Raw genomic sequence first — 49,585 nt, forward strand, 5'->3', positions numbered from 1 at the left:
CTGGTCGGCCTGATCCTGGGCACCATGGTGACCTTCATCCTGGAGAAGAAGTTCCTCTACGCGGCCATTGCGTCGGTCGTCGGTGCGGCGTTGTCCTTCATCGGTCTGATCCACGCACCCGAGGTGGCGTGGGCGGCCAATCCACAGGTCGCCCTGGGCTATCTGTTCTTCGGCCTGGTGTGCGCCGCGTACTCGCGGTTACCCGGCGCCGATCAACCGGTCACGGTCGACGAGTCGGACGTCGTCGCCGGGCACTAGGAGACGGCGCGATCACAATGTGCCCCTGACAGCGGCGCCATCGCAAATGACTCCATGACAACGCTCGTGGAGTCACATTGCGTCAGGACCGGACGAGCCGCGCGATCGCCGCGGAGGCCTCGGCCAGCTTCTGCTCGGCCTCGTCGCCGCCGACAGCCACCGCGTGGCTCACGCAGTGCCCCAGGTGCTCATCGAGCAGCGCCAGCGCGACCGACTGCAGCGCGCTGTTCACCGCGCTGATCTGCGTCAACACATCGATGCAGTACTTGTCCTCGTCGATCATCTTGGCGATGCCGCGGACCTGTCCCTCGACGCGCCGCAGCCGCTTGGCGTAGTTGTCCTTGTTCGGCGAATAGCCGTGTTGGGCCTCAGGGTGACCCGCCACCGCAACGTCCGACTCGTCTGCCGTCATAACCCCAGCGTACCGCATACCCCTTAGGGGTATCCAATGCAATTTCGCTTGGTGGCGGCGGGCATACTTACCTGCATGTCTGCTGATCAGCCCGATATCAAGCCCCGCAGTCGCGACGTCACCGACGGTCTCGAGAAAACCGCAGCCCGCGGCATGCTGCGCGCGGTAGGCATGGGTGACGACGACTGGGGCAAGCCGCAGATCGGCGTCGGGTCGTCGTGGAACGAGATCACCCCCTGCAACATGTCGCTGCAGCGGCTGGCGCAGTCGGTCAAGGAGGGCGTGCACGCCGCCGGCGGTTACCCGCTGGAGTTCGGCACCATCTCCGTCTCCGACGGCATCTCGATGGGCCATGAGGGCATGCACTTCTCGCTGGTGTCGCGCGAGGTCATCGCCGACAGCGTCGAGACGGTCATGCAGGCCGAGCGCCTGGACGGCTCGGTGCTGCTCGCCGGTTGCGACAAGTCGATCCCCGGCATGCTGATGGCGGCCGCCCGGCTGAATCTCGCGAGCGTCTTCTTCTACAACGGCTCGATCATGCCGGGCGTCGCGAAGCTGACCGACGGCACCGAGAAGGAAGTCACCATCATCGACGCCTTCGAGGCGGTCGGTGCGTGCGCCCGCGGGCTGATGTCCCGCGAGGACGTCGACATCATCGAACGCGCCATCTGTCCGGGCGAGGGCGCCTGTGGCGGTATGTACACCGCCAACACCATGGCGTCGGCGGCCGAGGCCCTCGGTATGTCGTTGCCGGGCAGCGCTTCTCCCGTCGCCATCGACAAGCGCCGCGACGAGTTCGCCCGCAAGTCCGGCGAGGCCGTCGTCGAGATGCTGCGCCGCGGCATCACCGCGCGCGACATCCTGACCAAGGAGGCGTTCGAGAACGCCATCGCCGTCGTCATGGCGTTCGGCGGCTCCACCAACGCGGTGCTGCACCTGCTGGCCATCGCCCGCGAGGCCGAGGTCGAACTGACCCTCGCCGACTTCACCCGCATCGGCAACAAGGTGCCGCACCTGGCCGACGTGAAACCCTTCGGCCGCCACGTGATGAAGGACGTCGACGAGATCGGCGGCGTGCCCGTCGTCATGCGCGCCCTGCTGGATGCCGGTCTGCTGCACGGTGATTGCCTCACCGTCACCGGCAAGACCATGGCCGAGAACCTCGCCCACATCGCGCCGCCCGACCCGGACGGCAAGGTGCTGCGCGCGATGAACAACCCGATCCACCCGACGGGCGGCATCACCATCCTGCACGGCTCGCTGGCCCCCGAGGGCGCCGTCGTGAAGTCGGCCGGCTTCGAGTCCGACGTTTTCGAGGGCACCGCAAGGGTTTTCGAGCGCGAGCGGGCCGCCCTCGACGCGCTGGAGGACGGCACCATCACGCACGGCGACGTCGTCGTCATCCGCTATGAGGGCCCCAAGGGCGGCCCGGGTATGCGCGAGATGCTGGCCATCACCGGCGCCATCAAGGGCGCCGGCCTGGGCAAGGACGTGCTGCTGATGACCGACGGCCGCTTCTCGGGTGGGACGACGGGCCTGTGCGTCGGGCACATCGCGCCGGAGGCCGTCGACGGCGGCCCCATCGCGTTCGTGCGCGACGGTGACCGCATCCGCCTCGACGTCGCCAACGGCAAGCTGGACCTGCTCGTCGACGAGGCCGAATTGGCTTCGCGCCGTGAAGGTTTCGAGCCGCTGCCGCCGCGCTACAAGACTGGCGTGCTGGCCAAGTACACCAAGCTGGTCCAGTCCGCCGCCGTCGGCGCCGTCTGCACCTAGCCGGGATTTGTGCACGATTTTCCGCGGTAGGCGCGGAAAATCGTGCACAAAACACCCGGTGGGCGGGCTCGGTGATAGCGTGAGGTCGGGCGCGCAGGACCGCCCGACGTCCGCTCGAAGAGGCTCAGCCTCCCTGCTGATTGCTTCACCTTGTGACCGACCTCTTCTCGGCCCGATTCGCGGACGCGGGCGCATGAGAGGAGGCCGTCATGGCCAGCACACTGCCCACCAATCCGTCCCTGGACAAACTGCGCGTCGAAGCACGCACGCTGCAGCGGGCGAACGGCATCGCGCTACACGCCGCCCAGCTCGCCGTCGCCCGTCGGTATGGCTTCACCGGCTGGCCCGCACTGGTGCACTACCTGCGGCTGGCCGCGGATCTGAGCGTCGACCCGGGCGCCGTCGACGAAAACGCCCTCGACCCCGCTGACCGGTTCTGTTCGTGGGCGGTGTTGCGGTACGACGAATCCGACGCCCCGCCGCGCCGGCAGTCCGCTGTCGAGCTGCTCGCCGCCGAACCTGATGTGGTTTCCCGCAGTGTCTGGGCCGCGGCCGCGGCCAGTGATCCGGTCGCGCTCGCGGAGCATCTCGCCCGTCGCCCGACACTGGCCGGCACCGGCGGCGGTCCGTTCGGCTGGGTGCCCATGATGTACCTCTGCTACTCGCGGATTCCCTTGGGCCGCAGCATAAATGACGTCCTGGCCGCCGCGACGCTCCTGCTCGACGCCGGAGCCGATCCGAACGGCGGTTACCTGTGGTGCGGCATGTCGACGCCGTTCACGCTGTTGACAGGGGTGTTCGGCGAAGGCGAGCAAGGGCCGCGACGGCAGCCCCGGCATCCGCATGCCACCGAGCTCGCGACGCTGCTCCTGCGCCGCGGGGCCCATCCGCTTGATCAGCAGACGCTCTACAACCGGATGTTCCGCCCGGACGATTCGCACCTGGAGCTGCTGTTCGCCCACGGTCTCGCCGACGCCGGGCCCAGCCCGTGGGAGCGACGGCTGGGCGAGGCGATGGAGACCCGAGAGCAGCTGTGGCAGCGGCAGATTCGCTGGGCCGCCGAGCACGGGTTCCGTGATCGTCTCGACCTGCTCGCCCGGCACGGCATCGACGTGTCGGGCGTCGAACTCGTCGCGCCGACCTTTCCGGATGATCCCAACGCCCGTGACGATGAGGGCGCGACGCCGCTGCACCACGCCGCGTGGGAGGGCGATCTGTCGCTGATCCGGCGGCTGCTGGAGGCGGGCGCCGAACCGTCCATCACCGACGGACGGTTCGGCTCGACGCCGTTGCAGTGGGCCGAGCACGCCTATCAGACGGAGGCGGCGGAACTGCTGCGCGCCGCGACTTCGGACACCACTTCCGAGTACCACTGAAACAGCTTGATGCGTTGCGGGGCATCGCTTTTGAGCAGTTCTGCCCAGCATTCCGCGACCTTCGCGCGGGCTGCGACGCCGATCCACGGCTGTGGCAACAACTCTGGCGGCAGCAGCGGGTCGGGCTCGAGCGCGCGACTGAATTCGGCGGCCAGCTCGATGGCAGTGGTGAGCTGCGCGGTCGGGGCGGCGCCCGGCAAGGCGGACAGTGCGCGTTCGGCGACGGAGAGCAGTCGCCGGTGACGTTCGGCGATGTCGTCCAGGGGCCACAGGAGGCCCGCGACGGCTCGCGGCTCATCGGTGCCTCCGACGGCCAAATCCGCGGTCGTGAGCGTGGTGACGTGATCGGTGATCGCCAATTGTTCTGCCGCGGCAGCTATCTCGCTGTCCCAGTCGTTCGGGGAGACGTACAGACCACCTTGAATCGCGGCGCCACCGAGGCGCACGATCGCGTCACGCATGGCGTCACGCGCCGACCGGATCGACTCCGGAACGGCGAACGCCACGACGTGCCAGCGCCCGTCCCACGGGGCGTCGCCCCGGTCCTGGGCGTACATGAGCCGGAGGTAGTCGAGGTCCGGGGTGATGCTGCTGCGCAGCTCATCGGTCGCCCGCAGCACCGCTTTCCGCCCGCGTCCGTCTTGGACGAACTGCCCGTCGGCGACCAGTCGCTTGATGCACAACCGCACCTGCTGGTCCGTCATCCCGAGTTCGCCCGCGACGTCGTACAGCGCACCGGCGTCGATGGTGGCGTCGTCCCGCAGCATGCTCTCGACGAGAGTGCGGGTCGGCACTTCGATGGGTGCGTCCAACGGTCAGCTCCTTGTGCCGGCGGTACGACGCGCGGGGCACCCAAGTCTAGGCACGCTCGTCCTGTTCGACGATGACGAGCGGCCGGCCGTCGGGCTGATCGAGTTGGTTAGCCAGGTCGGCGAAGAATCGCGGCGCGTCGATGACGGCGTCGGGCGGGTGCACTCCCGGGCGCCGCGCGGTGCCGTCGACGATCTGCGCCAGCCCCAACACCAGCGGGATGCCCGTGGCCCGGGCCATGTCCCCGAACAATCCAGCCGCGCTCCCGGACAGGTCGAGGTGGGTCAGCACCGTGCGGTCGCGTCCGGCGCGGGTGCCGGACACCGCGGCGAAGAACGGCGGTAGCGTGCCCGGACCTTTGCTTCGCCACGACAACGGCACAGATCGTAAGTAGTGCAACAGGTTCGGTTTCGCGAACTGCAGTGCTGCCGTCTCGTGGGTCAGTCGGCGCCGGTCGGTGTCGCGACGCAGCACATCGAGGTAGGCCAGGGTCTGCGGCCGCATCACCATGAGGTTGACGGCCTCGCCGGTGAGTCCGAGCGTGCGCCGCAACGTGATGGGCTCGGGATGGCCCACCGTGTACGCGGTGCCGCGACGGCCACCCGGCAGGGTCAACCCGACCGCGCGCAGCGGACGCTCGAACGTCAGCTGTCCACCCCGGACGGTGCAGATTTTGCCGCTGCTCTGCAGCATCCAGTGCACGGCCGCGGCCGACGGCCGGCCGTCTGGGCCCAACAGCACCTCGCCCCCATCGCCGCCCGTCCCGGACACGTCGACCGGCCATGCGGTGTAGGCGTCGCGCACCGTGTCGAGTTCGGCGGCCGCCGTGGCGACGAGCAGGTTGCTCACACCCGGGCTGGCCCCCATTCCGATGACAGCGCAAACGTCTGCGGCACGGGCGGTTTCGTCGAGTTCGAGCATCTGCACCGTCGGTTCCCAGTCGTCGCAGATGTCGACGTAGTGCGTGCCCGTCGCGATCGCGGCGCGCAGCACCGGGACTCCGAAGCGGTAGTACGGCCCGACGGTGTTGACGACGAGATCCGCCTGGTCCAGGAGCCGGCACAGGGCCACCTCATCCGTGACGTCAACCTGGGCGGCACTGACCCGCACCGGCGCCTCGGCGAGTTGTCCGCACAGGCGGTGTGCGGCGGCACCGTCCCGGTCGGCGATGACGATCTCGTCGACCCCGGGCAGCCGCGCGGCGAGCCGGACAGCTACGGCACCCATCGCGCCGGGGCCACCCAACGCGAGGATCCTCATCGGGCCTCCTTGGCGGCGGGCAGTTCCTGAACGTAGCGCCGCAGATTGTCGAGGTAGCTGGGCGCATAGATCTGCCGGGGCGCGAAAGTTCCTATCACATAGGCTTTTACGCTGTCAGGATTGCTTTCCAGGTCCTCCTTGGCGAGGCTGTGCGAAGCGTGGGGATAGGTCTGGACCGTGAGCAGATCGGGTCGCACCAGCGCGCGATAGACGCGTTCGGTTTCGGCCACGTCGACGTTCCGGTCGTCCTCGCCGAGCTCCAGCAGCACCGGGACCGCGAGACGCGGCAACGTCGCGCTGACGTCCGCACGGTAGTTTCGCGCGACGAATCCCCAGCGGTCCGCGGACATCGGCGACGCGTCGATGTCCGCCATGCGGTACTCGTGATAGGTCGCGCCATTGCGCAGCAGCTGATTCGTCCGCTCCCGTCGGGCCAGGGCCGCTGCCAGTTCCGACTGCGGCGCCGCGCGTGCCCGCAGCTCGGCCCGCAGGTTGTACTCACCCTGCCGCATCCAATTGATCGCCGGCCCAACGAGAATCATGAACTGCAGGTCGGGTTTGCGCACTGCCACCTCGGGCGCCACCCAGCCGCCCTGACTGATGGCCCAGATGCCGATGCGGTGCGGATCGATGTCGGCCCGGGTGCGGGCCCAGTCGATCGCGGCGCTCGTCTCGTCGGCCCGGTCGGCCAGGCTCTGGTTCAGCCAGTTGCCGGGCGCGCCGTCGACGCCGGGCTTGTTCCACGACAACGACGCATAGCCGGCCTCGGCGAAGGACTCCCAGATGGGCCGGTAGAACGCGTCGCGGCTGGCATCGGCGGGCCCGTCGCCGTGCACGAACACCACCAGGCCGAACGGTCCCTTCCCCGTCTTGGGCAGGGCCAGCACACCGTCAAGGGGCTGCGCCGGCGCAGGGATGGTGACGCGCTGCTCGCGAATGGCGAAGTCGTTGGCGTACAGCACCCAGCCGCCCGCCGGAACCACGACCGCGACGACACAACCCCATGCGATCAGCGTGCGACGCACCCAGGCAGGACGGTGACGACCGATGGCAGAACTATCATTCATTCCACGATCGTAGCCTAAGTGATAGTTAATCGAGAGTGGCGTCAGCCACTCGGACTGCGGAGACTCCTCGCTCGCGGGCTAACCGAACTGCGCGTGGAGCTCCGGCAAGAAGCCGGCCAGGTGGTTCATCTCCTGCGCGCAGTGCACCAGCAGATCCTGCGGGTGCGGCAGCTGACGCGCGGCAAGAACCCGAAAAGCATGGTCCGCCAACGACTTACCGGCACGGAAGCTGACGTGCTGCCCGCCCATCCAGAATCGGGAGCGCATCTCGGCGCCGTCGGGTGTCGGCCGCACCTGATGAACAAGCCAACCGATGTCGACCGGGATGTCCGGCGAGCCGAGGCGGGCGACGATGGCCAGCCCCGCGTGCCCTTGTGACTCGGGGTCGACGAACTGGATCGCCACCGAACTGAGCGCCGAGCCGAGATACTCCTCGACCAGCGAGGTCCGACCGACATAGGCCACGTCGTCACGGCCGTCGCGCCACTGCGCCGATACATGCGCCCGCGGATGCCACAGCTTGTAGCGGCGCGCGTCGCAGCCGTGCCAGCCGAACCACCAGTCCCACATCTGCGGCGTCACGCCCGGCATGTCGGTGCGCACGGCAACGGTGTACCCGCCGTCCGACAGTGTGCCGTAGCCGTTCTCGGTCTGCTGATAACCGTCGGCGGCGAGCGGTTCGTCGAAGTCCGGCAGCACCGGGCCGGCCTGCGGCCCGTGCTCGAGCGCCTCCACCACATGGCGTGGCAGCGCCGCCATCTCCGGATTGAAGAACCTGCCGAACGGTGTGTCCGCGTCGTCACCGCGGTAACCCAGGTAGCTCATGTCCGTCCCATCCAGGCGTAGAAGCGACCCTCCGGGTCATATTGTGCGCGCACCGCATCCAGTCGCGCCATGGCCGCGTCGGTGGCGAACCGGGCCGGCCGGGCACCGAGGTTCTCGTCGGCCAGCTGTATCCCGGTGGCCAGGTGGGACATCGCCGCCATGTTCGATCGGGCCCAATCGCCGTATTTTTCGTCATCGGCTGCGTCCTGCCAGCCGGCGTAGAGCGCCAGGTACACCTCGTCTTCCAGGCTGTAAGCCATGTCCTGACGGGCGGGCGACGGCCCCCAGTTCAGCCACAGGAAATGCGACGGATGCGGTGGCATGGTCTCGAGGATGTTGCGCACGCCCGGCAACAACTCGGCCGTCGACGCCGACGTCCACATGTTGTCCGCGGCGTAGCGGTGGTCGCTGAGATAGTTGCTCATCACGGCGTCGTACCAGGTGGGCAGATTCGTCGGTGCGAACGGCACGGCCATCAGGGCATGGGGCCGCGCCGGACACGTATCCAGCAGTGCGACTGCAGCTTTCGCTTCGTCGTCGCTGTCGGCGAACACTGGGGAGGCCAGCACGATGCCCGGCGTATCCAGACCCGAGCTCGGCATGGCCCGCGAAGCGACGATCTGCAGCTCCACCCGGCGGTCCACGTCGGCGCTGATCGCGCGGGCCCACGTATAGATCTCGTCGGCGGCCTCGAAAGGGTAGACGTACAGGCTGCTGCCGCAGACCGACGGCTGCGGATAGAGGCGTAGGTGGAACGCCGTCACGACGCCGAAGAATCCCGGGCCGGATCCCCGTGCCGCCCAATACAAATCGGAGTGATGCTCGGCGTCGCACCGAATCTGCTCACCATCGGCGGTGACCACGTCGAGCGCCAGCACGCTTTCGCACGCCGGCCCCAGCACGCGGCTGTTCCACCCGTAGCCGCCCTGCAGCAGATACCCGCCGAGTCGCACGCCACGGCAGTGTCCCGACGGGAAGAACAGGCCCTGCTGCTCCAGTTCGGCGGCCAGCACGCTGCCACCTTTTCCGGGCCCGACGACGGCGGTCATCGCGTCGCGATCCACCCGGCACGTATCGAGCCGGCTCACGTCGAGCAGCAGGCCGCCGTCGCGCAGGTGGTTGGCCGACCAACTGTGCCCGCCGGATCGGATACCGACGGCCAACTTGTTCGCGCGGGCGTAGCGGACTGCCACCACCACATCGGCAGTGCACGACGCCTGCACGATGACGTCCGGAAAGCGCTGCGGCACAAGCGCATTCCACACCGTCGCGCAGCGTGCCTCGTCATAGCTCGCGTCACCGCGGCGAAAATGTCGGACCTCGGCCAAAGCTGTCACCGCAACTCCTCACGCCTCGACGCCCCACCGAAACGTAACACCGGGAATCAGCGGCTGCGTCAAATTCGAGTTGCGGGCCTACTCGGCCGTCAGCACCGCCCGAGCCCCGACAGGATTGGCCAACGGCACCACGATCTTGCCCGGCATGATCATCATGGTGCAGACCATGCGTTCGCGATCGGACCTGCGGCCGGCCGTCAAGGTGACCGTCACGGCCTGGTCGGTCTCCTGGACCGTGGCGTGCACTCCGTAGCAGTCCGGCGATCCGAGCGAAATATTCAGCGCCACAGCAGGTTCGGGGTCCAGCCGGCTCCAGGACTCCGCCGCCAGCGGGTGGGGGTCGACGATCGCCGGATCGTCGACGAACGTCGTTCCCGGCGAGACCGGCACCTCCGGCAGTGCCGTCGGGTCAGCCCAGGCTGTCGGTGCCATGCCGACGGCCAACACGAGTCCCGCCGCGGCGACGCGCAGCACTACGTCGCCACCCGCGCCACTGCGAAACCGTCCCAGCCCTTGGCGCCGACGGTCTGGATGGCGGCGGCCTCCAGGCGCGGATGATTGCCCACCAGCTCCAGCATGTTGCGCACACCTTGCGCCTGCAGGTCGTCGGCGGCCGGATCGAGCACCCGGCCCATGCGCGTGACGTTGTCGACGACGATCACCGCGCCCGGCGCCGCCAGCCGCACCGCCCAGTCGACGTAGGCACTGTTGTTCTCCTTGTCCGCGTCGATGAAGAAGAAGTCGAACTGCTCGCCCCGCTCCGCCAGCTGCGGCAACGTGTCGAGCGCCGCGCCGACCAGCACCTCGACGCGGTCCGCGACACCGGCCCGCTCGAAGTTGGTCCGGGCGACTGCGGCATGTTCCGGGGAGTACTCCAACGTCGTCACGCGGCCCTCCGCTCCGATACCGCGGGCGAGGTTGATGGTGCTGTAGCCCGCCAGCGTGCCGATCTCCAGCACCCGGGTGGCGCCGCTGATGGTCGCCAACAGCGACAACAGCTTTCCGTGCTGCGCCGAGACCTCGATGGCCGGCATGCCCGCCGTCACCGCGGACTGGCGCGCGGCGGCCAGCGCCTCGTCCTCGGTGTGCAACACCCGGTTGAACATCTCGTCGACTGCCTGCGGCTCGGGTTGCGTCATGGCCCCAGGCTAGCGCGCGAAAATCCGGTGCCCAGATTGACCGATTCGCCGTCAGCGCGGCCCGTCGGCCACTTGAATGACGGCTATGTCAAATCACTTCACGGGCCTCAGCCTCGGCCCGCCGCTGGGCGACCAGCGCCTGGACCTCTGCGATCTGTACGCCTTCCAATCGCCGGCCGACCCGGCCCGCACGGTGCTGATCCTCAACGCCAACCCGAACGCCGACGCCCTGCATCCCGATGCGATCTACCGCCTCGCCATCGACAACGACGGCGATCTCCGCAACGACATCGCCTTCAGTTACGTGTTCTCCGAGCCGGTGGACGGGCGCCAGACCGTCGATGTGTACCTGGCCACCGGCGAGGCCGCCGAGTCACCGGAAGCCGTGGGCGACAAGATCTTCGAGGGCGTCGAAGTGTCGTTCGGCAAGGAGCCGGTGATCGCTGAGTCCAATGGTTACCGGTTCTTCGCCGGGGCCCGCAGCGATGCCTTCTTCTTCGATTTCGACGGCATCAAGAACCTGTTCGACATCAGGGGCGGCCGCAACTTCACCGCGCTGCACCTCAGTGGCGAATTCCCCTGGACCGGTGTGGATTCCAACACGCAGGCCAATGTGTGCTCGATGGTCCTGGAGCTGCCGACCGCGCTCCTGGGAGCCGCGCCCGACATCCGGATATGGGGCCGCTGCAGCGTCCGCCGGGACGGTGCGCTGCTGCACGTCGACCGGGCCGGGCATCCGTCGGTCAGCAGCTTCTTCAACACCGACGACACCAAGGAGGAGTACAACGCCAGCGAGCCGGTCCACGACCGCGACCGCTGGATGCCGATGTTCGTCCACCTGCTGGGGCACACGGGCGGTTACACCGACGAGGAGGCCGTCGCCGCCGTCGACGCTGAGGGCATCCTGCCCGACATGCTGACGTTCAACCCATCACTGCCGGCCAAGTACCCGAACGGGCGGGTGTTCACCGACGACGTGATCGACTACCGGCTGGCCTCGCTGACCAAGGGCGATTGCCCACCGTCCGGCCTGAGCCCGCACACCGACACCCTGCAGGTCTTCCCGTATCTGGGTCCGCCGCATTAGGACAGCACTGGAAACGCACGCTCGCCGGCCGCGAGCGTGCGCGTAATACACACCGAACGCGGCGTGTCCATGTACAAACACGGCCGCTCGCGGGAAAGGGGGCAGCGCACGCGGGAAAGGGTGTAGTTAGCGCACGCCTTCCTTGGCGTAGACGACCCGCAGGACGTGGCCCACCTCCGGTCCCATCACGATGTCGGCCAGCTCGCAGAACGCCGCGGTGAACGCCGGACCGTGCGGCGGTACCGCAGCGGACAGGTGGTGCGCCACCTCGTGCAGGACCACCAATTCCCTCAGGGCCCAGGTGGATTGGCGTTCGGGCACCGCAATGACCGCGCCGCCGTCACCGGATTCGTAGTGCGCGGCCGTCATGCCTCGCCGCGCCCGCACGGCCACCGCGCCGGCATCGGGCCACCGCGCCGCCACTGCCGGCATGGTCAGCACCTGGTCGACGTAGCTTCGCACCGCGTCGACGGACCCGAAGCGCGCCTCGGGCGGCAACGTCAACTGTGTCCCGAAGAATTCGACCGCCCGGTTGCCGCGTTCCCCGGCGCGGTCGAACAACGTGCGCACGAACTGCTCGGCGGCGTACACCGCGGATCGTTGAACGTCCCGGGTCATCGCTCCAGAGCCGTACGCGCACTGGATAGTTCGGGGCTCGGCCCCAGCCGCGCCCGGCGCCCGGCCCGGTCCCCGGCCCGTCGCGCCGCCGACGAATAGCCGGCCGACGCACTCGTCGCCCGCCAACTCCCCCGCGCCTGCGACGTCTTCTTGTAGAACGACACCAACTCAAGGTCCTTGTTGCGCAACGCAAGCGCGGTCCCCGGTTGGTCGGCGCGTTCGGCGGTCGCCGCCTGCCGGGCCTCCTCGCGGGCGTCGATCAGCCGCTGCCCGACGCGGGCGCCGAATGCCAGCTGGAAGTTGAGCCGGGCAGTGATGGTCGGCGTCGGCCGGTGCGCACCCGTCGAGATGTAGGCGTCCGACGACTTGACCATCTGCACCACCACGCTGGCATACAGGGCGTGGGTGGCGTCGATGTCCTCGGCGAACCCGTAGGCATAGACGAAAGTCGAGTTGGACGCGATATCGCATTTCACGTCGTTGGCCCGCGCGATCAGCACGAACAACTGCACGAACGTGCGCAGACCCCGGGTACCTGCCTCCCCGATGGTCACCGTGCGCTGCACCGGCTCCTGGGCCGCGGTCCGGGTCGCCGAATGCGCCCGGGCCACCGCCAGATCGATCGACGTCGTGGTGGCCAGGCGCTGGGCCGTCGCCATGAACGCCTCGGCCTCATGCGGGTTGTCGGTGTTCTCGGCCTGCCGCAGCAGCGCCGCGATCCGGGCGAGCATCTTGTCGTCACTCATGCTCGCGACATTATGGGACGCGTACGACGTTTCCGCGCGCGCGACGGGTCGTGGCCGTCGCCGCAACTGTCGTCAGTCGGGCGGCTCCTGCGCTTCGCCCGATTCCTGGTCGACATCGGGCGTCTCGTCACGGCCGGTGGCGCTGGCGCGGCGAAGTTCGTCGTCGGCACTGAGTGGTCGCTTGGCCTCGCCGGTCTCGACGTCGGCGTCGGTGTATGTGCCCCGGGAGCCGGGATCATCCTTGTCCATGGCAGTCCGTCCTGTTCGTCGGTCGTGATGCCGATATACCCACCGCTGAAGGTTGGACACCTCCTCCTGCTCCCGACGGGTTCGATCAGGGCTCGGCGGGGTAAGCGAGGTTGCGTGCAAACCATGGAATTGACGGTTCTGGATCCCCGCACCGGCGACACCGTGTCGCGGGTGCCGATCGCGGGCCCGCCGGAATGCGACAGCGCAGTCGAACGGGCCCGCGAAAGCCATCCCGCGTGGGCCCGCACGCCGGCGGCCGACCGGGCCGCCTGCCTGGAGTCCGCGGCGGCTGCGATCCGCGACGCCGCCGACGGATTGGCCGAACTGAACGAACGCGAGACCGGCAAGCCCGCACCCGATGCGTTGGGTGGCGTACAAGCCGGCATCGGCACACTGCTGCAATACGCCCAGCTGGGACCGCTTCACCGCGGCCACAGCTTGCAGGGAAATTGGGCCGCAACCGATCTCATGATTCCGCAGCCGCGGGGAGTCGTCGCGGTGCTGACACCGTGGAACGATCCGGTGGCCGTGGCGGCGGGCTTGCTGGGCGCTGCGCTGGCCACCGGAAACACGGTGGTGCACAAGCCGAGTGAGCGGTGCCCGGGCACAGGCCGGTGGTTCGCCGAACTACTGGCGGGCCACCTGCCCGAGGGCGTCCTCGAAATCGTCGACGGAGATGGGTCGACGGGTGCGCGGTTGGCGTCGGCCGAGGCGGTTGACGTCGTCGCGCATGTCGGGAGTAGCGCCACCGGCAGGTCGATCGCGCGGGCCTGCGCCGAGCGGGGTGCCAAGGCACTGCTGGAAAACGGCGGCAACGACGCGCTGATCGTCGACGCGGGAGTGCAGACCGACTGGGCCGCCCAGCAGGCAGCGCTGGGCGCCTTTGCCAACGCCGGCCAGATCTGCGTGTCAGTGGAACGCATCTACGTGGTGGAGTCGCAGCTCGAGGCATTCGTCGAGGCGCTGCTCGGTGAAGCGCGCGAATGGTCCCACCGGATCGGGCCGCTCGTCGACGAGCGGCACCGCACTCACGTGCACCAGCACGTCACCGACGCCGTCTCGCGCGGTGCGCGTGTACTCATCGGCGGCGAACCACTGGACGGGCCGGGCACGTTCTACCCGCCGACCGTTCTGACCGGCTGTACGCCGGACATGCTCGTGTTCAGCGAGGAGACCTTCGGGCCCGTCGCCGCTGTGCGCAGCGTGCCCGACTTCGACACGGCACTGGCCGAGGCAGCCGACGACCGGTACGGCCTGGCCGCCACGGTGTTGACCGGTGACATGGGACATGCCCAGGAGGCCTGGCGGGCGCTGCCGGTGGGAACTGTGAAGATCAATTCGGTGTTCGGCGGCGCGCCGGGTGGTGCGGCCGAACCGCGCCGCGCCAGCGGCAACGGATTCGGTTTCGGCCCTGAGCTGCTCGATGAGATGACGGCGATGAAAGTGGTGCACTGGTCCCCGCCGGCCGCCTGAGTCGGCCCAACCCGAACCGTGGTGACTACTTGCCGACGAAGCCGTCCAGCGCGCCCGTCAGCTGCGGGGACAGCGGCGCCTTGTTCGCGTAGTTGGCGACGTTGTCGGTCGGATCGTCGCGCAGCACGTGGCTGACACCCTTGAGCGGAACCACGGTGAGCGCGGTGTGCGCCAGCGCGGCGATCAGCGGCTGCTCCGCCTCGCAGAAGGCCTGAACGTCCGAATCCGAGCAGGTCAGCAGCACCGGCATGCCGTTCGGCAGCTTCGCGGCCAGCGCCAGCGGGTCGATGGCGTCTGCCTCCAGCACCGCCTTGGCGTTGGCGGGGTTGAGGATCGCGCTCAGACCTTCGGGCAGTTTGGCCGGCGGCGTGCCGGTGGCGCGCGTCGACGCGACGGCCGCTGCCCAGTCCGCCAGCACCTGGTCGGCCTGTTGCCGGGTCTTGGCGCCGGCTTTCACGTCGGCGTCGACCGAGGCGCGCACGCGGTTGGTGATGACATCGAGATACCGGCCGGCCAGCGGCTGCAGCAGCGCGAGGGAGTGGATCTTCGGGGCATCCGGGCCGGTGTCGGTGGCGAGCGCCAGCGCGTGGACGGTGCCCTCGCCCAACCCGTAGACCGAGATGCGCGCGGTGTCGGTGCCCTTCTGCGCGGCCAGGAACTTCACGGCCGCCTTGGCGCCGGCGGTATACACCGCGCTGCCCACATCACGCAGGTTCTGGGCGTGCGGCCCGAGCCCGGTCTTGCCGGTGCCGACCTTGTCGTACCGCAGGCTGTCGACCTTCTTGTCGGACAGGTACTCGGCGAGCTGCCGCATGTTGCCGACCTTGCCGGCGACGGCGTTGTCACCGTTGCGGTCGGTCTGGCCGCTCTCGGAGATCAGCAACACCGACGGCGCCGCGGCAGCTCCGGGCACATGGCGGTAGCTGCCGTGGATGGTCAGGCCGTCGGCGACGAAGCTGACGTCCTCATCGACCCAGTCGCTGCCACCGCCCGGCTTGTCCGAACCGCACGCCGCCACCGCCAGCACCGCCAGCCAAACCAACAGGCGCACAGCCCATTTCACGCGAGCACCCCAGTCACAGCCGCACTTCGATCCAGCTCACGACGTCGTCGAGCACCACTGCCTTCTCGGGCTCGTTGAACACCTCGTGGTACAGCTTCGGATAGACCTTCAGCGCCACGTCGGACGAGCCGACGCACTCCACCAGCTTGCGGCTGCCGGCCACCGGGACCAGCTTGTCGTCCTCGCCGTGCACCACCAACAGCGGCGCGGTGAGGGCGGCGGCGCGCTGCGGCATGGTCTCGCCGACCTCGATCAGCGCCTTGCCCACCCCTGCGGGCACCTTGCCGTGGTACACGAGCGGGTCGGCGTTGTAGGCCGCGACCACCTCGGGATCACGCGACACCGCGTCGAACGGCAGGCTCTCCGCGGGCAACCCGGGAAGGATGGAACCCAGCACCTTCGCCGCCAGCGCCAACGGCAGGCTGACCTGGGAACGAGCGTCGACCGCCGGGCCGGACAGCACCATCAGCTTGTAGTCGTCGGGATGCTCGACGCCGTACGCGAACACGATGCCGCCACCCATGCTGTGGCCGAGCACGACCCGTGGCAGCTCGGGATATTCGGCGGTCGCGAGGCCGACCAGATGATGGAAGTCCCCGGTGTACTCGGAGATGTCACGGACCACCACGCGCTTGCCACCCGAGCGGCCATGGCCGCGGTGATCGAGAGCGAAGGTGATCAACCCCGCCTCACCGAAGCGTTGCGCGACATGGTCATAGCGACGGGCGTGCTCGCCGAAACCGTGGGACAGCACCACCACGCCCGTCGGATCGGTCTCGGGCACCCAGACGTCGTAGACGATCCTGGTGCCACCGATACCGTCGAAGCTGCGTTCGCTGCGGGTCGTGGCCATGGAGAGACAATATCTGGGGTCGGCCCACGGCGCGTCCGTCGCCGCCGCGACTCCCGCCGGATGTCACACCCCCTGCGTACCCTGGGTCACGTGAGTGTCCTCAGAGAAGACGCGGCAGCCACACCGGCACAGTCCAGGGACGCGTTCCTGGCCGACGCCCAACGGCACCGGCGCGAGCTGCTGGCCCACTGTTACCGCATGACCGGTTCTCTGCACGACGCCGAGGACCTGGTGCAGGAGACCTACCTGCGCGCCTGGAAGGCCTACGACAACTTCGAGGGCAAGTCGTCGGTGCGGACCTGGCTGTACCGCATCGCCACCAACACCTGCCTGACCTCACTGGAAGGCCGTCAACGCCGGCCGTTGCCGTCGGGGCTGGGCCAGCCGGCGGCCGACCCGCAGGCCGAGATCACCGAGCGCACCGAGACCGCCTGGCTCGAGCCGCTGCCCGACGTGCACGACGCACCGGGTGATCCGCAGACCATCGTCGGCTCACGCGAGTCGGTGCGGCTGGCGTTCATCGCTGCGCTGCAACATCTTTCGCCTCGCCAGCGCGCGGTGCTGGTGCTGCGCGACGTGCTGCAGTGGAAGGCCGCCGAGGTCGGCGAGGCCGTCGGCACGTCCACCGCGGCCGTCAACAGCCTGTTGCAACGGGCCCGCGCCCAGCTCGATGCCGTCGGCCCCAGCCAGGACGACGTCCTGGTCGCTCCGGAGTCCGACGAAGCCAAGGACCTGCTGGCCAAGTACGTCAACGCCTTCGAGTCCTACGACATGGACGCGCTGGTCAAGCTGTTCACCGCCGACTCGGTGTGGGAGATGCCCCCGTTCGACACCTGGTACTCCGGCCCGCGGGACATCGTCGAGCTGTCCCGTTTCAAGTGCCCCGCCGAGCACCCGGGCGACATGCGGTTCGTCGCCACCACCGCCAACGGGCAGTCCGCCGCGGGCATGTACATGCGCAATGCCGAGACCGGCCAGCACGAGGCGTTCCAGCTGCACGTGCTGGACATCAAGCCCGACGGCATCTCGCACGTCGTCGCGTTCATGGACCCGACGCTGTTCGAGAAGTTCGGACTGCCGGCCCACCTCTGAGGGCCACCGAAACGGTAGGGATCTCCCTTATATCTCCACCTGTCGATCGCCGATACGTTCAGTGGCACAGCCTCGTGACCTGCTGACGAAAGGGATCGATCATGAAGACCGTGCTGCTCGGCGCCGCCGTGATCACCGCCGCCTCTGCCGTTTTGGCGGCCCCGCCGGCGACCGCGAGCCCCGGCTCGTTCCTGGAGGAGATCAGCATCAACGGCGCCACCCTGCCCGGCAAGACGCCCGACCAGATGGTGGCCGCCGGCCAGGGCGTCTGCAAGGACCTGCGCGGCGGCGTGACGGTTCTCGACGAGATGACGGTCGTCGAGAAGGCATACGCCTTCAATCAGGGCGCGCTGTTCGTCAGCGCCTCGACCACTCACCTCTGCCCCGACTTCGCGGGCGGTTAGACCACACGAACCGCGGCCCCAGGGCACTAGCCACCCTAGTCTGCAAGTGACTGGTGAGTAGGTTCTTAGTTATCATCTACGCAGGTCAGGGCGCCTCTATACCATCATTCTGGAACGTGTTCTTACTTTGTTGCTATGATCTTCGTCATGAAGACCAAAGGTGCTCTGCTGTGGGAAGTGAACTCCCCGTTCCAGGTCGAGGAGATCGACCTCGGTGACCCCGTTGCCGACGAAGTCCAGATTCAGATGCATGCCGCGGGCATGTGCCACTCCGACTACCACCTGACCACGGGCGCGACCCCGATGCCGCTGCCCTGTCTCGGCGGGCACGAGGGCGCGGGCGTCGTCACCAAGGTCGGCAAGAACGTCACCGGCATCGAAGAGGGTGACCACGTCATCCTCGCGTTCATCCCGGCCTGTGGCTCCTGCCCGCCGTGCATGAAGGGCTTCCGCTCGCTGTGCGACCGCGGCGCCGTCCTGCTGGGTGGCAAGTCGATCGCCGACGGCACCAACCGCATCCACACCGCCGGCGGCAAAGAGGTCGCGGCGATGAACCTGCTGGGCACCTTCGCGCCGTACATGACGGTCCACAAGGATTCCGTCGTCAAGATCGACAAGGACATCCCGTTCGAGTCCGCGGCCATCATGGGTTGCGCCGTGCCGACCGGCTTCGGCTCGGCCACCAACGTGGCGCAGGTCCAGCCCGGTGAAACCGTCGCCATCGTCGGTGTCGGCGGCATCGGCATGAGCGCGCTGCAGGGTGCGGTGATCTCCGGCGCCAAGCACGTCATCGCCATCGACCCGAATCCGTGGAAGCGCGACCAGGCGATGAAGTTCGGTGCGACGCATGTCTACCCGTCGATGGCCGAGGCCATCGCGCCGATGATCGACCTGACCTGGGGCCTGATGGCCGACAAGGTCATCATCGCCGTCGGCGAGATGAAGGGCGAGTACATCGAAGAGGCCATGATCCTGACGGCCAAGACCGGCACCTGCGTCGTGACCGGCATGGGCTCGATGATGGACGCCGACGTCAAGCTCAACCTGTTCCTGTTCACCATGCTGCAGAAGACGTTGAAGGGCAACATCTTCGGTGGCGGCAGCTCGCACATCGAGACCCCGCGCCTGGCCGCGCTGTACAAGTCCGGTCTGCTGAACATCGACGACATGATCACGCGGACCTACAAGCTCGAGGACATCAACCAGGGCTACCAGGACATGTTGGACGGCAACAACATTCGCGGTGTCGTCACCTTCGACGAGTCCGACTGGTAATTGTTCTCGCGAACAGCCGAAGCTGCCCCTTTTCCGCGGAGAAGGGGCAGTTTTGTGTCCTGGTCACGATCACCGGGCGTTCCGATACGCACTGGGCGATACGCCGACGCGCTTCCGGAACGCGGTGGCGAAGTGGTTCGGCGTCGAAAAGCCAACTGATGAGGCAATTTCGGCGATACTCGTCGCGCTGGACATCAACAGCATCTTGCCACGGTCGATCCTCAAGTCCAGGAGGAACTGGTACGGCGTGGTGTGAAAGGCCCGCCGGAACGCGCCGATGAACGCGTGCACCGGCATCCCCGCCAACTGTGCCAGTGCATCCAGATGAATCTCGGAATCCATTCCGTCGCTGAGGAAGTCGACGAGCCTGGAACGAGTCTGGGCGTCGAGGTGCCGATGCCCTGGTTTCCTCGGTGCCGTCGCGGTGTACTTCTCGCAAATCAGCAGGCGGGTGGTTTCAGCCAACGAGTGGGTGAGTAATCGCGCCATGGCGTCGTCACGGTCGGCAACGCTGTAAATTTCCTCGACCAAATGGTGAATGAGCCTGTCCCGGTACTTGATTCGGGGCAACAGTGCCGTGTCGTCGATCACCCCGCGCGGGACGGCAATCTCACAAATGCCGGCGACATCGCCTTGGACCAGCGCCGCACATTGAACGCCCGCCGGCTTCCACCAGACGTCTCCCGCCGTCGGCGGCACCTGGCCCGATGGTCCCCAGTCCAGCGCGGTCTGGATGGAATGCATGGCGCCACCGCGATATACGTACACCAGATGATGCGTGTCACTGAAGCTGCACCAATCCGTTGGCGCCGAGATGCGCTCCGTGGAGAAGGCGAACGACAACCCGCGCGCCGCAACATCCTCGCGCTCCAACACTATTCGCGGCGTAAGCGGGCGGTCGCCGTCCCACGGCTTCATCCCCATCGGAAACCCCACTGGCACATCATTTTCGATCACACGGTCGGCGGAATGCTAGGCCTTCCGAGATAAACCGTGGCTGGTTTTGCAAACCTACCTTCTAGTAACTTCGCCTGGTTTGAATATTTGAAAAGCCCCACAGAATGTGAATGCACATCTGCCGTTCAGTCCGTACTTTTTGGGCCGGTCAGTGACAGCTGACCTCCTCGACTGAACCAAAGCGAACCGCGATCTCAATTCCTTTCGAGATCGGGGGCTTTCGCACGACGTGCGGAAGCTACTCCTCCGAGTCGGAGGCGGCTGTCGCGGGCTCTGCCGCCACGGCGCGCTTGTGCCGCGAGCCGGTCCACTTGACGAAGGCGTAGAGCACCCCGCCGAGGACCGCGAGCGGAATCAGCCACGGCAGCAGGAATCCGAACGCCAGTACGAGGTGAGAACCAAAGGCCCACAACGTGTCCCAGCCATGTTCGATCTGCCCGAAGAACCCGTGATAGCGCTCCGGGGCTGGGCCACCGCGACGCTCGGCGGTGATCTGGACGTCGACCGAGCTGTAGGTGATCTGGTCGCGGAGGGTGTCGCGCTGCGCCTGCAGGCTCTGTAGCTCGGCCTGCCTCGACGACAACGCCTCCTCGGCCTTGATCAACGCATCGGGGTCCTTCGAGTCACGCATGATCCCGAGCAACCGATCCACCGACGTCTTCAGCGCGGTGATCCGGGCATCGAGGTCGACACGGCGTGCGGTGACGTCGTCGGTCTTGACCTCGAGGGTCTGGACCGTACCGAGCCCCTTGAGCGACGCCAAAGCAGCGTCGAGCCCGTTGGCCGGCACTCTCAGCACCAAGTGGACGCTCGCGCGGCCGGACGTCGACCCGGCGTCGTCCGAGCGCTCGTCGACGCGTCCGCCCGCTTTGTCGACGATCGTGGTCGCCTTGTCCGCGGCGGCCGCCGGGTCGGCGGTGACGAGGATCAGCGACGCGGTCTTGACGATGTCCCGCGGTTGTTCGACGGGCGGCGCGGGCGCCTCGGGGGCACCGCCTTTGAAATCCCCGCCACTCTTGAGCGGCGCCGGTGCCGCCGGGGCCGACTCGGAATGCCGCGTCGAGTTGCCGCCGCTGCACCCGGCCACCAACCACAACGAGGCGATCAACAGAGCGAGAAATACGACCGGCCGGAACCGCGTGCGCGTCATGCCATCCGAGCGTACCGAGCGATTCACAGGAATTCGGCGGCGAATGTGCAGCCAGATCGCCAAGACGGCTGGATCCGCAATCTCTGCGCACATTCGGTGCGGGGTCGGCGCGCGCAGTCCCGCGGGGCGACCCCGCAACAAAACTGCCCCTCATCCGAAGACAAGGGGCAGTTTCGTGTCTGTTCGCGAAAGAACTACTTCGGAGGCATCCGGATGCCGCCGTCGACGCGGACGACCTCGGCGTTCATGTACGAGTTGGTGATCAGCTCGATGACCATGGAGGCCAGCTCCTCGGGCTTGCCGAGGCGGTGCGGGAACAGCACCGACTCGCCGAGCTTGGCCTTGAAGGCCTCCGAGGCTTCGCCCTCGCCGTAGATCGGGGTGTCGATCAGGCCGGGGGCCACGGTGTTCACGCGGATGCCGACTGCCGACAGGTCGCGCGCGACCGGCAGGGTCAGGCCCACGACGCCACCCTTGGACGACGAGTACGCGGCCTGGCCGATCTGGCCGTCGAACGCCGCGACGCTGGTCATGTTGACGATGGCGCCACGCTCACCGGACTCGGCGAGGTCGTTCTTGCTCATCTGGGTGGCGGCGATGCGGATGCAGTCGAAGGTGCCGACCAGGTTGATGTCGAGGACCTTCTTGTACAGGTCCAGGTTGTGCGCCGACTCGAACTCGCCGTCCTTGCCGATGGTGCGCTGGGCCCAGCCGACACCGGCCGAGTTCACGAGCGCACGCAGCGGGCCGAGGTCAGCGGCGGTCTTGACCGCGTCGATGATCTGCTCGGTGTTGGTGACGTCGACGGTGACGAAGACGCCCCCGATCTCCTTGGCGAGCGCCTCGCCCTTTTCGGCCTGGAGGTCGGCAATGACGACCCGGGCACCCTTGGCGGCCAACTGACGGGCAACAGCCGCACCGATTCCTGACGCGCCGCCGGTGACGACCGCGCTAGCTCCATTGATATCCACGCCGACAGCGTATGCGAGGCCGTCCGCTCACCGGGACGGACCTCGCAAAGGCCATCCGGCGTCGACATCATGCCGATCGAACCCGGCGAATCGACCGAATCGGAGGTCGCCTGAAACACCTCGTCATCGACCCGCCCGGTGCGAGGATCTGTGTCGTGTCCGGCATCGATCTGGCAGGGACCCGGGAAGCCTTGCGGGCCGCAGCGTCCCGGACATCCGCACTCGTACGCAGCGTGACCGATCCCGCCGCAGCGGTCCCGAATCTCTCCTGGACCGTGGCGGAGACCGCTGCTCATCTGGTCACCGGCTTGCAGCACTACGCGGGGCTTGTCACAGGGGAGACGGACATTCAGGAGTACCTCGCGCTCGCGCCGCCGCGTGCTACCCCAACCGAGCGAGGGGTGATCGCAAACGCTCGCATGCTCGAGCAGTTCACGGAACGGGATCCGCGCCGGCTCGCCGACCTGCTGATCAGCGCGGCGGAGAACTTCATCGCGGTATCCGACCGGCGGCCAACTGACGAACCGATGCCGGCCTTCAACGGTTTGGCCATGACCGTTCCGGTCATGGCCAGTGCGATGCTGGGCGAGCAGCTGCTCCACGGCCTCGATATCGCCCGCGCTGTCGGGGCCGACTGGACGATCTCGAGAGCCGAGGCGTTGTACGTCATAGCCGGCGTAATGGCGATGATTCCCTACTATGTCGACCGGCAGAAGGCCGCCGGGCTGCATCTGGCTTATGAGCTGCGATTCCGGGACGGTCCCCGCTATCGCGTCACGATCGAGGACGGATCCGCCGCCGTGGGTCCGGCCGGCGGAGCCGTCGACTGCTGGATTTCAGCCGACCCCGTCGCCTACCTCTTGGTGGGCTATGGCCGGAGCAGCCAGTGGGCGTCGATTCTGCAGGGCAAGATCCTGTCGGCAGGCCGCAAGCCCTGGCTCGGCGCCAAACTCGGTCAACTGTTCGTGAAAGTGTGATGCGACGCCGCGAACGGCTACTACTGCGGGCAGACCAGCACGGTCTCGTGGAAATGCCAGCTGTCGATGTTCACGTATTCACCGGGTGCGCCGGGCACCGAGCCACTCGAATTCAGTTCCGGGATGTAGACGGCGTTGATCCGCGCGCCGAAACCGAAGCCGGTGTTGTATTTGACGCCGCCGGACTGCTCGATGGTCCAGTTCACCATGCCATCGGCGTAGGTGTAGGTCCGGTTGATCTGAAGGTCCTTGCCGATGCCGACGCTCTTCTCGCGCTTGAGCACCATCGGGGTGCCGTCCAACGGCACACAGCGTTCGGCATGAGCCAGCGGGGCCGGCAGCCACGCCAGCCCAGCGGCCAGCGCGCCCGCTGCCGCAACGGTGGCTACCGAATGTTTCACGTGAATCCTCCCCGCAAACCCGACGACCCCTACTGTAGCCGCGAATTCGCCCCGGCTCCCCGGCTCCGTCAGTCCACTCGTTCGAGCACCGTCGCAGTCCACCGCCGCAACGCGTCCGCCTGCGCTCGGCTCATGCCGTCGAACACCGTCGTGCGCACCAACTCGGCATGCCCGGGGGCGGCGGCCTCGAGCGCACTCCGCCCGCTTGCGGTGAGGGTGACGACGGCGGCGCGCCGGTCGTCGGCTGCCCCGGATCGCTCGATCAGACCGCGGGTTCGCATGCGCGCCAATTGGTGGGACACCCGGCTCTGCTCCCAGCCCAGATGGGCACCGAGCGCACCCATCCGGCAATCAGGCAGCTCGCTGAGCGCCACCAGGACGTCGTAGTCCGCCAGCGACAACCCGTGATCGCGCTGCAGTTGCCGGTTGAGCGCTGCCTGCAAGCGGCCGCTCATTGCCAGATACGCGCGCCAGAGGTCCTGTTGGTCATCGGTCAGCCACACGGAATACATGACACATCATTTATGTTGTGCCGTCCAGTAGCGACACCTAAGCTCACCGACAACGACAGGGGACGAAATGACGGACAGCCCGACCGAACTCATTGATATCCGTCGCGCCGCCGACCGCGACACCACCCGCATCGCGTGGCTGGACTCCAAGCATTCGTTCTCGTTCGGCGGTCACTACGACCCGGCTAACACCCACCACGGCCTGCTGCTGGTGAACAACGACGACCGCGTCGCACCGGGTTCAGGATTCGAGACCCATCCGCACCGTGACATGGAGATCGTCACCTGGGTGCTGCGCGGATCGCTCGTACACCAGGACTCGACCGGCAACTCGGGCGTCATCTACCCCGGACTGGCGCAACGGATGTCGGCCGGACGCGGCATCCTGCATTCGGAGAAGAACGATTCCTGGCGCCTAACAGGGGCCGAATCACACAGCGAGCCCGTGCATTTCGTGCAGATGTGGGTGGTGCCCGACGAGTCCGGCAAGACGCCCGGCTACCAGCAGCTCGAAATCGACGACGAGCTGTTGCGCGGCAAGCTGGTCACCATCGCCTCGGGCAGGCCCGAGCACTCCAATGACACCGCCATCACCATCGGCCAGCGCAATGCGGCGCTGCACGGCGCCCGCCTCGAGCCCGGCGACAGCGTCGAACTGCCGTCGGCGAAGTACCTGCACCTGTTCGTGGCACGCGGAGAGGTGGCTCTCGAGGGCGCCGGGCCACTGCAGGAAGGCGATGCCGTGCGGCTGACGGCGTCGGGCGGGCAACGCGTCACCGCCACCACACCGGCCGAGATTCTGGTGTGGGAAATGCACACCGATCTGCTCGGCTCGTAACCCTGCGCTCGTGGCCCCGCTCCGACTCCGGTCGGTAGCGGGGCCAATTGCTGTGTCCACCAAGGTGATTCATCCGTCATCGCCCCGTGATGCGGACGTGACCAAAGTTGACAGAGTGTTTGCTGTGGCTACGCTGAAGGTCGTTGTATCGGACCGGGGAAAGGGCCACAATGTCGTTTCTCGGGTCGAGTTCCCGACGCGGCGTCGTCCACCGCCTGCGGCAATTACTCACGCACACAACGGTTCTGACCCTGGCAGCCGGGCTGGCCGGCACCGCCGGGGCACCGGCAGCGCACGCCGCCGACGGCCGCTCGCTACTGGTCAACGCCATCACGAACTACCGCGGCAGCTTCCTGGTGTACAACTTCGGCGGCGACCACCCCGCGCCTTTGCTCAACGCCGCGGGCAACTGGTACGAGTCGGGCAACGGCGGCCATCTGCTCGTCATCAAAGCGGCGTCGCAGCGCATGAACCCGCGGCTGCTCGTCGACTCCCACCGCGGCATCCAATCCCGCTGCGAACGCGATCCCCGCGCCCGCACCGCCGAGGGACTGTGGCAGGCCTCCGAGGTCTTCACACCACTGGAGGCGTGGCAGGCGCTGGGCCGGCCCACCATCGCGGTGAACGCCAACTTCTTCGACATCCGCGGCCAGCAGGGCGGGTCGTGGACCTCGACAGGGTGCAGTTCGCCGCTGGGCGCCTACGTCGACAACACCCGCGGCCAGGGCCGCGCCAACGCCGCCGTCACCGGCACCATCCCCTACGCCGGCAAGCAGGGACTGTCCGGCGGTAACGAGGTGTGGACTGCGCTGAGCACCATGGTCATTCCGTCCGACGGCGCGCCGTACATGATAACACCAAGCAGCACAAGCGATTTCAACGCCGCAACCGGGGCGATCAACAACCTGGTGAACCAGGGCGCCCGGTTCGTCGCGGTCAGCGGCATCGGCCTGCTGGCACCTGGCGACACCAGCCAGTTGAACGACGGTGGCCCCAGCGCCGCCCGCACCGCACTGGCATACGTGCGGAGCCGCGACGAGATGTACATCTTCCAGGGCGGCAGCTACACGCCCGATCAAGTCCAGGACCTGTTCCGGGCGCTCGGCAGCGACACCGCCATCCTCCTGGACGGCGGTGGTTCCTCCGCCATCGTGCTGCGCCGCGACACCGGTGGCCGCTGGGCCGGATCCGGTACGCCGCGCGGTTCCTGCGACACCCCGGCAGTCCTGTGCGACTCCAGAGAACGCGCACTCCCCGGCTGGCTCGGCTTCGCCTGATGCGTCAGCCGCCAGGCCGTCGCTCCCCCGGTGCCGCAGGCGCCGGAATCAGCCTTGGCGCCAGTGTCTTTCGGCTCCTCCTCGACCTCGGAGCAGCCCGCCGGGGACGTTCCGTGTCCGCCCGCAGCTTGGCGCGGCTCGTCCTTCTGGCCATGCGACGCCCACAGCGGCCCACCGTCACCGGTCTGGAGATCGAACGCTTCCCCGCGTGCCTGCGGATCGGTCTGAAGATCGGCCTCCGCATCGGTCTCGGGCTCTTCTGCCTCGGGCTCGGCGTCGGGGTCTGTGTCGGTCTGTGCCTGTGGCTCGTGGGCCGGCTGCTCGTCGGCGTTGTCGTTGTCACCGGTCGACTGGTAATCGCCCTGGGGCTTCGCGCGCGGGCCCGTGACAGGGGCGTAGTCGAGCGACAGCGCGGGCCCGCTCCGCAGCGGTCGACACAATCACGGCCGCCGGGCCGGCGGCACCGTCGTCCGCCGGCGGCCTGCGCGTCAGGCCTGGTCCGCCTGACCCGACAACGTCGACTGCGAACCTACGCACACCCGCACTCGGGTTTTCACGACGTCAGTTCTCACTCAAAGACAAGAACGCCCGACGTGAATTCACGTCGGGTGTTCCTGTTGCCGGTGTCAGCCGGCGTGTGCGGCTGAGCCCCCGCCGGTGGCGGCGGTCGACTTCGCGGCGCTTTCCTTCTTCTGCCGCTTGGTCTTCGGGGTGTCCTTGGCGACCTTCTCGGACTTGTCCTTGCCGGCCTTGGTGTCCTTGGTGACCTTGTCGGTCTTCGCGGGCTTGTCGGCCTTCTTGTCCTTCTTGTCCTTGCCTGCGGTGGACGTGCCGTCCGCATCGTCAGCGGCGTGCTTCGGCTTCTTACCGCTGTCCGGCGTGGACGGGGTGCCTTCCTCGGCGGCGTGCTTGCCCGACGACTGCTCGGTGTCCGTCTTGGTGTCGGTCTTCGGGTCGGCCTTCGGATCGGTCTTGGTGTCCTCTGCCTTGGGCTCGGCCTTCGGGTCGGTCTTGGGATCTTCGGCGGCCGGAGTGGTGCCGGTCGTGTCCTCGGCCGTCTTGTCCTTGTCGCCGGCCGTGTGGTCGGTGGCCTGCTTGCCGTCCTTCTTGCCCGTACCGGTGAGGCCGGTGAGGCTCGCCGACAGCGGCGCCAGCTTCGGCGTGGTCGACGGAATGTCCGTCGCGGCCGTCGGGCTGACGACGCCCTCCTTCGCCGCCAGCGAATTGACCGTCGCGCCCTGCGTCAGACCGCCCAGCGTGCCCAGCACGCCGTTGAGCAGGTTCTGCACCGTGCCGGCCAGGCCGCCCAGCGGGTTGAAGCTGCCGAGCTTGCCGCCGGTCAGCAGCTTGATCAGCGCTTCGACTGCGTTGTCCGGCGCAGCGGTCGGGTTGGCGCTGAAGAACTCCTTCTTGAAGCCCGCGACCAGCGAGTTCATGATGTCCGCCGGCACCTTCTGCCAGTTGACGTTCGGGAACGAGAAGAACGGCGTCGGGGTGGCGGCGTCGTCCAGGGTGCGGCTGTAGGTGCCGTCCGCGTTGCGGACGACGTCGGTGTAGCCCAGGTTCACCAGGCTGGTCATGGCCGGCGCGAGTGCGTTGGCCAACCGGTAGACCGGGTCACCCAGCGTGCCGAAGCTGACCATGTTCAGCACGTCGCCGGTCAGGTACATCGGCTCCATCAACGGCAGCGTGTTGGTCGGGATCGTCAGATAGATGTTGACGGCCAACGGGTTTCCGGACAGCAGGCCACCGGTGAGGTCGCCCAACTGGCTGGTCAGCTGGTTGGTCAGGGTGGCGGTGGAGATGCCGCGCAGCAGGTAGGTCGGCAGGGTGCCGGCGACCAGGTTGTTGGCCAGGCTGAACGGGTTGGGCCACGCGGCCAGGTCCGAGAACGGCTGGTACTCGAGGGTGGCGTCGACCTTGATGGGCAGCAGGCTCGCACCGCCGATGGACAGCCCGGTGTTCAGCAGCGGGATGCCGCCGCTGTGTGCGGCCGCGACGTCCGGGGTGATCAGGTTGATGCCGAGCAGGTCGCCGATCGGGTAGAAGCGCGCCAGCAGACCGCCGTTGGCGCGGCCCAGGTTGTTCAGCAGGATCAGCGGCAGGACGGTCAGGCTGCCCAGGATCGGGTTGGCGCCGCCATCGGTGGTACCGCCCGGCTGGTTGGACAGATCTGCCAGCACCTTCGAGTACGCCTGTCCGGCAGAGAACGCGCCGAGGCCGAAGCCGATGGTGATCGGCACCCGCACATCGATCAGGTCCAGGTTGTCCAGGCCGATGGCGTCGCCGACAAGGTTGATCGCCACCTGCACAGCCGTGATCAACGGGCCGAGGCCACCGAGGTTCCCGGCCCGGTCCAGCACCTCGTTGATGAGGCCCAGCGCGCCGACCTCGAGGTAATCGGTGTTGTTGATCGCGTTGGCCACGGCGTTCGCGGTGCCCGGCGTCCAGCCCAGGTCGAGCCCGGCGATCTTCAGCAGCGTGAACACCGGCCCGGCGGTGACGATGTTGACGCCCGGGACGTCCAGGCCACTCAGGTCCAGGATGTTGTCCAGGCTGATACCCAGAACGTCCAGCAGTCCGCTCAGGGTCACGTTGCCGTCGGCGTCCATGATGTTGAGTGCCTTGAGCAGCGGGACCAGCGCGCCCGTGAGGATCGGCCCCAGCGCCGCCTGCAGCAGCGGCTCCAGTCCGATCGGGATCACGTCGAGAATCTGCGACAGCAGATTCGGCGGCAGCTGGTTGATCAGGTTCGTGAGGTTGAGCCCGCTGAGGCCGCCCGCGGCGCTGAGCGCCTGCACGAGCGGCGGCAGGAGCGCCTCGATGCCGCCCTGGGCCAGGTTGTACGCCGCGTTGCCGACACCGAACGTGATATCCGGCAGCACGCCCGGCTCCGGGAACGGCGTGGTGAACGCCGACAGGTGGACGGCCGAGTGCGACGACGGCACCACCTTGGGGGCCGGCGGGTTCGGGACCGAGGCCGTGACCGTCATCGCGGTAGCTGTTGCGGCCGCCGCACCCAGCAATGCCGCCCGCTTTGCTTGAACGCGCCCAGCGCGATACGAAACTGCCATTTTGCCCCGTCCCCTCAGCCACCACAATTGGTTATCAACCGGACGGTAACATTAATGCATCGCAGCTCCAACATGCATCTTGACCAGCCGCTTTCCCAGATTTGGCAATCGGCTCCCGGAGGCTCACATCGGCCTTGGGTCGCCGCATCAGCAGCAAATTTTTGCCGCGTAAATATAGTTTGCTGGACGGCTCAAACTTCCCTCGCCCAGCAGTTCCACGCCTTGGCATATATTGACGCGACAGTTGCTGTGACGTCGTACTCATGCAGGTCCAAACGTGATTCAGGCCATAGTTGACAGCCGCCGACCGTCGCCGGCAGCTTCGCAACATAGGCAAAGGCCCGGTATTCACAGTGTGCTGACAGGCAGTACGCATCAATTCAGGCAAACGCGCTGCACAGACCCATCGGCTACAGCTGGGGCGTCAGATCCAATTTGGTCAGGGCACTCATCTGGCTGACCTTCCAGTCGGCCCCGGAGCGCTTCAGCGTCAACCGGTACGACAGGTAGCGGAGCGACGGGATGCCCTTGGTCAGCGGGCTGGTCGCGACCGAGTTGGTGTAGACGAGCGCCGTGGCCTGATTTGCACCGATACTTTCCACCGCTGTGCCCATAACCTTGGTCTGGTTGGTGACCTGAGCCTGCTTGTTGCTCGCAACGATCGAATCGACGAACTTGCGGTACTCCCCGGCGAAACCGCCGGCCAGATACTGCTGCGACCGGTCGGCCAGCTTGTCCATGTCGTCCGGCGAGTACGACCACAGCGTCGACACCGCCGCGGCAGCGGTCTTGGCGACCTCGAACTTGGCCTGCACCAGGGCACGATCCGCCAGGTACGGCTGCACCGCCGCGCCCGCAAAGGCCGAGGCCCCGACGAACAGCGCCGCCGCCACCGCGCCGGCGGCCAGCAGCTTGCGCCCGGCAGGGCGGTGCGGCACCAGCGTCACCGGCGCCGTTTCCACCTCGTCCGCGACCACCTCATCCGTCGCGTCGGCGTCCGCCTCGTCCGCGGCCGCCTCGTCCGCGGCCACCTCGTCCGTCGCGTCGGCGTCCGAATCTTCTTGTGCGGCAGTTTCTTCCGCCTGTTCGGCGGCAGCGTCGTCAGCCGGCGCGGCGTCGACGGCCTTCTGCCGGGGCAGACGGTGCCTGCGCCTGGCCGCTTTGCCCTGCGGGGCGTCGGCCGGCTGCGGAGCATCGGCCACAGACTCCCCGGGGGTCACATCACCGGATTCATGCGGCTGATCTTCCACTGCTGCCCTTCCTGCGTAGCCGTTACCACCCAACGCGAGCCACTTTCCACGGTCGCGTTGCCGTCCGGCGTCGTCGTCGTCAGCTTCATCGCGATCAGCACGTCGGCGCTGCCGTCGTCATTCCACCGTTGTACGCCCGCGTCTTCGACGGATCCCTCCGCCGGTTGCGCGCGCGCCACCTGCATCAGGATCTGGTCGTGCTTGTCCTTGAACTGTTTGGCGAACTCGCCGGTGGACTGCCCCGCGATCTTCTCGACGTAGGCGTTGGCGTGGAACGGGTCGACCGCGGTGAAGCCCCTCATGAACTCTTCGACGTAGCCCAGCACCGCCGCCGACTTGGCCTGGCTCGCCACGTCCTTCTCGTGCTGGACCAGCAGGTAGGTGCTGGCCGCGATCGCGGCGATCACCAAAACCGTTGTGACGCAGGCAATCACCGCCAACACCACGCGGCGGGGCACCGCCGCGACAGCCTTGAAGTAGTCACCGGCGACGAAGCTCTCGGCGGCATCGATCTTGCGACGCGGACTCATCAGCGTCCTCCCCGCGGGCTCTTGAGCACCGTCAGATTCGACAACTGCCACCTGCCGTCGGGTGACTTCACGAAGTCGACCCGCACGGTGGCGGTGATGAACCGCAGGGTGTTGGCGTCGACACCGCGCTGTCCCTGCAGCGCGAGCAGCATCGTGGCCTGATCGGTGCCGGCGCTGAGGATCGCGCTGCTCACCGCGTAGTACTGGTTGGTGGTCGGTTTCTTGCTCACCGCCTGCTGCTGCTTGATCAGCTGGTCGCGGTAACCGTCGGTGACCAACGCCTGGGCCGTCTTGAAGTCGTTCTGATACGTGTCGATGCCGTAGCTCAGCACGTGCTCGACGATCTTGGGACCCTGCTCGGAAATCTGGTTCCGCGCCTCATCGACTGCGCGGTCGTGCCGGAACTGCACGCCATAGCTCAGTCCCACCGCCGCCACACAGACCAGGGCACCGGCCACGAGCACCTGCCCGGCCCGCCGGGCGGGGTCCCCCGCGGGCGCCGGGACGACGCGAACTTCGGTGTGCAGCAACAGATCTGCGAAAGTGCGATGCCGCGGGTCCCACAGCGGCCACAGCCAGCCCAGCAGCACCGCGACGGTATCCAACAGATGCGCGAAGTCACGCAGGGCCAAACGCCCCATACCGGCGGGAACGCCGGCGGGTACCCGCTCCACCCGGATGGCGAACAGCGACCGGCCCAGGCTCCATCCGGTGATCGACGGCAGCAGCCACCGGTTCGCCAGGACGGCTGCCGCAGCCAGCGTGGCCACGGCGGCGTACACCCACAGCGTCCAGTCGGCCCGGGCGGCATAGCCCAGCAGGGCCATGACAGCGATGATCGCCACGCCCAGCACCACGTCCAGCGCGAAGGCGCCGGCCCGCGCCGGCCACGACGCCAGCACCGGTGCCGCTTCGAACTCGGACCCCGTGCTCACTGCCTCGGCGCTCGTCGTCTCCTGACCAACCGTCACGAGGTGACCTGGTCGAGCTTGGCCACCTTGAACTTCCCGTCCACCGGTGCCATCTGCGCCCGCATCCGGTAACCGACTTCCTTGTCCTTCTCGGCGCTGTTGTTGATCTTCACGCGCACCGCCACCAGGACGTCGATGGACCCGTCATCGTTGTGCTTCTCGACGGCCGCCCGCATCTGCGAGATCTGCACCTGCACATTGGCGGCCTTGTACGCCTCGAGCGTGATGCCGCTCATGAACGACGCCTGCGTCTGGTACGCGCCGGTGGCACATTCGATGATCTTCGTCTGCGCGGCGATCATGGCCGACGTGTCGGGCGCCTGGGTGGCCGTGACGCAGTCCTTGGCCGCCGCGATGGCGGCGGTCTCGCTCGCCGCAAGCGCCTGACTCTCCCGATGCGATTTGAGCGCGAACCAACCGCCGGCGCCGACCGCCGCGGCCAGCGCGACGAGCGCAAGGCACACCGTCAGGGCAATGCCCCGCCCGATCCGGGCGGGGCGCTGCGCACCCTCTGATTCACCGGTTTCGCCCGGCGCCAATCCCGAACTGCTCCTCGCGTGCGCCTCGATCGATTCCTCGGCAGACGGCTCTGTCGTCACCACGTCCTGGGACGTGACGTCCTGCTCATCGGTGGGGTTCAGCTGGCTGGTGCCAGCATCTCCTTCCATCCGTCGTCTCCTGGGTTGCTCGAGTTACTGACCGAATACTTCACACCATTCGGTCCGACCACCTGACCGCTCTGCGGGTTGTAGGTGGCCTCTGGTCCTGCTGCCGGAGTGTAGAGGCACTTGTTGGGTTGCTGCCCGCTGCACTCCACCGTGCCCTGCCCCGGTGCGCTGATCGGGTCACTGGACGGCGCCGACGCACGCTCCGGCGGCGGCAGCATGTTCGCCGGCAGCGGGTTCATCCCGTTGTTGATCGACGGCGCCGGGATCACCTTGCCCGGGTCGACCGGCTGATCACAACGCGCGGCCGGGGCCGGGCAGTTCACGATCTGGTCCGGGGTGCCGTACCACGGGTTGGTACCGAGCGGCTCGTACGGCTTGTTGTCGCGGCACTCCATCGGGCTTGCCGCGCGTTTCCCCGGGTTGTCCACACACGGCAGGTTGCGGGAACCGCGGACCGTGTTCTGGGCGTCCTTCGGGATCTTGCAGTACAGGCCCGACTCCAGCGGGGCGGTCGACGTGTCCGCCGGGGACCGCCACTGCGACGCCGGCAGGAAGCCGGTGAGGCACGGCGGCGGCTGGTTGATACCCAGCGCCAGGTTGATCGGCAGTTCCTTCTCGTAGACCGCGTTCAGCGAGTCGACGATGGGGCCGGCCATCGGCAGCACCACGAGCACCTGCTCGAGGCCCTTGTTGTAGCGCTTCAGCATGTCGAGCACGATCTCGACGTTGGCCAGCGACTGCGGCAACGCGTCACGGACCTCGCCGAACACGGCGTTGAGCTGATCGGCCGTCGGCGCGCCCTGCTGGATGGCGTTCCGCAGCGCCGCGTCCTGCTGAGCCGACTGCGAGGCCAGCACGTTCAGGTTCCGGGCCCACCGTGAAATGGCGTCGCCGGACTTGACCTGGCTGTCGATGATCGGCGCCGAGTTCTGGATGATGTCGTCGACCGAACCGAGGTTGTCCTTGAAGTCCCCCGCCAGCGCCTGGGTCCCGTCGACGAGGTGCTGCAGTGACGGACCGAGCCCGCCGACAGCCTCCGCTGTGTAGTCCAGCAGCGCGCCGATCTTCTCCTTCGGTAGCGAGGCGAGCGCGTTCTGCGTCGCGTCGAGAGCCGGACCGACCTCCTTGGGGACGGAGCCCTTGGTGATCGTCTGACCAGATGTGAGGTAACGCTTGGACGGGTTCTCCGGCGGCACCAGATCGATGAACTGCTCACCGACCGCGGACACCGAGTGCACGTTCGCCTGCACGTTGTCCGGGATGTCCACGTCGTTGTTGACGTCCATGGTCACCCGCGCGCCGGTTACCGTCGGCTCGACGGACAGCACCTTGCCCACCTGGTTACCCAGGTACGTGACGTTGGCGGTCTTGTACAGGCCGCCCGAGTTGGGCAGTTCGGCGTACAGCCGATGCATACCCACACCGAGGTAGGTCGGCAGCTTGAGGTACACCAGGGACAGCCCGACGAGAGCCGCCACGGTCACGATGCTGAAGATGATCAGCTGAATCTTCAGAAAACGGGTCAGCATCTTCTCACTCGCCCCTTTCGATTCGCGGGCCGCCCGGTGCGTTGGCCGGGTTCGGGGTGAATCGGACGTCCGGGATCATCGTCGCCGGGTCACGGCCCCACGACTGTTCCAGAGCCCGAGCCATACCCGACAGACCGGTGCCGGTCAGGATGCCGTTGTCGATGGCGCTCAGCGTCAGGTCGAGGTGCAGCGAGATGTTCATGTAGTCGCCGCGGATGACCTTGGGGATGTTGTCGATCGGGAACGGCAGCGTGAACAGCAGCTTCATGGCCGGCACGAGGTTCGGTGACGTCTTGGCGATCTGCTTGAGCGCCCGCTGCAACGTCGCGAGGTTGGTGTGCAGGTTCGCGTTGCTGTTCGACAGCGTGGTGTCTGCGGCCTTCGACAACCGGCCCAGCGCCAGCACGGCGTTCGAGAACAGGTCCTGGGTCTTGTTGAAGTGCTCGATCAGCGGCGGCGTCTCGGTCAGCACCCGATCAAGGGTGTCGTTGCGATCCGCGACGACCTTCAGCAACGTGTCACTGGAGCGAATGGCCCGCGTGATGTCCTCGCGCTGCTGATTGATCTCGTCGGTGAAGGTGTCCAACCGGTGCAGGAACTCTTTGATCTGATCCGCGCGCCCGTTGAGGATGTTGTAGACCTCGGACTGGATCTTCTCGATGTTCGGCACACCGCCGCCGTTGAGGATTCCGGAGATACCGGCCAACGTGCGCTCGATGGTGGGGTACGCCGACGAGTTCTTCAACTCGATGGTGTCGCCGTTGCGCAGCGGCTTGGGCGACGGGTCCGGCGGTGCGTCCAACTCGAGGTGTTGGGCACCCAGCAAGCTCGTCTGACCGATCTTGGCCTGCACGTTGCGCGGCAGGTTGATTCCGGGGTTCAGATCCACCGTGAGGGTGGGGACCCAGTTCTTCAACTCGATGGCACGCACCCGGCCGACGAACACGTCGGCCACCCGGACCCGGCTGTTGGCGTTGAGCCCCAACGTCTCCGGCATCTGGACGTAGATCGTCGAGTGCCCTTCCACCGTGCCCGGGCCACCGGGCAGCGGCACGTTGGCGATGCCACGCCAACCGCAGGAGCTGAGGATCAGCGCCGCGGCCGACAACACGCCGACCCGGCGGGCGTTACGCGCCCACCCCCCGCGGCGGTGCCGCGAATATGCCGAGGGCGACTTCGTCCTCCTGGACGCGGTCATCATTGGCCTCCAACTTCTGCGGGAAGTGCGGGTCCGGGCGCCGGCGCAGGCGCCGGTCCGGGGACGGGCCCAGGTGCCGGCCCAGGAGCCATCGCACTCATCGGGCTCGGATCGTTACCCGGTCTCGGCGGCGAGACGGGTCCCGGCTGCGGGTACCACGGCGGGGGCAGCGGGCTGCTCTCGTTGTAGGCGTTCGGCGGACCCGCCATGTTGACGCCACCGGTCGGCGGGATGATGTCCGGGCCGCCCATGAGCTCGTCCAGCGACTCCGGCGTCAGCAGGTCCTGCGTCGACTGCCCGACCTTGAGTCCCTGCATGCCCGGCGCCGTGATCCAGCCCGGCTCGTGCTGGCCGTGCGACCACGGGGTGTCGGGCGAGAACACACCCGGCACGGTCGTGTCCTTGTACCCGCCCGGGGGCTGCAGGCGCGGCTCCGAGTAGGTGACCAGCTTCGGCAGCGTCATGGCGGTGGTCGCCATGTTGATGCCGAACGGCAGGTAGTTGAACTTGATCGCGTCCATGACCGGCGCCAGGTACTGCGCGCACAGCTCGGCCGAGTCCTGGTAGCCCAACCGGCTGCCGGCCTGGATCGAGCTGCAGATGAACTGCAGCGGGTTCGCGTAGCTGGTAAGGCCCGGAAGGATGCCGGACGCAATCACACCACCGGTGGCCGGCGAGTAGATGTTTTCAAAGTTGGCTAGGAAGTTCGGGTACGAATGCAACGCCTGTTCCAACCCGTCGCGAGACGCCGGTTGCAAGATGGCGGTAGTTGCCTCGGAGACATTGTTGATGTCGTGAGCCAGGACGCTGCCGTTCTTGTCCAGGAAACTCCTAGTCGTGGACATGACCTGGTTGAGATCCTTGAGCGCCGACGCCAGTTCCTGATCGGTGTTGGTGAACCTGTTGGTGAACGACGCCAGGTCATTGTTCAGCGAGACGAACTGCTGGTCGCTCTTGTGCAGTGCGTCGACGAATACCGCCAGGCTCTTGATCACCTGGAAGAAGTCACCGCGGCCGGTGTTCAGAGTGCTCACCGCATCCGACAGACCCTTGAGGGTCTTGTTGAACTGGGCGCCCTTGCCCTCGAAACCGTCGGCGAACGACTCGATGATGTCGCCGAACGGGCCCTTCGGCTGGTCCTTGGTCGGACCCAACTCGGCGAGGATGCGCGTCAACTGGTTGCGCAGCTCGTCGTACTCGATCGGAATCTGCGTCCGCTCGATCGGGATGACATCGCCTTCCTTCATCTGCGGCCCACCGGTGTACGGCGGCGACAGCTGAATCACGCGGGACGCGACGAGGCTCGGGTTCAGCACCGAAGCCGACGCGTTCTGCGGCACCTTGAAGTGGTTCGAGTAGTGGAAGACGACTTTCATCTGGTCGCCGTGTGGCTCGGTGGTATCGACGGCACCGACCTCGACGCCCATGATCTGGATCTTGTCCCCCGGGTACAGCGCGAGCACCTCAGGGAAGTAGGCCGTCACCGTCGTGGTGGTCATCTTGCGGTACAGCTGCAGGCCGAAGAAACCGAGCAGCACGATCGCCACGAGCGCAAGCGCACCACCGATGAGCGTCCCCTTCGACAGGTTCGGCTTCCTGATGTTCCGGATATTGAAAACAGTCGACATCGTGGCGGCCCTATCCTTGCGACCCTGGCGGGAGGAACGGCGGGTTACCCGGCAGCGGCGCGGAGCCGGCCGGACCGGCGCTGGGTCCCGGCCCCGGCGGCGCCGGCGGAGCGATCAGCGGACCGGGAATCGGAGCGAATCCGGGAGCGATGTCGTTGTCACCGGGCTGAGGCGTCAGCGGAACCGTGCGAGCACCGACGGGTGCAGGCGGCAGCGGCACCGGCGTACCGGGCACGCTCTCGGCCGGCTGTCCCGGCAGAGCGGCGGACGGCACTCCCGGGCCTGTGGGCACACCGGCCGGGTTCGGCGCCGAGGCGACGACGTCCGGCGGCGCGTAACCGGGTCCACCGAACGGACCGACGCTGAGGTGCGAGCACGGCAGCGGATCGGCCGGCGACGGGTCGGCACCCGGTCCCGGGGTGTACGAGCATGGCGAGCCGGGAGGCACCGCGGGGCCGGGATGCTCCGGCGTGCCTTCGAGCTTCGGCGGGGCCGGCGGCGGGGCGCCGTTGGCGAAGCGCTTGCCGTTGGGATCCGGCCACTGCGCTTCCGGCAGGCCGGCGCTGCGCCAGAAGTCTTCGGGGTTCAGACCACGCTTCTTGAACGCGGCGTCCACGAACGGCTGCATCAGCTGCGGCGGCAAGATGTTCGACACCAAGACCTTGAAGTACGGACCCGATGCGATGGCTTCCGACAGCGAGGCCACGAACTTACCTGCGGCCACCAAGGTGTCGGACAGGTCCTGCTTGCGGGCGACGAGGATGTCGCTGATGGTCCGCAGCTGCTCCAGAATGTGGTTGATGTTCGGGTTCTCGTCGATGGTCGCCTTCAACTGGTGCGACACCCTGGACACGCGCTCCAGCAGCAGACCGACGGCCTCGCCGCGCTGGTTCAACGAATGCAGCAGCGCTTGGGCGTTGACCAGCAGCGTGTTCACCTGGCCGCTGCGGTCGCCGAGAATCGTCGCGATCTTGTTGGCGTTACCCAGCAGCGAGCGGACCTGCTCGTCACGCTTGCCGATGGTCTCCGACAGCTTCTGCACGCCCTCGAGCGCGGCGCTCAGGTGCGGCGATGTCTGATCGACCGTCTCGGACAGGACGTTCAGCGATTCCTTGACCACCTTGGTGTCCCAGCCCTGCGAGGCGCGGGTGACGTCGAAGATCGCATCGTAGATCTGGTAGGGCGTGGAGGTCTGGCCCAGCGGCAACGTGCCGCGCGGCGGCAGTTTGTGGGTGCCCTTGGCCTCGATCTCGATGGCCTTGCGGCCAAGGATGGTCTCGGTCTTGATCAGCGCACGGCTGTCGGTGCCGATGGTGTTGTTGCCGATGTCGAAGCCGATGACCACCTTGTCGCGGTCGATGTCCATGTTCTTGACGGTGCCGACGTTGACACCGTCGATGCGGACGTAGTCGCCAACCATCAGGCCGCCCGTATCGCTGAACTGCCCGTAGTACGTCGGCGCAGCAAACAGCATCGGCACCTTGGTCACGGACGCACCCACCGCCGTGACCAGCACGACGGTCGCCAGACCCATCATGCCTCTGCGGACCCGATCGGACCCCTCTATGGACCTCACTTCGGCGTGCACCTTCCCGACGGCTGGTTGGTGAGCTTGACTGTGCGCACGGGGCCACCCGGCTGCAGACCGTTCATCTTCAACTCGATGTCGCAGACGTAGAAGTTGAAGAAATCGCCATAAACGCCGCCGGACCGACCCAGGATCTTCAGTGCCTGGGGCACCTTCTGCAACGTGTCGTTGAGCTGTTCTTTCTGGTCCACCAGTGACTGCTGCGTGGTCTCCAGGTAGCCGAGCGTGCTGTGCAGCAGCTCGCGGTTGTCGCCCAGCAGATCGGCGAGCGAGCCGGCCGCGTCGCTGATGTTCGCCACCGAGTCGGCGATCGGATCGGAGCGCTGCTTCAGGCCGGTGACCAGGGACTCGAAGTTCTTGATGGTGTCGTCGAACTGCTTCTGGTGCTTGACCGTGGTGTCGAGCACGGTGTTCAGGTTCTTGATCACCTCACCGATGGCCTGGTCCTGCTCGCCGATGGTCGAGGAGAACGACGCCGTCTGATCGAGGATGTTGTTGATCGTGCCGCCTTCGCCTTGGAAGATCGTGACGAGCGACGAAGCGATGGTGTTGACCTTCTGCGGGTCCAGCGACCGGAACAGGGGCCGGAAGCCACCGACCAGCGCATCCAGGTCCAGGGCCGGCTCGGTGCGGTCGACCGGGATGGTCCCCCCGGGGGCCAGTACCTGGTTGCTGTCACCGCGACGCAGGTCCAGGTACCGGTTGCCGATCAGGTCCAGGTAGCGGATGTGCGCCGTGGTCCCCTGGTACAGCGACAGGGACTTGTCGACGCTGAACTTCACCCGCGATTTGCTGCCACCGTCGATCAATTCGACGTCGGTGACCTTGCCGACCTCGACGCCGTTGGCGCGCACAAACTGATCAGCCTTCAAGCCGCTGCTGTTGGTGAAGATCGCCGAGAACTCGTTGGTCCGGCTGAACCGGAACTGACCGAAGACGATGAAGATGCCTGCTGTGAAGGCCAGCAGGACCGCGGAGAAGATGGCGAGTTTGATCGCCGTGCCCTTGATGCTCATGGGTTGATCGTGTTCTCCCCGTCTTGACGGCCCCAGACGTACTCGGATGCGAACGGCGATCCGAGACCGAAGTGGTTGTAGGGTGCGATCGACGCGCCGGTGTCCATCACCATGTACGGCATCGGCAGGATGTCCTTGGTGACCGTCCAGCAACCGGGCCGGCCCATCGGACCGCCGGTGGCGTTGATCCGCGGGAGGTTGTCCGGGTAGACGTACTGGTTGGCCGCACCGACGAGTTCGGTGTGAGTCACCAGCGAGTAGCCGTTGCCGCCCAAGCTCTTAGCCAAGGCCGGCGCCCCGGCGGCGAAGCCACGGAACAGGCAGTCGAGCTCGGGGGAGTACTTGTCGAGCAGCCGGGACGTCGGCAGCAGGTCCTCGGCGCCGCGGACCAGGTAGGGGCCACCGCGCTCGAGAATGTCGCCACCGGTGTTGCCGAGGCCGACGGCCGACATGAGGGCCTGGTCGATGGTGCCGCGCTGGTCGTTCAGCGTGCGCTCAGTGATCACCGCGTTCTTCAGCCCGTCCCACAGATCCGGCGAAGCCTTCGAGTACACCTCGGACAGATCGGCGAGGGCCTTGGTGTCGTGCCGGATGTTCGGCATCCGCTGATTCAGATCGGCCAGGATGGTGTTGCCGTTGACCAGCGACTGCCCGAACTTGTCACCCAAGCCGTCCAGCGCCTGCGCCGCGGCGGTCAAGGTCGCGTTCAGCTTGATCGGGTCGACCTGCTCGGAGATCGCCGTGATGGTCTCGAACAGGGTGTTGAGCTCGGTGGTGACGCACGCCTCGGCCGGCGTCGGGGGCGAGCACTTGGAGACGTCGATGGTGTCGCCGTTCTTGATCCGCGCGCGCTCGGGGTCCGACGGTGAGGTGAACGAAACGTACTTGCTGCCGAAGACTGTGGTGGCCAGCAGCTTGGTGTTGACGTTCTTGGGCAGCAGAGGAAGGTACTTCGGGTCGACATCGAGCTGCAGACGGGCCTTCGTGTCGTCTTCCTTGCCGATGACGTCGATCTGCTTCACGCGGCCGATGGGCACCCCGTTGTAGGTGACCTTCGAACCCGGGTCCATGGACAGTCCGGACCGGGGCGACACCACGTAAAGCTTGGCCTTGGTGTCGAAGTAACCGCGGAACTGGAACCAGACCATCACGAGAACGAGGGCGGAGATCACCGCGAAGATGACGCCGACGATCAGGTACGGCGGGGTGCGGTCCTTGTTGAGCTCCGCGTGGACCTGACCCTCGGCGACAGGTGGCGTTGCTTGTGGATTCGTCATCGCGTCACACCGTCAGGTTGAAGTTCGGGTCGGTGCCGTACAGCGCCAACGAAAAGAGCAGGACGACAACGACGTTGGAGATCAGCGACGTACGCATCGAGCGGCCCACGGCCTCGCCCACGCCGACGGCGCCGCCACTGGCGTAGTAGCCGAAGTACGCGTGGTTGAGCAGCACCACCATCGACATGATGATGACCTCGAGGAACGACCACATCACGTCGTCGACGCGCAGGAACGTGTGGAAGTAGTGCTCGTACGTTCCCACCGACTGACCGTAGAAGAGCGTGGTGACCAGCTGTGCCGACAGGAACGACAGCAGCAGGGCCAAGGCGTACAGCGGAATGATGACGACCATGCCGGCGACCAGGCGGGTCGAGACCAGGAAGGACAGGGACTTGACCCCCATGACCTCCAGGGCGTCGACCTCTTCGCTGATGCGCATGGCGCCGAGCTCGGCGGTGGCGCCTGCGCCGACTGTGGCTGCCAGCGCGGTGCCGCTGACCACCGGTGCGACGACGCGGATGTTGGCCAGGGCGGCGAAGAAGCCGGTGAAGGCGGCGACACCGATGTTGCCCAGCGAGGCGAAGCCCTGGATGGCGATCAGGGAGCCCGCCGCCAGGGTGACGAAGCCGATGATCGCGACGGTGCCGCCGATGACGGCCATGGCGCCGGTGCCCATGCCGACCTCGGCGATCAGCCGCAGCACCTCTTTGCGGTAGAACCGCAGGCAATGCGGGATATGCCCGACGGCCGACCCCACGAAGACCCCGACGTGGCCCATGCTGGCGAGCATCCGGCTCGGCGCAGCGCCGAAGTCCTTGACACGTGAGAAGACGCGGGGGAACCGGCCCTGCAAAACTGTCGCTGTACTCATGCGCTACCCGGCCTGCGTTCCGAATTTGATACCGATCGTGGTGAGAACCACGTTGACCGCGAACAGAGCGATGACGCAGAGCACCAGCGTTTCGTTCACCGCCGTGCCCACACCCTTCGAACCACCCGCCACGGTCAACCCGCGGTAGCAGCCGACCAGGCCTGCGATCAGACCGAAGATGGTGGCCTTGAGGACGGAGATGACGACTTCGGGGAAGCCGGTCAGCAGGGTGAGCGTCGAGACGTAGGCGCCGGCGTTGACGTTCTGGATGTACACACCGAAGAAGTAGCCACCGACCAGACCGATGATGATCACCGCGCCGTTGAGCATGAAGGCCACGAACGTGGAGGCGACCACGCGGGGTACGACCAGGCGCTCGATGGGATCGATGCCCAGCACCTCCATGGCGTCGATCTCTTCGCGAACCGTCCGGGCGCCGAGGTCCGCACAGATGGCCGTCGACCCGGCGCCGGCGACCACCAGCACTGTCACCAGCGGCCCCAGCTGGGTGACCGCACCGAGGGCGGCACCGGCACCGGAGATGTCGGCTGCGCCGAACTCACCGAGCAGGATGTTCAGCGTGAAGATGATGAGCACCGTCAGTGGGATCGAGACCGCCAGGGTGGGCAGGAATGCCACCCGGATCAGGAACCAGCACTGAAGGATGAACTCCTTCCACTGGAATGGCCGCGATACCAGTGCCTTGAAGGTGAGGATGCACATTTTGACGAAGCCGCCCACCTTGGTGAATGGCTTGTCGAGCTGGTCCTTGAGATACCCGACCAGGGAGTTGTCTGAGGCTGTCACCGATCAGCGATCCCTTCCGGAATCCGGCCGTTCCGCGGCGTCACGCGTGGCACGTCCCCTCCTTAGCCACTAGCACAAACTGAGTGATTTCTGTCTCGCTACTCCCGAGTAGTAAGACGGACCACAGGACTGTACCCGATACACCGCGTACCCCGTGACCCAACTGAGGGATAATTGCGTTCAGTTTCAGCAAACGCGACATCGGCCCATCCGCCCTCCACTCAGGTGGTCGAATTTCTCAGCGCGACGTCACTTGCCGCGCTCACGACACACTTGTATCACCGAACCGCGCGCGGAGTTCCGTTTTAAGAACCTTGCCAGAAGGATTTCGTGGCAATGCGTCGACAATTTCCAGCGCTTTGGGGTGCTTGTAGCGCGCCAGCCGTTCGGTCAGGAAATCGTCGAGATCCGCCAGGGTCAGGGCACTTTCGCTCTCGGCATTCACATTCGGCGCCACTGCGACGACCGCCACCGGCACCTCGCCCCATTTTTCATGGGGTCGTCCGATCACCGCGACTTCGGTAATCGAGGGATGCGCGGCCAGAATGTTCTCTACTTCCGCACAGTAAATATTTTCGCCGCCGGAAATAATCATGTCCTTTTTACGATCGACGACCCAGATGTAACCCTCTTCGTCTTGGCGAACCAAGTCACCGGAATGGAACCAACCGCCGGCGAATGCCTCGGCCGTCGCCTTCGGGTTGTTCCAGTACCCCGCCATGAGGGTGGGCGCACGGTAGACGATCTCCCCGACCTCGCCCACCGGGACGTCGTTCATGTTGTCGTCGACGACCCGGGCGGCCACGGTCGGGATGACCCGCCCGACCGACCCGAGCTTGCGCAGCGCGTCCTGGCTCAGCAGCATGCACGTCACCGGCGACATTTCGGTCTGACCGAACGCAGCAAAGATCTGCGTTCCCGGGAACGTCGACGCCATCTCCCTCAAAAGAGTGTCCGATGCGGGCGCCGCGCCCCAGGAAAGGACGCGCAGTTTGACGTCGCGCGGCTTGGCCTGCTGCGCCGCGCACACCGCCTGCCACTGCGCCGGGACCAGGAAGATCGACGAGACGCCCTCGGCCTCCAGCACGTCGAGCAGCGCGCCGGGATCGAACGCGCCGAGTGGGTAGATGACCGTGGGCAGACCCAGGAGCAGACCGCCGATCATGTTGCCGATGCCGGCGATGTGGAAGAACGGGACGCCGATGAAACCGACGTCGTTGTTGATGTCCGGCGCGATCGTGAACAGGTTGGTCATGGCCTGGCCCATGATGTTGACGTGCGTGAGCACGGCGCCCTTCGGATAGCCCGTGGTGCCCGAGGTGTACATGATCAGCGCCGGTGAGTCCTCGGGGATATCAACAGGCGCGGGTGACGCTCCGCCCTCGGCGAGCACGTCCTCGTAGCCCAGTACGGCCCCCTCGCTTGCGCCGCCGGCAACGATCACCGTGGCCAACGACGGTTCCAGCTCGCGCACCGCGGTGGCGACGGGAGCCAGCACCTGCTCGGTGATCACGGCTCTCGGGTCGCAGTCCCGAACCAGGTAGGCGATTTCGGGCGGGGTCATACGGAAGTTGACCGGCACCGCGATGGCGCCGAGCAGGTTGGCCGCCAGGAACGACTCGACGTACTCGGTGCGGTTCAGCATCAGGATCAGCACACGATCGCCGAAGCCGACCCCGCGACGGCTCAGCGCTCCCGCGAGCTGGGTCACGCGGCTCTGCAGCTCACCCCAGGTGACGGTGTGGCCGACGAAACGCAGCGCGGTCCCGTCGGGTTGCATGAGGGCGTGCCGGGCGAGATGGGTGGTCCAGTTCTGCCGACGGGCAAGATATGGCTGCTCGAGTGCTGCGGATGACACGGTCTGCTCCTGTGTCTCGATCGGCATCGCGGCGGAATTGGAGTGGTCGCGACAAACGATGCTGATATTTGATCAAATATAGTGTTGCCGCCGTCACAATAGGACGCCCGCACCATCCGGACAACCGCCGGGTGGCCCTACCCCGCCGACAAGAAGGACTGCCGTGAACGTCTCGGCGAAACCGCTACCCGGCCTCGAGCGGGCCCGTCGGCGCGAACAGCTGTCCGACGAGGTGGCGGCCCATCTCCGGGCGGCGATCATGTCGGGCGCCCTGCGGCCGGGTACCTTCGTCCGGCTCGACGAGACCGCGGCCGCTCTCGGCGTGAGCATCACGCCGGTCCGCGAGGCACTGCGCACCCTGCGCGGTGAGGGCATGGTCGAGCTCGAACCCAACCGCGGCCACGTGGTGTCCGCGTTCACGCGCGACGACATCGCCGACATCTTCTGGCTGCAGGCGACCATCGCCACCGAGATCGCCGCGAACGCGGCCCGGCGCATCACCGAACCCGTCATCGCCGAACTCGACCGGCTCACCGACGAACTCGCGGACGCCGTCGCGACGGGCGACGTCGACGCGATCGCGTTGGCCGAGTTCCTGTTTCACCGGGAGTTCAACCGCGCCGCGGGCCGCACGAAGCTGGCCTGGTTCCTGCTGCACGCCGCCCGGTACCTGCCGGTCCGGATCTATGCCACCGACCCGCAGTGGGGCGCGGCGACCGTGGCGAATCACCGCGAACTCGTTGCCGCGTTGCGGGACAGGGACATCGACGAAGTCGTGCGGCAGACGCGCCGCCAATTCGACGATGCCGCCGAGCGTTTGACCGGCCGCCTCGACGAACTCGGGTTGTGGCCTGCTTAGTTGGCGGCGAGCTGCTCGGCGCGCGTCTTGAGGTTGCCGGCCAGGTGGTCCAGCGCGTCGTTGACGACCTTCTTGACCATCATCGACGGAATGCCGGGCATATCGACCTCGACGTCCATGTCGACCGTCAGCAGCGCGCTGGCGCCGAGGTCGACCACGGAGAACAGCTGCTCCTGCTTGGAGAACAGATTGCCCTGCTGCATGACGGTCTGAATCTGGCCGTCACCGGGGTAGTAGACGGCCTGGATGTAGGAACCGTCCATGCCCTGAATCTTGGTGTCCAGGCGGAGCTGGCTGGGCCGGCCGTCGTCGTAGCGGTGCAGGATCCAGCAGCCGGTGACCTCTTCGTTCCACTGCGGGTAGGCCTCGAAGTCGGCGACGATCCCCAGGATCTGCGCTGCGGGTGCGGCGACCTCGACGGTCTTGCTCACGATCGGCATGGGCCAGAGCATATCGAGGCCGCTGCTTCGCTCCGCTTGCGCGTGTGTCCGTTGACCCTGAGCCCACGCACTCCGCTACTCGAACTTCTCCGCCGCCGGCGCAGGGTCAACTGACGACGGCGGTCTCCAGCAGCTCGCGGATGGGAGCCGGGATGGGGACGGGACGACGGGTGTCGCGGTCGACGTAGACGTGTACCCAGCTGCCGACCGCCGCCGGCGTCGTATCGCCGTCGGCCCACAGCCCCGTGCGATAGGTGACGCTGCTGTTGCCCAGCCGGGTCACCGCGAGCCCGACGACCAGCTGCGACGGAAACTTCAGTTCCGCGAAGTACCGGCAGCCCGATTCGGCGACGACCCCGAGCCACGGCGCGGCCACCGGGTCGACGTCGCGCGTGGTGTTGATCCACGCGTTGATCGCGGTGTCGAAAAGCTCGTAGTAGACCGCGTTGTTGAGGTGGCCGAACATGTCGTTGTCGGTCCATCGGGTCTGCACGGGCCAATGCACCGGAAATTCCGCGGTGGTCAGTGCCTGCTCCATGTCGGCCAGTCTGTCAGGCTGGTGACATGTTGATCCGCGGTGCCGTACTCGAAGAGATCGGCCGGGCCCGCCCGTACGCCGAATCCCGGCCGCTCACCATCAGCGAGTTGGACCTGGACGCACCGGGCGACGGCGAGCTGCTGGTCCGCATCGAGGCGGCCGGGTTGTGCCATTCCGATCTGTCGGTGGTCGACGGCAACCGGGTCCGCCCGGTGCCGATGCTGCTCGGGCACGAGGCGGCCGGCGTCGTCGAACAGGTCGGCGGCACTTCGGATTTGGCGGTCGGGCAACGCGTCGTCATGACGTTCCTGCCGCGCTGTGGCCAGTGCCGGTCGTGTGCGACGGACGGCCTGGCGCCCTGCATTCCCGGCAGCGCCGCCAACGGCGCGGGCACGCTGCTGGGCGGCGACACGCGGCTATCCCGAAGTGGCACAACGGTTCTGCATCACCTGGGGGTGTCTGCCTTCGCAACGCACGCAGTGGTGGACCGCCGTTCGGTGGTGCCCGTTGACGCCGATGTGCCACCCGTGGTCGCCTCGCTGCTCGGCTGCGCGGTGCTGACCGGCGGCGGCGCGGTACTCAACGCCGGACAACCGAAACCCGGGCAGACGGTGGCGATCGTCGGCATGGGCGGCGTCGGGATGGCCGCGATGCTCACGGCGCTGGCGCACGACGACGTCCGCATTGTCGCCGTCGACCGGTTGCCGGACAAACTCGAGCAGGCCCGCGCGCTCGGCGCGCTCGGCGCGCACGACGCCGTCACCGACCCCGGCGACATCAAGGCCGATGTGGTGATCGAGGCCGCCGGCCACCCCGCCGCCCTGGAGACCGCGATCGGCATGACGGCCCCGGGCGGCAAGACCATCACGGTCGGGCTGCCGCACCCTGATGCGCGAATCTCGGTGTCGCCCTTGGCTTTGGTCGCCGACGGCCGGTCACTGATCGGCAGTTATCTCGGATCGGCCGTACCGGCGCGGGACATCCCGCGTTTCGTCGAGCTGTGGCGGTCGGGGCGACTCCCGGTCGAGAAGCTGGTGTCCGACACCATCACACTCGACGACATCAACACCGGCATGGACGCCCTGGCCGACGGCCGCGCGGTGCGGCAGATCGTGCAGTTCTAGGGCGTGACCATCGGCATCAGGTAGCGGCGCACATAGGCCCGCGTGTCATCGAGGCTCGCGAGCTTGATGCCGGTGTGCGGCGTGACGATGAACGACAGGGTGAGCCTGGTCTGCAGCTCGGCCGCGGTCCGCAGGTGCCGTTCCTGTGCAGCGGTGATGGCCTTTGCCCCGTACAGCTCGTGGCGGAACAGTGCGACCGTGTAGTCGGTGGCGAAGTCGATGATGGGGCCCGCGTCGACGGTGAGGCTCGGCAGGATCGCCTCGGGTTCGGTGCGCAGCAACTTCTTCAGCAGCGCATGTTCGCGGATGAAGGTCACGGTGAAAATCGTGTCGTAGACCATGCGGTCCTCGAACGTCTTTCCCTGCGCTCGGGCCCGGGTACTGCCCTCGAGGAATCGGCGCACTTCCGACAACACGATGGCGTCGTTGAGGGCCGTCTTGGTGGGAAATCGCCGATAGAGCGTGGCCCGCCCGACACCGCTGCGCTTGGCGACATCCTCCATGGTCGAGCGGCGCATCCCGACCAACTCGGCCTGTTCCAGGCCCGCCCGCAAGATGCGGGTGGTGATCTCGTCGGGGTCTTCAACCAGGGCGGCCACCGCGGGGTCCGGATCGGACAGCCGACGCACGAAATCTTCTGTTCGGCTTGAGGTCACGCACTTCTCCTTGCCAGTCCGGCTCCCCGGTCGTACGGTAGATCATATCCGAGCGAGACAAATAGCGTCTCAATGTCTCGCACGCCGCATCTGACGTCCGCGCTCCGACGGAAGGAACTGCGATGCAGATTGGTCTCTGGTCCCGTTGGCTGGCGCTGCATGGTGTGCCGCGGGCGTTTCTCGGGATACAGGCGCGTCGCGGCGATCCCATGGCCGCACTCCTGGCAAACCACGGCCGCCCGGCCGATCCGTACCCGTTGATGGAGGCGATCCGGCAGCAGGGCCCGCTGGTGCGCAAACGCTACACCTGGGCCACCGTCGATCACGGCGTGTGCCGGGAGATACTGCGGGACAACAGGTTCGGCATCACCGACCCCACTGCCATGGAACTTCCCAAACCGTTGCAAGCCTTGATCGCGCGGACCGACCCCGGCGTGTCCAACCCCGTCGAACCGCCCGCCATGGTTGTCGTGGACCCGCCTGATCACACGCGTTACCGGCAACTGGTCGCGCAGAGCTTCACCCCGCGGGCCATCGGACGACTGGACTCGCGGGTCGCGGAGGTCACGGGTGAACTGATCGAGCGGCTGGCCCGATCACCGCATCCCGATCTGATCAGCGACTTCGCGGCGCAGCTGCCGATCACGATCATCGCCGAGTTGCTCGACCTACCGGCAGACACACGCCCTCACCTGCTGGAGTGGGGCCACAGCGGCGCACCGCTACTGGACGTTGGAATCCCCTGGCGCACCTACAGATCAGCGATCAACGGCCTCCGCGACATCGACCGGGTCAACCAGGAGAACTTCCGGCGGGCCCGGGCCGGCGTAGGCGGAGACACCCCTTTCAGTCGCCTCGCGACCGACGGCAGTCTGAGCGACCGGGAATTCGCCGCGAATGCCGCACTGCTGATAGGTGCCGGTTTCGAGACGACGGTCAACTTGATCGGCAACGGCATCGTGTTGCTGCTGCAGAACCCAGACCAGCTGGCCAGGCTGCGGTCCGAACCAGAACTGTGGCCCACCGCCATCGAGGAGATTCTGCGCATCGACAGCCCGGTGCAGATGACCGCGCGGACTGCGACTGTCGATGTCGAGATCGCCGGTGAACAAATCAGCGCGGGCGACATGGTGGGGTTGTTCCTGGGCGGCGCAAACCGCGACCCGAGAGTGTTCGCCGACCCGGCACGTTTCGACATCGGCCGCGAAAACGCCCGCGAACACCTGGCATTCGCCTCAGGTGTGCACGCCTGCCTGGGCGCGGCGCTGGCTCGGATCGAAGGCGTCACGGCCCTGCGCGCCCTCTTCGAAGCGTTCCCGGATCTGGACCTCACGGAGACACCGAGTCGCCGCGGCCTGGTCAATCTCCGTGGCTACTCCACGCTCCCGGCACAGTTGGGGACACGACGGGTGGTGACCGCCTAGTGTCCTGCGCCGGGAATTCGTTGAAGATATGAACCGAGTCGTTCGAAGATCTCGTCGGCGGTCTTGGTCCAGT

At 67.0% G+C, this 49,585-nt stretch carries 49 protein-coding genes (1 of these 49 running past the window's edge); 14 read left to right on the forward strand and 35 right to left on the reverse strand.

All coding sequences use genetic code 11. The annotated features are described in order from the left end of the window. Nucleotides 1–258, forward strand: partial view of a regulator gene (locus ACJH7A_RS13915; protein ID WP_318984819.1) — the 3' end only. The gene continues 1,335 nt to the left of window position 1, outside the view; the window shows 258 of its 1,593 coding nt (coding positions 1,336–1,593); the start codon falls outside the window, past its left edge; its stop codon occupies nucleotides 256–258. An 82-nt stretch (nucleotides 259–340) separates the two neighbouring features. Here ACJH7A_RS13915 and ACJH7A_RS13920 read toward each other — a convergent pair whose 3' ends face one another. Continuing rightward, nucleotides 341–670 carry a metal-sensitive transcriptional regulator gene (locus tag ACJH7A_RS13920; RefSeq protein WP_212807925.1) on the reverse strand — a complete coding sequence of 110 codons (330 nt, stop codon included), beginning with the start codon at nucleotides 668–670 and terminating at the stop codon, nucleotides 341–343. A gap of 75 nt (nucleotides 671–745) precedes the next feature. Here ACJH7A_RS13920 and ilvD point away from each other — a divergent pair, with 75 nt between their 5' ends. Together ilvD and ACJH7A_RS13930 are read left to right on the forward strand one after the other, a co-directional pair. After that, nucleotides 746–2,446 carry a dihydroxy-acid dehydratase gene (ilvD, locus tag ACJH7A_RS13925; RefSeq protein WP_212807924.1) on the forward strand — a complete coding sequence of 567 codons (1,701 nt, stop codon included), beginning with the start codon at nucleotides 746–748 and terminating at the stop codon, nucleotides 2,444–2,446. A 209-nt stretch (nucleotides 2,447–2,655) separates the two neighbouring features. Continuing rightward, complete coding sequence (locus ACJH7A_RS13930) at nucleotides 2,656–3,822, forward strand: ankyrin repeat domain-containing protein (RefSeq protein ID WP_318984820.1); 1,167 nt, start codon at nucleotides 2,656–2,658, stop codon at nucleotides 3,820–3,822. Here ACJH7A_RS13930 and ACJH7A_RS13935 read toward each other — a convergent pair. From ACJH7A_RS13935 to ACJH7A_RS13965, 7 genes are all read right to left on the reverse strand, one after another. Then, nucleotides 3,759–4,589: a PaaX family transcriptional regulator C-terminal domain-containing protein gene (locus ACJH7A_RS13935; protein ID WP_212814464.1), complete on the reverse strand. Its 831-nt coding sequence runs from the start codon at nucleotides 4,587–4,589 to the stop codon at nucleotides 3,759–3,761. The two genes, ACJH7A_RS13930 and ACJH7A_RS13935, sit on opposite strands and share 64 nt — an antisense overlap. Before the next feature lie 91 nt (nucleotides 4,590–4,680). Beyond that, a complete protein-coding gene (locus ACJH7A_RS13940; protein WP_212807923.1) occupies nucleotides 4,681–5,892 on the reverse strand; it encodes a saccharopine dehydrogenase family protein in 1,212 nt (403 codons plus the stop codon). Continuing rightward, entirely contained in the window at nucleotides 5,889–6,959 is a 1,071-nt protein-coding gene (locus ACJH7A_RS13945; protein ID WP_212807922.1) for a S9 family peptidase, read from the reverse strand. Before ACJH7A_RS13945 ends, ACJH7A_RS13940 begins: the two co-directional genes overlap by 4 nt. 78 nt (nucleotides 6,960–7,037) lie before the next feature. Continuing rightward, on the reverse strand, nucleotides 7,038–7,784 hold the full coding sequence (locus ACJH7A_RS13950; RefSeq protein WP_212807921.1) for a DAPG hydrolase family protein: 747 nt from the start codon (nucleotides 7,782–7,784) through the stop codon (nucleotides 7,038–7,040). Beyond that, nucleotides 7,781–9,121, reverse strand: coding sequence for an FAD-binding oxidoreductase (locus ACJH7A_RS13955; protein ID WP_212807920.1), 1,341 nt, complete (start codon nucleotides 9,119–9,121; stop codon nucleotides 7,781–7,783). Before ACJH7A_RS13955 ends, ACJH7A_RS13950 begins: the two co-directional genes overlap by 4 nt. Before the next feature lie 78 nt (nucleotides 9,122–9,199). Next, nucleotides 9,200–9,595, reverse strand: a complete 396-nt coding sequence (locus ACJH7A_RS13960; protein ID WP_212807919.1) for a hypothetical protein — start codon at nucleotides 9,593–9,595, stop codon at nucleotides 9,200–9,202. Further along, nucleotides 9,595–10,260 (reverse strand): O-methyltransferase, encoded by a 666-nt coding sequence (locus ACJH7A_RS13965; protein WP_212807918.1) that lies wholly within the window; start codon nucleotides 10,258–10,260, stop codon nucleotides 9,595–9,597. Before ACJH7A_RS13965 ends, ACJH7A_RS13960 begins: the two co-directional genes overlap by 1 nt. Before the next feature lie 85 nt (nucleotides 10,261–10,345). Here ACJH7A_RS13965 and ACJH7A_RS13970 point away from each other — a divergent pair, with 85 nt between their 5' ends. Beyond that, a complete protein-coding gene (locus ACJH7A_RS13970; RefSeq protein ID WP_212807917.1) occupies nucleotides 10,346–11,347 on the forward strand; it encodes a DUF4331 family protein in 1,002 nt (333 codons plus the stop codon). 126 nt (nucleotides 11,348–11,473) lie between these two features. Here ACJH7A_RS13970 and ACJH7A_RS13975 read toward each other — a convergent pair whose 3' ends face one another. The 3 genes from ACJH7A_RS13975 to ACJH7A_RS13985 form a co-directional block, all read right to left on the reverse strand. Continuing rightward, the gene (locus tag ACJH7A_RS13975; protein ID WP_212807916.1) at nucleotides 11,474–11,965 is read right to left on the reverse strand and encodes a TIGR04338 family metallohydrolase; all 492 of its coding nucleotides are present in this window, start codon (nucleotides 11,963–11,965) and stop codon (nucleotides 11,474–11,476) included. Continuing rightward, entirely contained in the window at nucleotides 11,962–12,711 is a 750-nt protein-coding gene (locus ACJH7A_RS13980; protein ID WP_212807915.1) for a DUF2786 domain-containing protein, read from the reverse strand. Before ACJH7A_RS13980 ends, ACJH7A_RS13975 begins: the two co-directional genes overlap by 4 nt. Before the next feature lie 72 nt (nucleotides 12,712–12,783). Next, the gene (locus ACJH7A_RS13985; RefSeq protein WP_212807914.1) at nucleotides 12,784–12,960 is read right to left on the reverse strand and encodes a hypothetical protein; all 177 of its coding nucleotides are present in this window, start codon (nucleotides 12,958–12,960) and stop codon (nucleotides 12,784–12,786) included. A gap of 123 nt (nucleotides 12,961–13,083) precedes the next feature. On the opposite strand from ACJH7A_RS13985, the gene ACJH7A_RS13990 reads away from it, so the two are divergent. Further along, a complete protein-coding gene (locus ACJH7A_RS13990) occupies nucleotides 13,084–14,433 on the forward strand; it encodes an aldehyde dehydrogenase (protein ID WP_212807913.1) in 1,350 nt (449 codons plus the stop codon). Between the two features lie 25 nt (nucleotides 14,434–14,458). Here ACJH7A_RS13990 and ACJH7A_RS13995 read toward each other — a convergent pair whose 3' ends face one another. Next, the gene (locus tag ACJH7A_RS13995) at nucleotides 14,459–15,496 is read right to left on the reverse strand and encodes a hypothetical protein (protein WP_212807912.1); all 1,038 of its coding nucleotides are present in this window, start codon (nucleotides 15,494–15,496) and stop codon (nucleotides 14,459–14,461) included. Between the two features lie 13 nt (nucleotides 15,497–15,509). Continuing rightward, nucleotides 15,510–16,349 (reverse strand): alpha/beta hydrolase, encoded by an 840-nt coding sequence (locus tag ACJH7A_RS14000; protein WP_318984821.1) that lies wholly within the window; start codon nucleotides 16,347–16,349, stop codon nucleotides 15,510–15,512. 60 nt (nucleotides 16,350–16,409) lie between these two features. On the opposite strand from ACJH7A_RS14000, the gene ACJH7A_RS14005 reads away from it, so the two are divergent. From ACJH7A_RS14005 to ACJH7A_RS14015, 3 genes are all read left to right on the forward strand, one after another. Continuing rightward, a complete protein-coding gene (locus ACJH7A_RS14005) occupies nucleotides 16,410–17,441 on the forward strand; it encodes a sigma-70 family RNA polymerase sigma factor (protein ID WP_212807910.1) in 1,032 nt (343 codons plus the stop codon). A 101-nt stretch (nucleotides 17,442–17,542) separates the two neighbouring features. Further along, nucleotides 17,543–17,845 (forward strand): DUF732 domain-containing protein, encoded by a 303-nt coding sequence (locus ACJH7A_RS14010; RefSeq protein WP_212807909.1) that lies wholly within the window; start codon nucleotides 17,543–17,545, stop codon nucleotides 17,843–17,845. Nucleotides 17,846–17,992: 147 nt separating this feature from the next. Next, nucleotides 17,993–19,120: an NDMA-dependent alcohol dehydrogenase gene (locus ACJH7A_RS14015; protein ID WP_212807908.1), complete on the forward strand. Its 1,128-nt coding sequence runs from the start codon at nucleotides 17,993–17,995 to the stop codon at nucleotides 19,118–19,120. A gap of 69 nt (nucleotides 19,121–19,189) precedes the next feature. Here ACJH7A_RS14015 and ACJH7A_RS14020 read toward each other — a convergent pair whose 3' ends face one another. The 3 genes from ACJH7A_RS14020 to ACJH7A_RS14030 all read right to left on the reverse strand — a co-directional run bounded on the left by ACJH7A_RS14020 (nucleotide 19,190) and on the right by ACJH7A_RS14030 (nucleotide 22,198). Then, the gene (locus ACJH7A_RS14020; RefSeq protein WP_231388117.1) at nucleotides 19,190–20,077 is read right to left on the reverse strand and encodes an AraC family transcriptional regulator; all 888 of its coding nucleotides are present in this window, start codon (nucleotides 20,075–20,077) and stop codon (nucleotides 19,190–19,192) included. Nucleotides 20,078–20,315: 238 nt separating this feature from the next. Further along, complete coding sequence (locus tag ACJH7A_RS14025; RefSeq protein WP_212807907.1) at nucleotides 20,316–21,227, reverse strand: DUF4349 domain-containing protein; 912 nt, start codon at nucleotides 21,225–21,227, stop codon at nucleotides 20,316–20,318. Between the two features lie 194 nt (nucleotides 21,228–21,421). Further along, nucleotides 21,422–22,198 (reverse strand): SDR family NAD(P)-dependent oxidoreductase, encoded by a 777-nt coding sequence (locus ACJH7A_RS14030; protein ID WP_029105664.1) that lies wholly within the window; start codon nucleotides 22,196–22,198, stop codon nucleotides 21,422–21,424. Nucleotides 22,199–22,353: 155 nt separating this feature from the next. Here ACJH7A_RS14030 and ACJH7A_RS14035 point away from each other — a divergent pair, with 155 nt between their 5' ends. Further along, a complete protein-coding gene (locus ACJH7A_RS14035) occupies nucleotides 22,354–23,175 on the forward strand; it encodes a maleylpyruvate isomerase N-terminal domain-containing protein (RefSeq protein ID WP_244872712.1) in 822 nt (273 codons plus the stop codon). Between the two features lie 20 nt (nucleotides 23,176–23,195). On the opposite strand, the gene ACJH7A_RS14040 is transcribed toward ACJH7A_RS14035, so the two are convergent. Together ACJH7A_RS14040 and ACJH7A_RS14045 are read right to left on the reverse strand one after the other, a co-directional pair. Further along, a complete protein-coding gene (locus ACJH7A_RS14040) occupies nucleotides 23,196–23,576 on the reverse strand; it encodes a hypothetical protein (protein ID WP_029120742.1) in 381 nt (126 codons plus the stop codon). A 68-nt stretch (nucleotides 23,577–23,644) separates the two neighbouring features. Then, nucleotides 23,645–24,088 carry a MarR family winged helix-turn-helix transcriptional regulator gene (locus ACJH7A_RS14045; protein ID WP_212807906.1) on the reverse strand — a complete coding sequence of 148 codons (444 nt, stop codon included), beginning with the start codon at nucleotides 24,086–24,088 and terminating at the stop codon, nucleotides 23,645–23,647. 67 nt (nucleotides 24,089–24,155) lie between these two features. Between ACJH7A_RS14045 and ACJH7A_RS14050 the strand changes: the two genes are divergently transcribed. Both ACJH7A_RS14050 and ACJH7A_RS14055 read left to right on the forward strand, forming a co-directional pair. Further along, nucleotides 24,156–24,926, forward strand: a complete 771-nt coding sequence (locus ACJH7A_RS14050; protein WP_406802151.1) for a pirin family protein — start codon at nucleotides 24,156–24,158, stop codon at nucleotides 24,924–24,926. Between the two features lie 170 nt (nucleotides 24,927–25,096). Next, nucleotides 25,097–26,203 (forward strand): phosphodiester glycosidase family protein, encoded by a 1,107-nt coding sequence (locus ACJH7A_RS14055; RefSeq protein WP_406802152.1) that lies wholly within the window; start codon nucleotides 25,097–25,099, stop codon nucleotides 26,201–26,203. 626 nt (nucleotides 26,204–26,829) lie between these two features. Here ACJH7A_RS14055 and ACJH7A_RS14060 read toward each other — a convergent pair. From ACJH7A_RS14060 to fadD5, 14 genes are all read right to left on the reverse strand, one after another. Continuing rightward, on the reverse strand, nucleotides 26,830–29,277 hold the full coding sequence (locus ACJH7A_RS14060; RefSeq protein WP_406802153.1) for a hypothetical protein: 2,448 nt from the start codon (nucleotides 29,275–29,277) through the stop codon (nucleotides 26,830–26,832). A gap of 410 nt (nucleotides 29,278–29,687) precedes the next feature. Next, nucleotides 29,688–30,527 carry a mammalian cell entry protein gene (locus tag ACJH7A_RS14065; protein ID WP_406802154.1) on the reverse strand — a complete coding sequence of 280 codons (840 nt, stop codon included), beginning with the start codon at nucleotides 30,525–30,527 and terminating at the stop codon, nucleotides 29,688–29,690. Continuing rightward, nucleotides 30,494–31,057, reverse strand: a complete 564-nt coding sequence (locus ACJH7A_RS14070) for a mammalian cell entry protein (RefSeq protein WP_406783922.1) — start codon at nucleotides 31,055–31,057, stop codon at nucleotides 30,494–30,496. The genes ACJH7A_RS14065 and ACJH7A_RS14070 overlap by 34 nt, the downstream gene beginning before the upstream one ends. After that, nucleotides 31,057–32,028 (reverse strand): RDD family protein, encoded by a 972-nt coding sequence (locus ACJH7A_RS14075; RefSeq protein WP_135357663.1) that lies wholly within the window; start codon nucleotides 32,026–32,028, stop codon nucleotides 31,057–31,059. Before ACJH7A_RS14075 ends, ACJH7A_RS14070 begins: the two co-directional genes overlap by 1 nt. Further along, the gene (locus ACJH7A_RS14080; RefSeq protein WP_135357664.1) at nucleotides 32,025–32,696 is read right to left on the reverse strand and encodes a hypothetical protein; all 672 of its coding nucleotides are present in this window, start codon (nucleotides 32,694–32,696) and stop codon (nucleotides 32,025–32,027) included. The genes ACJH7A_RS14075 and ACJH7A_RS14080 overlap by 4 nt, the downstream gene beginning before the upstream one ends. After that, entirely contained in the window at nucleotides 32,666–34,225 is a 1,560-nt protein-coding gene (locus ACJH7A_RS14085) for a virulence factor Mce family protein (protein WP_406802155.1), read from the reverse strand. The genes ACJH7A_RS14080 and ACJH7A_RS14085 overlap by 31 nt, the downstream gene beginning before the upstream one ends. A 4-nt stretch (nucleotides 34,226–34,229) precedes the next feature. After that, nucleotides 34,230–35,423 carry a virulence factor Mce family protein gene (locus ACJH7A_RS14090; RefSeq protein ID WP_406802156.1) on the reverse strand — a complete coding sequence of 398 codons (1,194 nt, stop codon included), beginning with the start codon at nucleotides 35,421–35,423 and terminating at the stop codon, nucleotides 34,230–34,232. Continuing rightward, a complete protein-coding gene (locus ACJH7A_RS14095; RefSeq protein WP_406802157.1) occupies nucleotides 35,423–37,051 on the reverse strand; it encodes a virulence factor Mce family protein in 1,629 nt (542 codons plus the stop codon). Before ACJH7A_RS14095 ends, ACJH7A_RS14090 begins: the two co-directional genes overlap by 1 nt. A gap of 10 nt (nucleotides 37,052–37,061) precedes the next feature. After that, nucleotides 37,062–38,627, reverse strand: a complete 1,566-nt coding sequence (locus ACJH7A_RS14100; RefSeq protein ID WP_406802158.1) for an MCE family protein — start codon at nucleotides 38,625–38,627, stop codon at nucleotides 37,062–37,064. Continuing rightward, nucleotides 38,624–39,655, reverse strand: a complete 1,032-nt coding sequence (locus ACJH7A_RS14105; RefSeq protein WP_406802159.1) for a virulence factor Mce family protein — start codon at nucleotides 39,653–39,655, stop codon at nucleotides 38,624–38,626. Before ACJH7A_RS14105 ends, ACJH7A_RS14100 begins: the two co-directional genes overlap by 4 nt. Then, nucleotides 39,652–40,932, reverse strand: coding sequence for an MCE family protein (locus ACJH7A_RS14110; RefSeq protein WP_406802160.1), 1,281 nt, complete (start codon nucleotides 40,930–40,932; stop codon nucleotides 39,652–39,654). The genes ACJH7A_RS14105 and ACJH7A_RS14110 overlap by 4 nt, the downstream gene beginning before the upstream one ends. Before the next feature lie 4 nt (nucleotides 40,933–40,936). Then, nucleotides 40,937–41,725 (reverse strand): MlaE family ABC transporter permease, encoded by a 789-nt coding sequence (locus tag ACJH7A_RS14115; RefSeq protein WP_406802166.1) that lies wholly within the window; start codon nucleotides 41,723–41,725, stop codon nucleotides 40,937–40,939. An 84-nt stretch (nucleotides 41,726–41,809) separates the two neighbouring features. After that, nucleotides 41,810–42,613: an ABC transporter permease gene (locus ACJH7A_RS14120; RefSeq protein ID WP_135357671.1), complete on the reverse strand. Its 804-nt coding sequence runs from the start codon at nucleotides 42,611–42,613 to the stop codon at nucleotides 41,810–41,812. 262 nt (nucleotides 42,614–42,875) lie between these two features. After that, on the reverse strand, nucleotides 42,876–44,498 hold the full coding sequence (fadD5, locus tag ACJH7A_RS14125; protein ID WP_406802161.1) for a fatty-acid--CoA ligase FadD5: 1,623 nt from the start codon (nucleotides 44,496–44,498) through the stop codon (nucleotides 42,876–42,878). Between the two features lie 136 nt (nucleotides 44,499–44,634). On the opposite strand from fadD5, the gene ACJH7A_RS14130 reads away from it, so the two are divergent. Then, on the forward strand, nucleotides 44,635–45,330 hold the full coding sequence (locus tag ACJH7A_RS14130) for a GntR family transcriptional regulator (RefSeq protein ID WP_406802162.1): 696 nt from the start codon (nucleotides 44,635–44,637) through the stop codon (nucleotides 45,328–45,330). Here the strand turns inward: ACJH7A_RS14130 and ACJH7A_RS14135 are convergent. Both ACJH7A_RS14135 and ACJH7A_RS14140 read right to left on the reverse strand, forming a co-directional pair. Further along, entirely contained in the window at nucleotides 45,327–45,770 is a 444-nt protein-coding gene (locus ACJH7A_RS14135; RefSeq protein WP_133425769.1) for an SRPBCC family protein, read from the reverse strand. The two genes, ACJH7A_RS14130 and ACJH7A_RS14135, sit on opposite strands and share 4 nt — an antisense overlap. A 106-nt stretch (nucleotides 45,771–45,876) precedes the next feature. Then, complete coding sequence (locus tag ACJH7A_RS14140; RefSeq protein ID WP_138247575.1) at nucleotides 45,877–46,308, reverse strand: thioesterase family protein; 432 nt, start codon at nucleotides 46,306–46,308, stop codon at nucleotides 45,877–45,879. Between the two features lie 26 nt (nucleotides 46,309–46,334). Here ACJH7A_RS14140 and ACJH7A_RS14145 point away from each other — a divergent pair, with 26 nt between their 5' ends. Continuing rightward, on the forward strand, nucleotides 46,335–47,432 hold the full coding sequence (locus ACJH7A_RS14145; RefSeq protein WP_406802163.1) for an alcohol dehydrogenase catalytic domain-containing protein: 1,098 nt from the start codon (nucleotides 46,335–46,337) through the stop codon (nucleotides 47,430–47,432). Here the strand turns inward: ACJH7A_RS14145 and ACJH7A_RS14150 are convergent. Then, nucleotides 47,429–48,088 (reverse strand): TetR family transcriptional regulator, encoded by a 660-nt coding sequence (locus ACJH7A_RS14150; protein WP_406802164.1) that lies wholly within the window; start codon nucleotides 48,086–48,088, stop codon nucleotides 47,429–47,431. The two genes, ACJH7A_RS14145 and ACJH7A_RS14150, sit on opposite strands and share 4 nt — an antisense overlap. Nucleotides 48,089–48,210: 122 nt before the next feature. Between ACJH7A_RS14150 and ACJH7A_RS14155 the strand changes: the two genes are divergently transcribed. Continuing rightward, on the forward strand, nucleotides 48,211–49,512 hold the full coding sequence (locus tag ACJH7A_RS14155; protein WP_406802165.1) for a cytochrome P450: 1,302 nt from the start codon (nucleotides 48,211–48,213) through the stop codon (nucleotides 49,510–49,512). Nucleotides 49,513–49,585 lie beyond the last annotated feature (73 nt).

Origin of the sequence: Mycobacterium sp. SMC-17 (assembly GCF_045310915.1) — a bacterium.
Lineage (GTDB): Bacteria > Actinomycetota > Actinomycetes > Mycobacteriales > Mycobacteriaceae > Mycobacterium.

Bases quoted from the DNA above. Each gene is read 5' to 3' on its own strand.
- ACJH7A_RS13920 (WP_212807925.1), bottom strand. From the start codon at position 670: ATGACGGCAGACGAGTCGGACGTTGCGGTGGCGGGTCACCCTGAGGCC.
- ilvD (WP_212807924.1), top strand. From the start codon at position 746: ATGTCTGCTGATCAGCCCGATATCAAGCCCCGCAGTCGCGACGTCACC.
- ACJH7A_RS13930 (WP_318984820.1), top strand. From the start codon at position 2,656: ATGGCCAGCACACTGCCCACCAATCCGTCCCTGGACAAACTGCGCGTC.
- ACJH7A_RS13935 (WP_212814464.1), bottom strand. From the start codon at position 4,589: ATGCTGCGGGACGACGCCACCATCGACGCCGGTGCGCTGTACGACGTC.
- ACJH7A_RS13940 (WP_212807923.1), bottom strand. From the start codon at position 5,892: ATGAGGATCCTCGCGTTGGGTGGCCCCGGCGCGATGGGTGCCGTAGCT.
- ACJH7A_RS13945 (WP_212807922.1), bottom strand. From the start codon at position 6,959: ATGAATGATAGTTCTGCCATCGGTCGTCACCGTCCTGCCTGGGTGCGT.
- ACJH7A_RS13950 (WP_212807921.1), bottom strand. From the start codon at position 7,784: ATGAGCTACCTGGGTTACCGCGGTGACGACGCGGACACACCGTTCGGC.
- ACJH7A_RS13965 (WP_212807918.1), bottom strand. From the start codon at position 10,260: ATGACGCAACCCGAGCCGCAGGCAGTCGACGAGATGTTCAACCGGGTG.
- ACJH7A_RS13970 (WP_212807917.1), top strand. From the start codon at position 10,346: ATGTCAAATCACTTCACGGGCCTCAGCCTCGGCCCGCCGCTGGGCGAC.
- ACJH7A_RS13975 (WP_212807916.1), bottom strand. From the start codon at position 11,965: ATGACCCGGGACGTTCAACGATCCGCGGTGTACGCCGCCGAGCAGTTC.
- ACJH7A_RS13980 (WP_212807915.1), bottom strand. From the start codon at position 12,711: ATGAGTGACGACAAGATGCTCGCCCGGATCGCGGCGCTGCTGCGGCAG.
- ACJH7A_RS13985 (WP_212807914.1), bottom strand. From the start codon at position 12,960: ATGGACAAGGATGATCCCGGCTCCCGGGGCACATACACCGACGCCGAC.
- ACJH7A_RS13990 (WP_212807913.1), top strand. From the start codon at position 13,084: ATGGAATTGACGGTTCTGGATCCCCGCACCGGCGACACCGTGTCGCGG.
- ACJH7A_RS14000 (WP_318984821.1), bottom strand. From the start codon at position 16,349: ATGGCCACGACCCGCAGCGAACGCAGCTTCGACGGTATCGGTGGCACC.
- ACJH7A_RS14005 (WP_212807910.1), top strand. From the start codon at position 16,410: ATGTCACACCCCCTGCGTACCCTGGGTCACGTGAGTGTCCTCAGAGAA.
- ACJH7A_RS14010 (WP_212807909.1), top strand. From the start codon at position 17,543: ATGAAGACCGTGCTGCTCGGCGCCGCCGTGATCACCGCCGCCTCTGCC.
- ACJH7A_RS14015 (WP_212807908.1), top strand. From the start codon at position 17,993: ATGAAGACCAAAGGTGCTCTGCTGTGGGAAGTGAACTCCCCGTTCCAG.
- ACJH7A_RS14025 (WP_212807907.1), bottom strand. From the start codon at position 21,227: ATGACGCGCACGCGGTTCCGGCCGGTCGTATTTCTCGCTCTGTTGATC.
- ACJH7A_RS14045 (WP_212807906.1), bottom strand. From the start codon at position 24,088: ATGTATTCCGTGTGGCTGACCGATGACCAACAGGACCTCTGGCGCGCG.
- ACJH7A_RS14050 (WP_406802151.1), top strand. From the start codon at position 24,156: ATGACGGACAGCCCGACCGAACTCATTGATATCCGTCGCGCCGCCGAC.
- ACJH7A_RS14055 (WP_406802152.1), top strand. From the start codon at position 25,097: ATGTCGTTTCTCGGGTCGAGTTCCCGACGCGGCGTCGTCCACCGCCTG.
- ACJH7A_RS14060 (WP_406802153.1), bottom strand. From the start codon at position 29,277: ATGGCAGTTTCGTATCGCGCTGGGCGCGTTCAAGCAAAGCGGGCGGCA.
- ACJH7A_RS14070 (WP_406783922.1), bottom strand. From the start codon at position 31,057: ATGAGTCCGCGTCGCAAGATCGATGCCGCCGAGAGCTTCGTCGCCGGT.
- ACJH7A_RS14080 (WP_135357664.1), bottom strand. From the start codon at position 32,696: ATGGAAGGAGATGCTGGCACCAGCCAGCTGAACCCCACCGATGAGCAG.
- ACJH7A_RS14085 (WP_406802155.1), bottom strand. From the start codon at position 34,225: ATGCTGACCCGTTTTCTGAAGATTCAGCTGATCATCTTCAGCATCGTG.
- ACJH7A_RS14090 (WP_406802156.1), bottom strand. From the start codon at position 35,423: ATGACCGCGTCCAGGAGGACGAAGTCGCCCTCGGCATATTCGCGGCAC.
- ACJH7A_RS14095 (WP_406802157.1), bottom strand. From the start codon at position 37,051: ATGTCGACTGTTTTCAATATCCGGAACATCAGGAAGCCGAACCTGTCG.
- ACJH7A_RS14105 (WP_406802159.1), bottom strand. From the start codon at position 39,655: ATGAGCATCAAGGGCACGGCGATCAAACTCGCCATCTTCTCCGCGGTC.
- ACJH7A_RS14110 (WP_406802160.1), bottom strand. From the start codon at position 40,932: ATGACGAATCCACAAGCAACGCCACCTGTCGCCGAGGGTCAGGTCCAC.
- ACJH7A_RS14115 (WP_406802166.1), bottom strand. From the start codon at position 41,725: ATGCTCGCCAGCATGGGCCACGTCGGGGTCTTCGTGGGGTCGGCCGTC.
- fadD5 (WP_406802161.1), bottom strand. From the start codon at position 44,498: ATGCCGATCGAGACACAGGAGCAGACCGTGTCATCCGCAGCACTCGAG.
- ACJH7A_RS14135 (WP_133425769.1), bottom strand. From the start codon at position 45,770: ATGCCGATCGTGAGCAAGACCGTCGAGGTCGCCGCACCCGCAGCGCAG.
- ACJH7A_RS14140 (WP_138247575.1), bottom strand. From the start codon at position 46,308: ATGGAGCAGGCACTGACCACCGCGGAATTTCCGGTGCATTGGCCCGTG.
- ACJH7A_RS14145 (WP_406802163.1), top strand. From the start codon at position 46,335: ATGTTGATCCGCGGTGCCGTACTCGAAGAGATCGGCCGGGCCCGCCCG.
- ACJH7A_RS14155 (WP_406802165.1), top strand. From the start codon at position 48,211: ATGCAGATTGGTCTCTGGTCCCGTTGGCTGGCGCTGCATGGTGTGCCG.